The sequence below is a fragment of the Salipiger mucosus DSM 16094 genome (genome assembly GCF_000442255.1).
Classification (GTDB): domain Bacteria; phylum Pseudomonadota; class Alphaproteobacteria; order Rhodobacterales; family Rhodobacteraceae; genus Salipiger; species Salipiger mucosus.
Genome location: NZ_KE557274.1, coordinates 616,002 through 671,276, shown reverse-complemented (window position 1 = coordinate 671,276; position 55,275 = coordinate 616,002). Strand labels below are relative to the sequence as shown.

Here is a 55,275-nt window from a genome sequence, read left to right as displayed (position 1 = left end):
GCGTTTCGCCGGCCTGTGGGTCGGGCTCAAGACCATGAAGGACACGGTCGAGGCGACCTCGGTGGTCGATGGCCGGCCGGACCGCATGCAGCTCGTCCTGCCGCAAATCGACCTGCCCGAGGGCGGGCTCAACATCCGCCTGGGCGACTCGCCCCACGCGCAGGAAGCGCGGATGATCGACCACAAACGCTATGCCGCCGAGGCGTTTTCCCGTGCCAACGGCATGGACAAGCGCATCTGGGGCAAGCCGGGCGCCAAGATCGGCCTCGTGGCCGCGGGCAAGAACTGGCTCGACCTCGAACACGCGCTGCGCCTGCTCAACATCGACGAGAACGAGGCCGAGCGGCTGGGCATCACCACCTACAAGGTGGGCCAGACCTTCCCGCTCGACATGCAGAGCTTCCACGACTGGGCCGAGGGGCTCGACCTGATCGTCGTGGTCGAGGAAAAGCGCAAGCTCATCGAGGTGCAGATCAAGGAAGCGCTCTTCGATGACCGCCGCGGCCGCCGCGTCTACGGCTGGTACAAGGGCGGCGCTGGCGGCATGCACCGCGAGGAGCTGTTCCCGACGCGTGGCGCGCTCGATCCCGTGTGGATCGCCGAGAAGCTGGGGAAGGTCTTCATCGAGGAAGGCCGCGACACCGACGGCATCAAGGCCGGCCTGCAAAGCGTTGACGAGGCTCGAAAAGCCGACAACGCGGAGGACCTGGCCACGCGCCTGCCGTACTACTGCGCAGGCTGCCCGCACAACACCTCGACCAAGGTGCCCGAGGGCAGCCGGGCCTATGCCGGCATCGGCTGTCACTACATGGTGCAGTGGATGGATCGGAACACCTCCGGCTACACACACATGGGCGGCGAGGGTGCCAACTGGATCGGCGAGGCGCCGTTCTCGAACACGCAGCACGTCTTCCAGAACGTGGGCGACGGCACCTACAACCACTCGGGCATCCAGTCGATCCGCGCGGCGCTCGCGCAGGACACGAACATCACCTTCAAGATCCTCTACAACGACGCCGTGGCCATGACCGGCGGTCAGGGGAACGAGGGCGATCTCTCGGCCGACCGCATCGCGCGCGAACTGCTCGCCATGGGCGTGCGCGACCTGGCCGTCGTCTACGACCAGAAGGAAGAGCCTGACTTCAGCGTCTTCCCGCAAGGCATTGAAAAGCATGAGCGTGCCGAGATGGAGGACGTGCAGCGGGCCTTTGCGAAGAAGCAGGGCGTGACGGCGATCCTCTACATCCAGACCTGCGCCGCCGAGAAGCGCCGCCGCCGCAAGCGTGGCAAGTTTCCGGACCCGGACCAGCGCGTGTTCATCAACACCGACGTCTGCGAGGGCTGCGGCGACTGCGGCGTGCAGTCGAACTGCGTGGCCATCGTCCCCGAGGAGACCGAGCTGGGGCGCAAGCGCGCCATCGACCAGTCGGCCTGCAACAAGGACTTTTCCTGCCTCAAGGGCTTCTGCCCCTCCTTCGTGACCGTCGAGGGCGCCAAGGTGAAGAAGGCCGGCACCACCGACCTCGAACTGCCCGACATGCCCGAGCCCAAGCTTCCGGCGATCGACGGGACGCACAACCTCGTCATCACGGGCGTGGGCGGCACCGGCGTGGTGACCATCGGCGCGGTTCTGGCACAGGCGGCGCAGATCGCGGGCCTGGGCGCCGGCATGATGGAGATGGCCGGCCTCGCCCAGAAGGGCGGCGCGGTGCACATCCACCTGCGTATCGCCGAGACGCCCGAGGACATCAGCGCGATCCGGGTCGCCACCGGCGAGGCGGACGCACTGATCGGCGGTGACCTCGTGGTCAGCGCCGGGTCCAAGACGCTGGGGCTTACCCGGTCGGGACGCACCGGTGCCGTGGTCAACAGCCACGAGATCATCACCGGCGACTTCACCCGCGATACGGAATTCTCCTTGCCGGCCGACCGGTTGGAGCTGTCTCTTGAGTCGCGGCTGAAGGATGCGCTGATGCTGATCGACGCCTCCGAGCTGGCAAGCGCGACCATGGGCGACTCGATCTTCTCGAACATGATGCTCTTCGGCGCGGCCTGGCAGCGCGGTCTGATCCCGGTGCCGCACGATGCCATCGCTCAGGCGGTGGAGCTGAACGGCGCCGCGGTCGAGAAGAACCTGCGGGCCTTCGAGATCGGCCGCTGGGCGGCGCTGCATCCCGAGCAGGCGGCCCGCGTGGCCGAGCCGCAGGTCGTCGAGAAGCCGAAGTCGGTCGACGAGAAGATCGACTTCCGCGCCGATCACCTGGTCAAGTACCAGGGCAAGCGGCTGTCGCGGAAATACCGCGAGATGGTCGATGGCATCGAGGACAAGGCCCTACGCGAGGCCGTGGCCAAGGGCTACCACAAGCTGCTGGCCTACAAGGACGAGTACGAGGTCGCGCGCCTGCACCTCGAGACCCGCGAAAAGGCCAAGGAGCAGTTCGAGGGCGACTTCCGCATGACCTTCCACCTCGCGCCGCCGATGCTCTCCAAGGAGGGGGCCGACGGTCGGCCGCAGAAGAAGCGCTTCGGCGAAGGCATGATGATGCGCGGCTTCGGGGTGCTGTCGAAGCTGAAGAAGCTGCGCGGCACGCCGCTCGATCCCTTCGGCCGCACGGCCGAGCGGAAGATGGAGCGCGCGCTGATCACCCAGTACGAGACCGACATGGCCGAGGTGATGCCCAGTCTCACGCCCGAGACCCGCGACGCGGTGATCGCGCTGGCCGAGCTTCCGCTGCAGATCCGCGGCTTCGGCCCGGTCAAGGAAGAGAACCAGCGCAAGGCCGCCAAGCGGCGCGAGGAACTGCTCGCCGCAATCCGCCAGGGTGGCACGCCCATGGCGCAGGCGGCGGAGTAAGCGCCTCGATGCAAGACCCGCGCCGGCAGTCCGCTGCCGGCGTGGTCCCGCCCGACACGGAAAGGTCACGCAAGTGTCATGAAGTCGGGTCAGAAGGTCCGGACCTCACCCGCATCGATTCGTCCGGAGACCACCCCGATGCCTGACAGGCGTCACGCCGCGCGCGACATTTCCTACGCCCATTCCGCACAGACCCGGCCGGGCCGGGCCATGATCCGCTTCATGGAGAACGCGACCGGCCGCATCGGCCTGATCCGCCGGGCAGAGGGCTACGAGCGCGAGATCGCCTCGGGCCGAGATTTCTGGGAGGTCATGGTCGCGCGCTACGGCCTCAGCCTCGACATCCTGCGCGGCGGGCTTTCGAACCTGCCCGCACAGGGGCCGCTCATCGTCATCGCCAACCATCCCTACGGCATCCTCGACGGACTCATGCTGGGGCATATCCTGTCGATCGTGCGCGGGGATTTCCGCATCCTCGCCCACCAGGTCTTCCGCAAGGCGCAGGAACTGGACCGGGTGATCCTGCCGGTGAATTTCGACGGCACCCGCGCCGCGGTCCAGGAGAACCTCGCGACCCGCAGGGTGGCGCTCGACTACCTGGGGCAGGGTGGCTGCCTGGGCGTCTTTCCGGGCGGGACCGTTTCGACCGCCGCGCGGCCCTTTGCGCACCCGATGGACCCGGGCTGGCGCAGCTTCACCGCGCGGATGGTGGCGAAGTCCGGGGCGACGGTGGTGCCGGTCTACTTCGACGGTCACAACTCGCGGCTGTTCCAGCTTGCGAGCCATTTGCACTACACGCTGCGCATGGGGCTCCTGATGCAGGAGTTCCGCAAACGTGTCGACCGGCCCGTGCGCATGGTGATCGGAGAGGCGATTCCCGCCGGCGAGATCGCCGCCCGGGCGGGGGACGCGCGGGCGCTGATGGATTTCCTGCGCAAAGCGACGTATGACCTGTCCCCGAGGCCGCTCGACTCGCTCGACTACGGCTTCGAGTTCGAGGCAGGACACAAGCCGCGGGTCTGAACCGCGGCGCGGAGGCGGGCAGATGGCGGTAGGCATTTTCGATTCCGGGCTTGGCGGGCTGACCGTGCTCGACGCGGTGCAGGAGCGGCTGCCGGAGGTGCCCTTCGTCTATTTCGCCGACAGCCGCAACGCGCCCTATGGCGTGCGCGAGGCCGACGACATCTACCAGCTCACCACCGCCGCCGTGGAGCGGCTCTGGGAGGCGGGTTGCGACCTCGTGATCCTGGCCTGCAACACCGCCAGCGCCGCCGCGCTGCGGCGGATGCAGGAGACCTGGCTGCCGCGCGACAAGAGGGTGCTGGGCGTCTTCGTGCCGCTGATCGAGGCGATGACCGAGCGTCAGTGGGGCGACAATTCCCCGCCGCGCGAGGTGGCGGTCGAGCACGTGGCGCTCTTCGCGACGCCCGCCACGGTGCGCAGCCGCGCCTTCCAGCGCGAGCTGGCCTTCCGCGCGATCGGCGTTGACGTCGAGGCGCAGGCCTGCGGCGGGCTGGTGGACGCCATCGAGGAGGGCGACATGATCCTCGCCGAGGCGCTGGTGCGCAGTCATGTCGACGCGCTGCGGCGCAAGATGCCGCATCCGCAGGCGGCGATCCTGGGCTGCACGCATTACCCGCTTCTGGAAGACGTCTTCCGCGAGGCGCTTGGCCCCGAGGTCGCGGTCTATTCGCAGGCGAAGCTGGTGGCCGCGTCGCTGGCCGACTACCTCGTGCGGCACCCGGACATGTACGGCACCGGCGAGGGCGGGCGTTTCCTGACCACCGGCGACCCGGCTGTCGTCTCGCGCCACGCAACGCGTTTCCTGCGGCGGCCGATCAGCTTCGAGGCGGCCTGAGGCGGGGTTCGGCGGCGTGGGCGCCGCCGGCGAGAGGCTCTGCCTCTCGCGCTCGTCCGGGATATTTGGGCCAGAAGAAGCTGCGGGGGCTGCGGGCGGCCTGACGGCAAATTGATCTCGCTCACTTACATTCCGGGGTGGGGATGTCATATAGTTGCCAGAAGCGGGGCCGCGGCCCCGATCCAGGTGAGAGAGAGGCCCGGATGTCGCTGATGTCGCTGAAGAAGACGCGCCGCGTGCAGGTGATCGCAATGGCCACCGTGGCGCTGGTGATTTCCACCGCGCTGATCGGATACGCCATGCGCGACGGAATCAACTTCTTCCGCTCGCCCAGCCAGGTGATGGAAGAACCGCCCGCGCCGAACGAGACCTTCCGCATCGGGGGGCTGGTCGAGGAAGGGTCGGTCGTGCGGGGGCAGGGGCACGAGGTGCGCTTTTCCGTGACCGATGGCGGCGCCTCGGTGCCGGTCGTCTTCTCCGGCGTGCTGCCGGATCTCTTTTCCGAGAACCAGGGCATGGTGGGCACGGGGCGCTACGTGAACGGCGTCTTCGAGGCGAGCGAGATCCTGGCCAAGCACGACGAGACCTACATGCCGAAGGAGGTCATGGACGCGCTGAAGGAGCAGGGCGTCTACCAGGAGGCGACGCCGGGCAGCTGAGGCGGCGGCGCGGCCGTCAGGCGAGCGGCATCTCGAAAAAGCAGAGCTTGCGGCGGGCGATCTCGGGCACCTCGTAGCAGGCGTTGCGCCGGCGGAAGCCCATGCGGTCGTAGAGCCGCCGGGCGGCGTGCAGGGTCATGGCCGTGTCGAGGCGGATCATCCGGTAGCCGGTGTCGCTTGCCCGGGCGATGAGGGCCTCCATCAGCGCCTGTGCCACGCCGTGGCCGCGGGCATCGGGCGCGACGTAGAGGCGCTTGACCTCCGTCGCATCGCTGGAGAGCGGGTGGATCATGCCGCAGCCGACGGGTACGCCGCCCCGCCGCGCGAGCAGTATCGCGTCATGCCCCTCTGGCAGCCGGTCGAGCAGCGCGCGGTAGCGGTCTTCGGGATAGAAGGTGAGGAGCGTTTCCCGCATGGACGGGTCGTCGTCGAGCAGGAAATCGCGGTAGGCCCAGCAGAGGGCGCGCACCGCCTCGAGGTCGCCGGGCGTTTCCGCCCCGGCGATGTGCAGCCCGGCCGGGGCGGGCGTGCCGCCTGCCGGCCGGTGGGCGCGATCAGCCATTGGCCTCGCGGATCTTCTCGGCGGCGTCCTTGTCGTAGCCGACGCCGTTCTGCTCGAGCAGCTGGTCCAACTCGCCCGAGAGGGTCATCTCGGTGATGATGTCGCAGCCTCCGACGAATTCGCCCTTCACGTAGAGCTGCGGGATCGTCGGCCAGTCGGAGTAGTCCTTGATGCCCTGGCGGATGGCGTCGTCGGACAGCACGTTCACGTCGGTGTAGTCGACGCCCATGTAGTTCAGCACCCCGGCCACGCGGCTCGAGAAGCCGCACTGCGGCATGGTCTTGGTGCCTTTCATGTAGAGCACCACGTCGTTGGCCTTCACCGTCTCGTCGATCCGGGTCTTCGCGTCGGTCGTATCGGTCATATCGGTCTCCTCGTCGCGCGCCTCGAGCGGCGCAGCGGGTTGCGGTGCCGGCCGGCGGGCCGCACCTGGCAGGGCGCTCAGTCGGGCGCCTTGGTGGTGAGGGCGAGCGCGTGCAGCTCGCCGTGGTTGCCGTCCATCTTGCTCTTCAGGGCGGAATAGACCGCGCGCTGCTGCTGCACGCGGTTCTTGCCGCGGAAGCTCTCGTCGATGACCTCGGCCGCATAGTGATTTCCATCGCCGGCAAGGTCGGTGATGGTGATGCTTGCATCGGGAAAGGCGGCTCTGATGAGCTGCTCGATCTCCGTCGCTTCGATGGCCATGTCGGGGTCTCCGGCTTCTGTCGTCTGGTCATGCGAGATGTAGGGCCCGAGCGCGCCGGACGCAAGCGGCGCGCAGGCCGGGTCGCGTCCGGGCCAGGGGGGCGGGGCCTCAGGCGGCGAGCTCGACCCAGACGGGGACGTGGTCCGAGGGCTTGTCGCGGCCGCGGATCTCGCGGTCGATGGCGCAATCGGTCATGAGGTCGGCGCAGGCGGGCGTCATCAGCAGGTGGTCGATGCGGATGCCGTTGTTCTTCTGCCAGGCGCCGGCCTGGTAGTCCCAGAAGCTGTAGTGCCCCGGGCCGCGATGGCGCGCGCGGAAGGCCTCGGTGAAGCCGAGGTTCACGATCCGGCGGAAGGCGGCGCGGGTCTGCGGCAGGAAGAGCGCGTCGTTTTTCCAGGCGTCGGGGCGTGCGGCGTCCTCGGGCTGGGGGATGACGTTGTAGTCGCCGGCCATGAGCGCCGGTGTCTCTTCGGACAGGAGCGCGCGGGCGCGCGCCTCGAGTCGCTCCATCCAGGCGAGCTTGTAGTCGTATTTCGGCCCCGGCGCCGGGTTGCCGTTGGGCAGGTAGAGCCCGCAGAGCCGCACCGCGTGCCGCTCGCCGGTGACGGTGGCCTCGATCCAGCGGGCCTGTTCGTCTTCGTCGTCTCCGGGCAGCCCGCGGCTCACGTCCTCGAGCGGGAGCTTGGACAGGATCGCGACGCCGTTGAAGCTTTTCTGCCCGTGGGTCACCACGTTGTAGCCGCGGTCCTCGAAGAGCTCGGCCGGGAAGTTCTCGTCCACCGACTTGATTTCCTGCAGCAGCGCGACGTCGGGCTGCGCCTCGTCCAGCCAGTTGCCGAGGGCCTCGGCGCGGGCCTTGATGCCGTTGATGTTGAAGGTGGCGATCTTCATGCGGCGGTCTCCGTTGGGGGCGGGACAGCTATCGCCCAGCCGGGGCGCGCTGACAAGGGCGCGAGATCCCCGGTGCCGCGTCATCCTGCAGGGTGCGGGACAGGGTAGTGCGCTGCGCGAAAAGTGACGCGCAACGCGTTGCCATTACATGGAAAAGCTGGTTCCGCAGCCGCAGGAGCTGGTGGCGTTCGGGTTCTCGATGGTGAAACGCGCGCCGATCAGTTCCTCGGTGAAGTCGATCACCGCGCCGGCGAGGAAGGGCTGCGAGACCGAGTCGACCACCACCCGTTCGCCCGAATGCTCGAGCACGAGGTCGTCGTCGGAGGGGTCGTCGAGCTTGATCTCGTACTGGAAGCCCGAGCAGCCGCCGCCCTCGACGGCCACGCGCAGCACCTTGCCCTGCTGCGCGGCGCCGATCTCGGAGAGGCGGGCATAGGCGCGGTCGGTCACTTTCGGCGGTATCTGCATGATGTCCTCGGCGGTTTATCTCCTGCGATGACCGTAATATATGAACGCGCGGGACAGGCGGCAACCGGGCGCAACGATCCGGTGCCGCGCAGGATAGGGACGACGCCGATGGCGATCTACGCATGCGAGCCCTCGGGGGCGCGGCCCCGGCGCGTGGCCGAGGAGGAGAGCGCCTTCCGCTCGTGCTTCCAGCGGGACCGCGACCGGATCATCCATTCCTCGGCCTTCCGCAGGCTCAAGCACAAGACGCAGGTCTTCGTCGAGCACGAGGGCGATTTCTACCGCACGCGGCTCACGCATTCGATCGAGGTGGCGCAGGTGGCGCGCACGATCTCGAACGCGCTGGGGCTGAACACCGACCTGACCGAGGCGGTGGCGCTGGCGCACGACCTGGGTCACACGCCCTTCGGCCACACCGGCGAGGATGCGCTGGCCGCGCTGATGGCGCCCTACGGCGGTTTCGATCACAATGCCCAGACGCTGCGGATCGTCACCCTGCTGGAAAAGCACTATGCCGAGTTCGACGGGCTGAACCTCACGTGGGACACGCTCGAAGGCATCGCCAAGCACAACGGTCCGGTGACGGGCGAGGTGCCGGTCGCGCTGGCCGAATATAACGCCCAACATGATCTGGAACTCGACACCCACGCCAGCGCCGAGGCGCAGGTGGCGGCACTGGCCGACGACGTGGCCTACAACAACCACGACCTGCACGACGGGTTGCGGGCGGGGCTCTTCACGGAAGACGACATCGCCCACCTGCCGCTGGTCTCGACCGCCTATGCAGAGGTCGACCGGCTCTACCCTGGGCTCGAATCCTACCGCCGCCGGCACGAGGCGCTGCGCCGGGTCTTCGGCTACATGGTCTCGGACCTGATCGACGAAAGCCGCCGCCTGCTCGACGACGCGGCGCCCGGCTCGGCGGACGAGATCCGCCGGCTGGGGCGTCCGGTCATCGCCTTCTCGGACGGGATGTGGCGCGACATTCGCGAGATTCGCGACTTCCTCTTCCGGCGGATGTACCGCGCGCCCGCGGTCATGGTGATCCGCGAGCGGGTCACGCAGGCCGTCGAGGAGCTCTTTCCGCTCTACATGGCCGACCCGAGCCTGCTGCCGCAGCGTTGGCGGGGCGAGATCGAGGCCGCGCGCGACGAGGCGCAGCTCGCTCGGCTGGTGGCAGATTACATCGCCGGCATGACCGACCGTTTCGCACTGCAGAGCCACGCGAAACTCACTGGTCGCGATATCCTGCGCGAGGCGGGCTAGCCCCGCGGGCTCCGTAAGGACTGGACAGCGGCGGTCTCCGCGTCATCTGATGAGGCGCGCCGCGGCGCGGAGAACGAAAGAGGGACGACATTCATGGCGACTGCGGCGAGTGCCGGGCTGGACCCGGTTCTTGGGTTTGCGCTGGTGGGCGCGCTTGGCGTGGGCTCGCAGTGGCTTGCGTGGAAACTGCGGCTTCCCGCCATCGTGCTGATGCTGCTGGCGGGCCTCGCGGTCGGGCCGGGGCTGGGCCTGCTGACGCCCTCCGAGCAGTTCGGCTTCCTGATGCAGCCCATGGTGGCCATCGCCGTGGCGATCATCCTCTTCGAGGGCGGCATGTCGCTGAGCCTGAAGTCGCTCAGCGACGCGGCCACGGGCGTGCGGCGGCTGGTGCTGATCGGGGCGCCGCTGGGCTGGGCCGCCAGTGCAGCCGCGCTGCACTGGATCGCCGGGCTGAGCTGGCCGACCTCGGCGGTCTTCGGCGGCATCATGATCGTCACGGGCCCGACGGTGATCGCACCGATGCTGCGGCAGGCGCGGCTGAAGAAACGCCCCGCGGCGCTGCTGCACTGGGAGGCCATCGTCAACGACCCGGTGGGCGCGCTGGCGGCCGTGCTGGCCTTCGAACTGGTCGTGGTTCTGGCCGATGCGACCTCGCTGAGCCACGCGCTGGCGCAGCTCACGCTGGGTGTCGCCACGGCGCTGGTGCTCGGCGCGGCGGCGGGCTGGGGCCTCGTGCGGGCCTTCCGCAACGCGCTGGTGCCGGAATACATGAAGGTGCCGGTGCTCTTCGTGCTGCTGCTGGGGGTCTTCGCGGTCTCGGACCACCTGCTGCACGAATCCGGGCTGCTGGCGGTCACGGTCATGGGCCTGTGGATCGCCAATGCCGGGCTGCCCAGCTACGTCGAGATGCGCCGCTTCAAGGAGCACGCGACGGTGCTGCTGGTCTCGGGCGTCTTCATCCTGCTGGCCGCGAACATGAGCCTCGAGACGCTGATGACGCTGGACTGGACGGCGCTGGCCTTCGTCGTGGTCGTGATCCTCGTCGCGCGCCCGCTGCCGGTGCTGGTCTCGCTGGCCTTCTCCAACATCACCTGGCGCGAGCGGCTGCTGGTGGCCTTCACCGGCCCGCGCGGCGTGGTGCTTGTGGCCGTGGCCGGCCTCTTTGGCGAACGGCTGGCCGCGCTCGGCTTCGAGGACGGGTCCCGCGTGGCGCCGCTGGCCTTCGCGCTGGTCGCGGCGACGGTGGTGCTGCACGGCTTCACGCTCACGCCGCTGGCCCGTGCGCTGGGGCTCAACGCGACCGAGACGCCGGGCGTGCTGATCGTCGGCGGCTCGCGCTGGTCGACCGCGCTGGCCGCGGTGCTGAAGGAACTCGATCTGCCGGTGATGGTGGCCGACCCAAACCACGCCCACCTGCGCATGGCGCGCGAGGAGGGGCTCGACACCTTCTGGGGCGACATCCTGTCCGAAGCGGCCGAGGACCGTGTCGATCTCGTGAGCTACGACAAGATCGTCGCCGCCACGGACAACGACGCCTACAACACGCTGGTCGCGACCGACCTCGCGCCGGAATTCGGCCGCGAGAACGTCTTCCAGCTCAAGCGCGTGCGGCAGGCCTCGGCCCGGCACGCGCTTCCGGCGACGTTGGGCGGACAGGCGATCGGGGCGAACGACACCTACTTCGAGGCCAACGCGCGGCTGGCCGAGGACTGGGAGTTCCGCAGCACCACGCTGTCCAAGGCGTTCACCCTGCAGGACTGGCGCGAATGCCATCCCGCCGCGGTTCCCATTGCCGACCTTGGCCCCAACGGCACGCTGCGCCTGCTGGGCCCCGAGACCGAGCCCAAGGAGACCGAGGGCACGCGCCTTCTGGCCATGGCGCCCAAGCGGCTTGAGCGCAAGGAGGACCGCCGCGACCCCGAGGGCCGCGACACGCTCAAGGCCGAGTGAGCGCGCGAGCGGTCGCCACCCCGCGCGTGACGTTTGACCCCGCAGGTCAGCGTGGTAGAGGGACGCCGATGGCATGGAGACTGTCCGCATGAACCTTTTCACCGACATCCGCGCGCGCGTCCTGGAGGCGATCGAGGCGCTGCAGTCCGAGGGCGTCCTGCCCGAGGGCCTGAACACCGCGCCCGTGACGGTGGAGCCGCCGCGCGATCCGCTGCACGGCGACATGGCGACCAATGCCGCCATGGTGCTCGCCAAGCCCGCGCAGAAGAAACCCCGCGACATCGCCGAGGCGCTGGCCGCGCATCTGGGCACCGACGACCGCATCGCCTCGGCCGAGGTGGCGGGCCCGGGCTTCCTGAACCTGCGCCTCGCGCCCACGGTCTGGCAGGGCCTTCCGGAAACGGTGCTGACGCAGGGCGCCGATTTCGGCCGCTCGACGCTGGGGCAGGGCGAGAAGGTCAACGTCGAGTACGTCTCGGCCAACCCGACCGGGCCGCTGCACGTAGGCCACACCCGCGGCGCGGTCTTCGGCGATGCGTTGGCCTCGCTGCTCGACTACGCGGGCTATGACGTCACGCGCGAATACTACATCAACGACGGCGGGGCACAGGTCGACGTGCTCGCGCGGTCGGTCTACCTGCGCTACCTCGAGGCGCAGGGGCACACGGTCGAGTTCGCCGACGGCACCTACCCGGGCGACTACCTGATCCCGGTGGGCGAGGCGCTCAAGAACCTCGTCGGCGACAAGTACGTCGACCAGCCCGAGTCCGTCTGGCTGGAGTACGTCCGCGAGTTCTCGACCGATGCGATGATGGAGATCATCCGCGAGGACCTGCGCCTGCTGAACGTCGAGATGGACAGCTTCTTCTCGGAAAAGTCGCTCTACGGCACCGGCCTCATCGAATCCGCGATCGAGAGCCTGCGCGACAAGGGCCTGATCTATCGCGGCGTGCTCGAGCCGCCCAAGGGCAAGAAGCCCGAGGACTGGGAGCCGCGCGAACAGACGCTCTTCAAGTCGACCGAGCATGGGGACGACGTCGACCGGCCGATCATGAAATCGGACGGCGCCTGGACCTATTTCGCGCCCGACATCGCCTATCACTACGACAAGGTGCAGCGCGGCTACGATCAGCTCATCGATGTCTTCGGCGCCGATCACGGCGGCTACGTCAAGCGGATGAAGGCGGCGGTTTCGGCGCTGTCTGACGGCAAGACGCCGCTCGACATCAAGCTGATCCAGCTGGTGAAGCTCTTCAAGAACGGCGAGCCGTTCAAGATGTCCAAGCGCGCCGGCACTTTCGTGACCCTGCGCGACGTGGTCGAGGAGGTCGGCCCCGATGTGACGCGCTTCGTCATGCTGACCCGCAAGAACGACGCGCCGCTGGACTTCGACTTCGACAAGGCGGTCGAGCAGTCGCGCGACAACCCGGTGTTCTACGTGCAATACGCCCACGCCCGCGTCTGCTCGGTGATGCGCAAGGCGCAGGCGGCGGGCATCGACGTCTCGGACGCGGCGCTGGCACAGGCCGATCCGGCCCTGCGCGCGCACGAGGCCGAGCAGGGGCTCGCAAAGAAGATCGCCGAGTGGCCACGTCTTGTCGAGATCGCCGCGCGCGGGCACGAGCCGCACAAGGTGGCGATCTGGCTCAACGAGCTGGCCTCCGAGTTGCATGCGCTCTGGAACAAGGGTCATGACGTGCCGGAACTGCGGTTCCTGCAGGAGGATGACGTTGCCGCCAGCCAGAGCAAAATCGCGCTGGCACGGGCCGCCGCGGTTGTCATTTCCGCCGGTCTTGGTATCCTTGGCGTGACCCCGGCGGAAGAAATGCGCTAAGGCACAAAGCCGCGTCGCCCCGGGGTTCGGGCAAGAACCTGGACAGACCCTTCAAGGGCGGACCAACCGTCCCGGGGCGCAGCGAGGCAGTGATGGCGGATTTCACCTATGACGGGCCGGTCGAGGCCCCGACCGGGCGTAGACTGGCGAACATGGCCAACTGGCTTGGCGCGGCGGTATCGCTGGCGCTGATGGTCGGTGTCGGCATCTGGGGCTACAGGCTGGTGATGCGCGACGTCACCGGCATCCCCGTTGTCCAGGCGATGGAGGGGCCCATGCGCGTCGCACCCGAGGACCCCGGTGGACGGCTTGCCGATCACCAGGGACTGGCCGTGAACGACGTGGCCGGCACGGGCACGGCGACGCCGGTGCCCGACCGCCTGCTTCTGGCGCCGCAGACCGCGGGCCTTTCGGACGAGGACGTGCCCCAGGCAAACCTCCCCGAGGCCGAGCCGCGCCCCTCGGACAAGATTTCGCCCGCCGTGGTTGCGCCGGTCGAACAGCCCGAACTCGCATCCTCGGAAGAAGGCGCTGCAACCTCCGAGGATGTCACCGAAGAGACCGAAGACCGGGCTGCGGCGGCCGCCAAGTCGGCCTCGGTCGAGGATGGCGTCGATCCGATCCAGGCACTGGCCGACCAGATCGCTGCGGATGCCAAGCCGCTCAGTGATCTCGAGCCGGGCGAGGATACGCCGGTGAAAACCGAGCTTTCGGGCGCCGAAGACGACGCGACCGAAGACACCGGCCCCGCGCCCGCCGGCGCGCTGGTGCGCTCGCTGCGGCCGGCGGTGCGGCCGCAGGGGCTGCGCACCGCCACGCTCGCCGCCGTGCCCGAGACGCCCGAAGCACCCTCCGGCCCTTCCGAGATCGATCCCGACACGCTCGAGGCGGGCACGCGGCTCGCGCAGCTCGGCGCCTATGACAGCCCCGAGACGGCGCGTGCCGAATGGGCACGCTTCGCCACGCGCTTCGGCGACTACATGGAGGACAAGGACATGGTCATCGAACGTGCCTCCTCGGGCGGACGCGTCTTCTATCGCCTGCGCGCCCACGGCTTCGACGACCTGTCCGACGCCCGCCGCTTCTGCGCCGCCTTCGTGGCCGAGAACGCGGACTGCATCCCGGTGGCCACGCGGTGACGGGGCGGTTCGGCGCGGCGATCCTCGCGCCCGAGGGAGTCCGGCTGACAGGCGCCGAGCGCCGCTTCTTCGCCGACGCCAATCCCTTCGGCTTCATCCTCTTCGCGCGGAACCTGCACGGCCGCGACCAGATCCGCGCGCTCTGCGAGGCGCTGCGCGACGCGGTGGGCTGGAACGCGCCCATCTTCATCGACCAGGAGGGCGGCCGCGTGCAGCGCCTGCGCCCGCCGCTGGCGCGCGACTGGCTGCCGCCGCTTGACGACGTCGAGCGGCACGGCGCCCAGGCCGCCCGGGCCATGTTCCTGCGCTACCGCATCATCGCCCACGAGCTGCGCGGGCTGGGCATCGACGGCAACTGCGCGCCCATGCTCGACGTGGCGCGGCCAGACACGCACCGTTTCCTGCGCAACCGCTGCTACGGCGAGAGCGTCGACAAGGTGGTCGAGATCGGCGTCGCCGTGGCGCAGGGGCTGACTCAGGGCGGCGTCTACCCGGTCATCAAGCACATGCCGGGGCACGGCCTCGCGCAGCTGGACAGCCATCTCGCGCTGCCGCGCATCTCGGCAGGTCCGGAGGAGCTGGAGCGCGTCGATTTCGCCGCCTTCCGTCCCTTCCACGACCAGCCGCTCGGCATGACGGCGCACCTCGTGTTCGAGGCCTATGCCACGCGCGCCGCCACCGTTTCGGACCGCATGATCCGCCTCATCCGCGAGGACCTCGGCTTCGACGGGCTGCTGATGACCGACGACATCTCGATGCAGGCGCTCGAGGGCAACGTGGGCAGCCGGGCGGCTGCCTCGCTCGCGGCGGGCTGCGACGTGGTGCTGCACTGCAATGGCGAGATGCGCGAGATGCTGACGCTCATGCGGCGGGCGGGCGAGATGTCCGAGGCGGCACAGGCCCGCGCAGAAGCGGCGCTCGCCGCGCGTCCCGAGCCCGACGATGTTGACATCGCGGCGCTCGAGGCGGAGCTTGAGGCGCTGTCACCGGGACGCCTCTGAATGAACGACGAGTTCGAGAACGTCGAGACGCTCAGCGTCTCCGAACGCCTTGCCGCCGAGGCGCTGATCGTCGACGTCGACGGATTCGAGGGGCCGCTCGACCTGCTGCTCTCGCTGTCGCGCACGCAGAAGGTGGACCTGCGCAAGATCTCGGTGCTGAACCTCGCTCAGCAATACCTGGCCTTTGTGGAGAAGGCCAAGGCGCTGCGGCTCGAGCTGGCGGCGGACTACCTCGTGATGGCGGCCTGGCTGGCCTACCTCAAGTCGCGGCTGCTTCTACCGCCCGACCCGGAGGAAGAGGGCCCCTCGGGCGAGGAACTGGCCGCGCACCTGGCCTTCCAGCTGGAACGCCTGCAGGCCATGCGCGACGTGGCCGCCCGGCTCATGGCGCGCGACCGGCTGGGGCGCGACTTCTTCGCCCGCGGCGTGCCCGAGACCGTCGAGCGCGTGCGCAAGGTGCGCTACACCGCGACCCTGCTGGACCTGATGCAGGGCTACGCCCGCATCCGCACCCGCGACGAATTCCGCCCCTTCGTCATGGACCGCGACAGCGTGTACACCATGGAAGAGGCCCTTGACCGCATGAAGGGGCTGATCGGCTTCGCCGGCACCTGGACCGACATTTCCAGCTATCTTCCCGATGGCTGGGACAGCGACCCGGTCAAGTGGCGCTCGGCCACGGCGGCAACCTTTGCCGCCTCGCTGGAGCTGGTCAAGGAGGGCCGCGCCGAGCTGCGCCAGTCCGAGACCTTCGCCCCGATCGAGTTGCGCAGACGGAAAGACGACGATGACTGACGAGACCGAGGATCACGGCGACGAGGCCGACACCCCGCGCGAGTCGCTCTTCGAGGCGCCGCCGATGGGCGAACAGGAGCGCATGGTCGAGGCGGTGCTCTTCGCGTCGGCCGAGCCGGTCACGGTGCGCGAGCTGACCGACCGGATGCCGCACGGCTCGGACCCGGCCGAGGCGCTGGCGCACCTGCGCAAGCGCTACGAGGGGCGCGGCGTGCACCTCGTGAGGGTGGGCGACGCCTGGGCGATGCGCACCGCGCCGGACCTCGGGTTTCTCATGCAGAAGGAGACGGTCGAGACCCGCAAGCTCTCGCGCGCGGCGATCGAGACCCTGGCGATCATCGCCTATCACCAGCCCGTCACCCGCGCCGAGATCGAGGAGATCCGGGGCGTGAGCGTCTCGCGCGGCACGGTGGACCAGCTGCTCGAGATGGAGTGGATCCGCTTCGGGCGCCGCAAGATGACGCCGGGGCGGCCGGTGACATTCGTGGTGACCGAGGATTTCCTCGACCACTTCGGCCTCGAGAACGCCCGCGACCTGCCGGGCCTCAAGGAGCTGCGCGCCGCGGGCCTTCTCGAGAACCGACCGCCGCCGGGCGCGGGCACGCCGGGGCCCGAAAGCGACGACGACGACGAGGACGACGCGACCGAGGGTCAGAGCGAGCTGTTCGAGGACTGACCGAAAAAAGCCCCCGGTCGCGCGGACCGGGGGCCTTCGTTCCCTCAAGAGGCTTGGATCAGCGGACCACCTGCACGATGCGACGGGTCTCAGGGTCGATCACGACCGGCGTCTCGTTCACGTTGAGGTAGGCGTAGTCGCTCTCCGGCACCTCGTAGACCTCGATGTCTTGCGGAATGCCCGCGCCGGTGGCGACTTCGCCGCTGAGGTAGACCGGTTCGACCGGGTTCTCGACCACGTAGGTCACGGTCTTTTCCTCGATCTGCGACTCGGCGCCCGCGACGGCACCGACCACGGCGCCTGCGGCAGCGGCGGCCGGGCCACCGACCAGCAGCGAGCCTGCCAGCGCGCCCCAGCCGCCTGCAGCTGCCGCGCCGACGCCGGCGCCTTCGTCATCCTCGTAGGTCACGGTCTCGACTTCCAGGCGTTCCGTGTTCTCGTAGATCACGACCGGCTCATCCTCGACCGGCGTCGTCAGGTAGGCGGAGTAGGCCCAGCCCTCGCTGCCGTTGTAGGAGACCTCGCACCATTCGGCTTGGTCGAGGCAGCCCATGACGTCGACTTCGTCGGAGGAGGCGATGACATCCTGCACCTCGTACTGCGGACCGGGGCCCGTGCGCAGGTTCAGGTCGGTGGTGGCCGAGGCGCTCATCGCTGCGGCGACAGGTGCTGCGACAAGGCTGGCAAGGGCGGTGCCCAGCAGAATGGTCTTGGTGCGTTGCATGTCGGGTCTCCTCACAGATGCAAGTTGGCGAAGGCGTCTGCCTTCGTGGCGTCACAACAGCAGGGGGTGCAGAACCGTTCCGGTCGATGCGAAAAAGGTGTTTATGATCAGCGAGGAACCGCGCGGCCTTGATGTGGTTTTGGCCGTCTTCCGCCGGTCGGGCAAGGCCGGGAACCCGGGCGGCCATGGCGCGTTCGCGGCCCGATGCTGCGCATTCTAGGCATCGGGCTGAAATTCCCGGAGGCCGGGCTATGCTTCGGATCAGCAGCAATAGGAGCGGGCGATGAGTATCTTCAACACGATTTCGCGCATGGTGGTCCGACGGGCCGTGGGCCGCGGCATGAACGCAGGCATCGACAAGACCATGGGTCCGGGACGCCGCGGCGCCGACGCGCCGCTCACGCCCGAGGAGCGCCGTCAGCGCCAGCGTGCGCGCAAGCAGGCGAAGACCGCAAAGAAGGCCGCACGCGTGGCACGGCGCTTCATCAAGTTCTAGGCGCCCGCTTCGGGCGCGCGGAAGTGCTTAGACAGCTTCAGTCCCTGGCCCTGGTAGTTCGAGGCGATTCCCGCGCCGTATAGCTGGGCAGGCACCTCGTCCATGCGTTCGTAGACCAGGCGTCCGACGATCTGCCCGTGCTCCAGCACAAAGGGGGCCTCGTGGCACCGCACCTCAAGCACCCCGTGCGAGCCCGTGCCCCCCGCGCCCGCATGGCCGAAGCCGGGATCGAAGAAACCGGCGTAGTGCACGCGGAACTCGCCCACCATGGCGAGATAGGGCGCCATCTCGGCGGCATAGGCGGGCGGGATGTGGACCGCCTCGCGGCTCACGAGGATATAGAAGGCATCGGGGTCGAGGATCAGCCGCCCGTGCCGGGCCTGCAGCGGGTCCCAGAACTCCAGCGGATCGTAGTGGCCGATCCGGTCGAGGTCGATGACGCCGGTGTGCCGCTTGGCCCGCCAGCCCGCCAGCGCGCCCTCTGCGGGCTGAAGGTCGACCGAGAAACCCAGCCCGTCGTCGATGAGCGCCGGGCCACCGCCGACCAGCGTCTCGCTGTCGTGCAGCGCCCGCAGTGCCGCGTCGTCCAGCACCGACTGCCCGCGCCGAAAGCGGATCTGGTTCAGCCGCATGCCCGAGCGCGCCAGCACCGAGAAGCTGCGCGGACAGATCTCGGCATAAAGCGGGCCGGTGTATCCCGGCGCCACGCGGTCGAACTCGGTGCCGCCATCGGTGATCGTGCGCGTCAGCAGGTCCAGCCGCCCGGTCGAGCTCTTGGCGTTGGCCACGGCCGACAGGTCGGCGGGCAGGGCGAGGCGCTCCATCAGCGGGACGACGTAGACGCAGCCCTTTTCCAGCACGGCGCCGTCGCCGGTCAGGTCGACGCGGTGCATCTCGAACTCGTCGAGACGCTCCGCGACCGGACGTCCTGAGCCCGCGAGGAAGGAGGCGCGCACGCGGATCGCTTCGCTGCCCAGCCGCAAGTCGAGGCTGGCGGGCTGCACCTGGCCCCGCGCCGGCGGGGCGCCGGTGTCGATCGCGCCCTCGGCGATCAGCGTTTCGATCTGCTGGCTGGCAAGCACGCCTGTCATCGCGGTCCGTCCCCTGTTTTCGGGACTGCTTAGCAATCCTGCGCCGCGAAGGGGAGCGCAAATGCACCGCCGCGCCGACCGCGCGTCGGAGAAATTGTCGTGACAAGTCGGATGATTGGTCGGGCTAGCAGGACTCGAACCTGCGACCTTCCGTCCCCCAGACGGACGCGCTACCAGGCTGCGCCATAGCCCGACTTGTGAGGCCCGTTCATACTGTTTTTCGCCGGCGGGGGCAAGCCCTGAATCGCGGAAATCCGCGCCTGTCTGCGGGTCAATCGGCCTCGGTCGCGGCGCGGCCTTCGACAAGCGCCCGCAGCGCGGCGACATGCGGCGCAAGCGCCGCCGCGCGCTCGGGATCGAGCCGCTGGACCCGCGCCAGATGCGCCAGCGGGCCGGGCGCGGGCGTCGGCAGATCGGCCTCCGAGCGCAGTTCCGGCAGCGGCGCGGGAGCAGGGGCCTGGGCAGTCTGGGCGGGCATGTCCGGCGGCTCGGCCGCAGCCTCCGGAGATTCGGATTCGTCCGAGTCGGCCGGCGCGCTGTCCGCGCCCGGCGCGTCGAATCCGGCCTCGACGGGTTCGGCCATATCGACCTCTTCGTCGTTCACCTCGGGCGACTCGGCCGTGTCGGCGGGCAGTTCGCCCGTCTCGGTCGCGCGCTCCTCGAGCGACTGGGCCAGGAACTCGGGCAAGGGGTTCGGAGGTGTTTCGGACATGGCCGCAGGGGGCGAGCTCTCGCCGCGGCCGAAGAGATCCGGCCAGGTTTCGGCATCCGAGTCGGCCCCTTCACCGGCATCGGCTACAGGCTCGGTATATGTCGTGGGTTCGGAACCGACCGCGGCTTCGGCCTCGGCTTCCGCACCAGCCTCGTGGTCGTGCTCGTCGGTCGGTGTTTGCTCAGCTTCCGCGACCGCCGAGGGCGTGTCCTCGACGGGGTAAGGACCGAGCGCAGGTTCGCTCTCGGTCACCGCATCCGAGGCTTCAGGTGCCTGCGACTCTTGCGCGCCAAGGCCGCCGGGCATGTCGTCGGCGTCAGGTCCGGGAATCTCGGCCGCCAGCGTGTCCTCGGCCTCGGGCGCCATCTCGGGGGGCATCGCGGCCCCGGCCGAAATCGGCTCCGGGGCGTCAAAGGCGTCGTCGGACACTGGCTCGGTCGGCATATCGGTGTCGCTCGGCTCCGCCTCTGGCCACTCTCCATCTTCGGCCGGCGCGGCCTCCGGTGCCTCCGCTTGATCCGGGACGGCACTCTCGGCCACAGTCGGCTCGGCGCGCGGCGGGCTGTCGGGGGCGACGAAGGGCAGGACGGTGCCGCTTTCCTCGGGGGCCTCCGTATAGGGCGCGTCCTCGATCATCTCCGCGACCTCTTCCTCGGCGGCGACCTCGGTCGGCGCGGGCACGAGGCCCGAGACATGGCGCACGCCCTTCTCGCGCAGCACCTTCTGCACGCCCTTGATGGTCATGCCGTCGTCGTGGAGCAGCTTCTTGATGCCGGCCAGCAGGCCGATGTCGCCGGGCCGGTAATACCGCCGACCACCGGCGCGCTTCACCGGCTTGACCTGCGTGAACTTGCTTTCCCAGAAGCGCAGGACGTGAGCCGGCGTGTCCAGCAGCTCCGCGACCTCGCTGATGGTGCGGAAGGCGTCGCGGGACTTGCTCATGCCCGCTTACCCCTTGTTGCCGTCGGCGACGCGCTCTTTCATCAAGTGCGAGGGGCGGAACGTCAGCACGCGGCGCGGCTGGATCGGCACCTCTTCGCCGGTCTTGGGATTGCGGCCCACGCGCGCCGCCTTGTCGCGCACCGAGAAGGTGCCGAAGGACGAGATCTTGACCTGTTCCCCCCGCACGAGCGCGTCGGACATGTGCTGGAGAACCGATTCCACCAAGTCTGCGCTTTCGTTGCGCGACAGGCCGACCTCGCGGAAGACGGCCTCGCTCAGATCCATGCGCGTGAGAGTCTTTTCACCCATTCCCGTCCCTCCGGAGTTTCCGCCAGCATAGGCGCGGTCAATTTTCCGTGTCAACGTCAGGTACTTGAAAGCCGGGCCTGACCCGCGATTTCGGCGGCAGGTCGCCGCCGGACGGGGGCAATCACCAGCGCAGCAGCACCGCGCCCCAGGCCAGGCCGCCGCCGATGGCTTCGGTGATGACCACGTCGCCCGGCTTGATGCGGCCCTCGGCCTTGCCGACGGACAGCGCCATCGGGATCGAGGCCGCCGAGGTGTTGCCGTGGTCCTGCACGGTGACGATGACCTGCTCCATCGGCAGGCCCAGCTTCTTGGCCGTGCCGGTGATGATGCGGATGTTCGCCTGGTGCGGCACGATCCAGTCGATCTCGTCGGTTGTGACGCCGGCCTTCTCCATTGCCGTGGTCGCGGTGGCGGCAAGCTTGGCAACCGCGTGGCGGAAGACCTCCTTGCCTTCCATCCGCAGGTGGCCGATGGAATTCGTGCTCACGCCGCCGTCGACGTAGAGCAGGTCGCGGAAGCGGCCGTCGGAGTGGATGTCGACCGACAGCACGCCGCGATCCTCCTTGGTGCCGTCGCCTTCCGAGGCCTCGAGGATCAGCGCGCCCGCGCCGTCGCCGAAAAGCACGCAGGTCGAGCGGTCGTTCCAGTCGAGGATGCGCGAGAAGGTCTCGGCGCCGATCACCATGATCCGCTTCGCCGTGCCCGAGACGATCAGCGCGTTGGCGTTGGCCAGCCCGTAGACGAAGCCCGCGCAGACCGCCTGGATGTCGAAGGCGAATCCGCGCTCCATCCCGAGGCGCGCCTGCACCATGGTGGCGGCGGAGGGAAAGGTCAGGTCCGGCGTCGAGGTCGCCACGACGATGCCGTCGAGATCGGCCGGCGTGAGGCCTGCGTCGCCCAGCGCGGCCATGGCGGCATTGGTGGCGAGGTCCGAGGTGGTTTCACCCTCGGCGGCAAAGTGGCGCCGCTCGATCCCCGAGCGGCTGCGGATCCACTCGTCCGAGGTGTCGAGGGTCTTTTCGAACTCGGCGTTGGGGACGACATGCTCGGGCAGATAATGCCCGATCCCTGTCACCTTTGCCCGTATCGTCATTGGTCGGTTCCGTCTTTCTGCTCGTTCGCCGGGCCGTCCTCGGCGGTGGGGCGCGTGTCGCCCGCCGCGGCAATGCGTGCCGCGAGCCGGTCGCCGAACCCCGATTGGGCCAGATCGTAGGCCAGTTCGACGGCGGCTGCCACACCCGTCGCGTCCGCGGCGCCGTGAGATTTCACGACCGTGCCGTTGAGCCCCAGGAAGACGCCGCCGTTCTTGCGGCGCGGGTCGATCCGGGCCTGCAGGCGCTTGAGCGAGGTCAGCGCCAGAAGCGACGCGATGCGGGACAGCGGAGAATAGGCGAAGGCCTCGCGCAGCAGGTCGCCGATGAGCGAGGCGGTGCCCTCTCCGGTCTTTAGCGCGATGTTGCCGGTGAACCCGTCGGTGACGATCACGTCGCAGCGCGTTCCGGGCAGATCGCTGCCCTCGACGAAGCCGACGAAGTCGAACCCGTTCTGCTCGGCATTGGCCGAGATGAGTTCATGCGCCGCCTTGAGCTCGGTCCGGCCCTTGTGCTCCTCCGTGCCCACGTTCAGCAGGCCGACGCGCGGCTGCTCGAGCGAGAGCCCGTTGCGCGCATAGGAGGCGCCCATCATGGCGTATTTCAGCAGGTCGTCCGCGTCGGCGCGGATATCGGCGCCCACGTCCAGGATGACGTTGTAGCCCTGCGGGTTGCGCGAGGGCCAGAGCACCGCGATGGCCGGCCGATTGACGCCCGGCAGCTTGCGCAGGCGCACCATCGACAGCAGCATCAGCGCGCCGGTGTTGCCGCAGGAGACGGCAACCGTCGCCTCGCCGTCGCGCACCGAATCGAGCGTGGACCACATCGAGGTGTCCTGCCCGTTGCGCATGACGTGGCTGGGCTTGTCTTCCATCGATACGACGCGGGGTGCGTCGCGCACGTCGCAGCGGCCGGACAGCGCGGGGCGCTTGTCGACAAGCGCCTGCAGCTCGTCCCGGGGGCCGTGCAGCAGGAAGCGGACGTCTTCGTGCTTGCGTGCAAAGGTGGCAAGGCCGGCAACGATGGTTGCCGGCCCGCGATCTCCGCCCATGGCGTCGATGGAGAGCACCAAGGGCCCGTCCGCCTTGCGGTGATCCGAGAGAGGACTCATGCGGGGACCGGGCCTTCGGCTGTTCAGGCGGCGTCTTCGTCCAGGTCGATCTCGTCGGCTGCGGCGACGACTTCGCGCTCGGCGTAGTGGCCGCAGGACGGGCAGACGTGGTGCGGGCGCTTCAGCTCGCCGCAGTTGTCGCACTCGTTGGGGTTGGCCGCGGAGAGGGCGTCATGCGCCCGACGGTTGTTGCGGCGCGATTTGGATACTTTGTTCTGTTGGACGGCCATGTCTCAACCTCGATCATTCGCGTGTGGGGCAATTTGTTGCCCGGTTCTGGTGTCGGGCGTGTGCCCGGCCTCATAGTCTCAAGGCACGTGGCATGGCAACCCGGAATTCCGATGAAGGCGCGAAAATAGGGATTTGTCGCTCGGACGCAAGGGGATTCGTGTCCCCTGCGCGTCACTCCTTGCCGTTATCGTCCTCTGCCAGCTTGTCGCGCAATCCCGCGAGCTGGGCAAAGGGGTTCGGCCGCTCGGAGGCGGCGTCCGGAGCGTCGTCCTCCGCGGCAACCTCGGGCTCGGGGGCATCGGGACTGCGCGGGTAGGGCGGCAGCGCCAGCGAGAGCGCCTCGGTCATCACGTCGCGCAGGTCGATCACCTGCGGCAGCGGATCGGCGTCGTCCTCGGGCACCTCGGTTTCCGACCCCTCGTCGAGGGACGGGAAGGCCGCCTCCGGCAGGTAGAGCCGCTCGACCGGCTCGTCGATGCGCGTGCTCACCGGCTCCAGTGTTGCCACGCAGGACTGCGTGACCGTCGCACCCAGCGTCGCCTTGAGCCGCCAGCCGTCGCGGCCCTCGGGCGCGATCTCGCCGGCGAGGCGCGCCTTGCGCAGGCCGCGCAGCTCCAGCCTTTCGGCCAGCGCGGCGCGCGCGGCATCGTCGGGGCGGTAGTCGAACCGCGTGGGCCGGCCCGCTTTCAGGGCCGCCACCCGCAGCCGGTGCGTGGCGGTGTCGTCGTCTCTGTCAGCCACCTGTGCCTTCCTTTGCTTGAACGGCTTGGCATGTATATGTAATCGGGGATAGAAGGCCGCCAAGGTCGACACAAGGGTAGTTGCGGGGGCAGAGGCAGGGCCATGACAAGACGGCTGAGAAACGCGCTCATGGCGGGCGGGCTGGTCCTGTCGGTGGCGGCCTGTTCGGCACAATACCGCACCCACGGCTACACACCCTCGGATGACGATCTGCAGCAGATCGTGCCCGGAATCGACACGCGCGGCACCGTCGAGGACGTCGTCGGAGTGCCGACGACCTCGGGTGTGCTCAACGACAGCGGCTTCTACTACATCGAGAGCGAGATCCGCAGCTTTGCCTGGCAGGCGCCCGAGGTGGTGAACCGCGAGGTCGTCGAGATCGCCTTCGACGGTGACGGCGTCGTGCGGGGCATCAGCCGCTACGGTCTCGAGGACGGCATCGTCGTGCCGCTCACACGGCGCGTCACGCAATCGGGCGACGGCGACATCGGCTTCATCCGCAAGCTCTTCGGCAACATCGGCCGTCTGTCTCTCGGCGACTCCCTCGGACAGTAGGAGGGCCGGCGATGCCCCCCGAGCAGCAGAGGCCGGCAGAGGGGGAGACGCTGTTGTCCCGCGGCAGGTTGCAGGCCAGGCAGGCGACGACCGAGGCCGATGTGGCCGCGGCCCAGGCGTTGCGCGGGCGCGCCTTCTTCGGGCCCGATGGCGGACCCGATGCCGACGCCTTCGACACCCGCTGCCGTCACATGCTGATCGAGGATGCGCGAGCCGGCACGCTGCTGGCCTGCTTCCGCTTCCTCTGGATCGAGAGCGGCACGGGCATGGGCGACAGCTACTCGGGGCAGTATTATGACCTGCGGCGGCTCGAGGGATTCGACGGCCCGCTTCTGGAGCTGGGGCGCTTCTGCATCCGCCCCGGCCAGTCCGACCCCGACATCCTGCGCCTCGCATGGGGCGCGATCACCGCGCTGGTCGATGCGCGGGGCGCGCAGCTGCTCTTCGGTTGCGCCAGTTTCAGCGGCACCGATCCGGCCCCCTATGCCGCGGCCTTCGCCTTTCTCGCCAGCCGTCACGCCGCGCCCGAGCGCTGGCGCGTCGGGCGCAAGGCGCCCGAGGTCGTGGGATTCGCGCCCGGCCCCTCCGACGCGCGGGCGGCGCAGAAACTCATCCCGCCGTTGCTGCGCACCTACTTGTCGATGGGCGGCTGGGTGAGCGATCACGCGGTCGTGGACCGGCAGATGAACACCCTGCACGTCTTCACCGGGGTCGAGACCGCCGCGATTCCGCCCGCGCGGGCCCGCGCGCTGCGCGCCATCGCCGGCTGAGCCGCCGCGCGCACTTGACGCCGGGCGCCTGCGGCCATAGCGCATCGCGCATGGCTCAGGCACCGCTTCTGCAACTCTCCGACGTCTCGCTCACCTTCGGGGGCGAACCCGTCTTCTCCGACCTCTCGCTCAACGTTCAGCCCGGCGACCGCGTCGCGCTGGTGGGCCGCAACGGCTCGGGCAAGTCCACGCTACTGAAGGTCATGGCGGGCCTCGTCGAGCCCGACACCGGAACGCGCGTCGTGCCGGCGGGCACCAGCGTCGGCTACATGGAACAGGAGCCGGACCTCTCGGGCTACGACACGCTGGGCGAATTCGCCGCCGCGAACCTCGGCCCGGCCGAGATGTACAAGGTCGAGGCCGCGGGCGAGGGGCTGGGCTTCGATCCCGACCGCCCCGTCTCGACCGCATCGGGCGGCGAGCGGCGGCGCGCGGCGCTGGCCCGCCTCATGGCCGAGGACCCCGAGGTCATGCTGCTCGACGAGCCGACGAACCACCTCGACATCACCGCCATCGGCTGGCTCGAGGAGCAGCTCAAGCAGACGCGCAAGGCCTTCGTGCTGATCTCGCACGACCGGCGGTTCCTCGAGAACCTCACCCGCGCGACGCTCTGGATCGACCGCGGCGCGGTGCGCCGGCGAGAGCACGGCTTCGCCGGCTTCGAGGACTGGCGCGACAAGGTCTGGCAGGAAGAGGACGAGGCACGTCACAAGCTCGACCGCAAGATCAAGGCCGAGGCCAAGTGGGCCGTCGAGGGCATCAGCGCCCGGCGCACTCGCAACCAGGGCCGTCTGCGCGCGCTCAAGGCGCTGCGCGAGGAGCGCGCGGGCCAGATCCGCCGGCAAGGCACGGCGGCGATGGAGCTTTCCTCGGGCACGCAGTCGGGCAAGAAGGTGATCGAGGCCGAGCATCTCGCCAAGGCCTTCGACGACAAGCGCATCGTGACCGATTTCTCGATCACCGTGCAGCGCGGAGACCGCGTGGCCTTTGTCGGGCCCAACGGCACCGGCAAGACGACGCTCATCAACATGCTGACCGGCCAGACCGATCCGGACTCGGGCCAGGTCAAGCTGGGCACCAACCTCGAGATCGCGGTCTTCGACCAGTCGCGCGCGCGGCTCGACGGCGACATGTCGCTCTGGGAAAGCCTGACCGGCGACAAGGAGATGCGCGTCTCGGGCAAGGCCGACCAGGTGCTGGTGCGCGGCGAGCCGCGGCACGTCGTGGGCTACCTCAAGGACTTTCTCTTCGACGAACGGCAGGCGCGGGCGCCCGTGCGCTCGCTCTCTGGCGGCGAGAAGGCGCGGCTGCTGCTGGCCAAGATCATGGCGCACGAATCCAACCTGCTGGTGCTGGACGAGCCGACCAACGATCTCGACGTCGAGACACTGGACCTGCTGCAGGACCTGCTGGGCGACTACGCGGGCACCGTGCTGCTGGTCAGCCACGACCGCGACTTCCTCGACCGCGTGGCGACGACCACCGTGGCGATGGAGGGCGACGGCCGCGCCGTGGTCTATGCCGGCGGCTGGTCCGACTACCGCGCCCAGCGCGCCGAACGGCTCGGCGAGCCCGAGACCGGCAAGCCCGGGAAGGAGGGCCGCTCCTCGGGCGGCGCTGCCAAGGGCGGCGCGGCCAAGCCGAAGTCCGACCAGGGCAAGATGAGCTTCAAGGAAAAGCACCGCCTTGAGGAGCTGCCGAAGGAGATCGAGCGGCTCGAGGCCGAGATCGCCAAGCTCGAGGAGTTGCTGGCCGACCCCGAGCTCTTCACCCGCGAGCCGGTCAAGTTCCAGAAGGCGACCGAGGCACTGACCGCGCGCCACGAAAAGCTCTCGGACTCCGAGGAGGAATGGCTCGCGCTGGCCGAGAAGGCCGAGACCGCCGAGGGCTGACCGCCGGGGCAGGGCGCCCACTTGTGGTCAAATTCCCGCCCACAAGCCATGCTAGGACGATGGCAGGCAAGAGGGCAGGCGCCATGGGTGAGACAGGGCAGGAGGTGCGGCGCAGGCGGGTGTTCTACATCCCCGGCTACGACCCGATCCACCCCCGCCGCTACCGCGAGCTCTACCGGAAGGAGGGTGCGGCGCAGGTCGCCATCTCGGGCTACGAGATCGCGCTCGCGCCCAAGACCGGCGGCGGCGCCTACGGCTGGCACGTCACAGCCTGCATCGAGGAGGCGCAGGTCGCGGCCGACGTCGAGGTGCTGGTCTGGTCCGACATCGTGCGCGACAGCATGTCCACCACGATCCCCGCGACCTATCTGCAGCTCGTCCGCACGGCCTGGGAATACACCGCCACCGGTGCGCTGCGCCGCCTCATGCGGCTGCGCAAGGGCCCGGTCATTGCCGCGCTCTACCCGGTGGGCATGCTGCTGGCGCAGCTTCTCGCGGCACTTCTGCTGGCCTGGGCCGTGGCGGCGGGTCTTGGCACCCTGCTTCTCGGCGTACTGGACCTCGCGGGCCTCGGCGGCACCGCCGCATCGGGCGCCATCGCGCTGCCGTCAGGGGTGGCCGGCCTCACGGCGGGCTACATGCTCCTGCGCGGGTTCAAGGCGCGCGACGGCAAGCTCTTCGCCTACTACCTCATGCACGATTACGCCTATTCCGCGCAGCACCGCGGTGCCAATCCGCCCGCGCTGGAACGCCGGATGGCCGAGTTCGGCGAGACCATCGCCGCCGCGCTGACCGACCCCGTCGACGAGGTGCTCGTCGTCGGCCACAGTTCGGGCGCGCATCTCGCGGTCTCCATCCTCGCCGATCTCCACCGCGCCGGCCGTGTCCCCGCCAATGGCCCGCGCCTGTCCTTCCTCAGCCTCGGGCAGGTCGTCCCCATGGTCTCCTTCCTGCGCGACGCGCATCGCCTGCGCGCCGACCTCGCCTTTCTCAGCACGCGCGAGGACCTCACCTGGGTCGATGTCACCGCCCCCGGCGACGGCTGCGCCTTCGCCCTCTGCGACCCGGTCGCCGTCTCGGGCGTCGCGCCAAAGGACAAGCGCTGGCCGCTGGTCTTCTCCGCCCAGTTCACGAAGACGCTCAGCCCGGAACGCTGGAAACAGATGCGCTGGCGCTTCTTCCGGCTGCACTTCCAGTATCTCTGCGCCTTCGACCGCCCCGGCGACTACGACTATTTCCGCATCACGGCGGGGCCGATCACCCTCGCCACGCGCTATGCCCACCGGCCGCCGTCGAAGAGCCGCATCGACGTGCCGGTGTCGAAATTCACCTCGACCGCCGCATGATCCCGCCAAAGCCGAAATCGCGCCCCGACCGCGTGTCGCTCTGGCGCCACCTGCGGCTCTTCCGCGCCGACATCCTCTCGGCCCAGCCCGCGCGGCTCTACCGCGCCTGGATGGCCGAGTTCCGCACGCCCTTCTTCCGCAGCTACCTCGTGAACCAGCCCGACCTCGTGCGCACCGTGCTCAAGGAGCGTCCGCTGGACTTCCCCAAGTCGGAGCGCGTGGGCGAGGGGCTGCGCCCGCTCCTGGGCGACTCGGTCTTCCTGACCAACGGCGCGCAGTGGCAGCGCCAGCGCCGCATCATCGACCCCGCCTTCGAGGGTGGCCGCCTGCGCGAGACCTTCCCGGCCATGCGCGACGCGGCCCGGGCGGCGCGGGCCAGGCTGATGGCCCGCGCGGGCGAGACGGTCGAGATCGAGGAAGAGACCAGCCACGCCGCCGCCGACGTGATCTTCCGCACGCTCTTTTCCCTGCCGATCGAGGATGCCCTCGCGCAGGAGGTCTTCCGCGAGTTCCGCGCCTACCAGCGCAGCCAGCCGATCCTGAACCTCGCGGCCTTCCTGCCGCTGCCGCGCTGGATGCCCCGGCTGCACCGCCGCGAGACGCGGGCGACCGCCCGCCGCATCCGCGCGCTCATCACCCGCCTGACCGAGGCGCGCATGGCCGAGATCGCCGCGGGCACCGCGCCCGACGACCTCGCGACCAAGATCATGACCACCCGCGACCCGCAGACCGGCGAGACCTTCACCACATCCGAGATGGTCGACCAGGTGGCGATCTTCTTTCTCGCGGGGCACGAGACCAGCGCCTCCGCGCTGGCCTGGGCGCTCTGGCTGCTGGCCGCGCACCCCGAGTGGCAGGAGCGCCTTGCGCGCGAGGCGCAGGACCTGGGCCCGGCGCCCGACGTCTCAGACCTGTCGACGCTGAAGCTCACCCGCGACGTCTTCCGCGAGACGCTGCGCCTCTACCCGCCGGTGCCCATGATGGTGCGCGAAACCACGCGCCCCGAGCGCTTCCGCGACCGCGTTCTGCGGCGCGGATCGCAGGTCGTGCTCAGCCCCTGGCACCAGCACCGCCACGAACGCCTGTGGGAAAACCCCGACGCCTTCGACCCCGCCCGCTGGCAGACCGAGGCCGGCCGCCGCTGCGGGCGCGAGGCCTACATGCCCTTCTCGGCCGGGCCGCGCGTCTGCACCGGCGCGAGCTTCGCCATGGCCGAGGGCGTTCTGATGCTCGCGCTCATCCTGCGCGATTTGCGCCTCTCCACCGTCTCCGGCGACACGCCGGAGCCGGTGGCCTTCCTGACCGTGCGCGCCCGCGACGGCATTCGCCTGCGCGTCGAGCGCCGTTAGCGGGTGCGTTAGCGATAAACGGACGCGGCGTCTCTACCCAAGCCCGCCGCGATGCGCTAGGCCATGACCGACAGCAATCAACCTGCGGTAAGAGGGATCAACATGGCCCAGGACAAGGCGGTTTTCGAGAAGCAGAAAGAGCAGATGGCCGGGGGCAAGGGCTTCATCGCCGCGCTCGACCAGTCGGGCGGCTCTACGCCGAAGGCGCTGCGCCAGTACGGCGTGGAGGAAGACGAGTACAACGGCGAAGAGGAGATGTTCGGCGAGATCCACAAGATGCGCACGCGCATCATCACCGCACCGGATTTCACCTCCGACAAGGTCCTCGGCGCCATCCTCTTCGAGCGCACCATGCGCGGCGAGATCGAGGGCATCCCCACCGCGCAGTACCTGTGGGAAAAGCGCGGCGTGGTGCCCTTCCTCAAGATCGACAAGGGCCTCGAGGAGCAGGCCAGTGGCGTGCAGATGATGAAGCCCATGCCGGGTCTCGAGGCGCTGCTCGACGAGGCCGCGCAGGACTTCGGCATCTTCGGCACCAAGGAGCGCTCGGTCATCCACGAGGCCGACGCCGAGGGCATCAAGCAGATCGTCGCGCAGCAGTTCGAGGTGGGCCGCAAGGTCATCGCCGCCGGAATGGTCCCGATCCTCGAGCCCGAGGTGAGCATCCACTCCGAGTCCAAGGACGAGGCCGAGAAGATGCTCGAGGAGGCCCTCCGGGTCCAGCTCGACACCCTGGCCGAGGGTGAGGACATCATGATCAAGCTCACGATCCCCTCGACCCCCGGCCTCTACGACGGTCTGGCCGATCATCCGCGCGTCGTGCGCGTGGTCGCGCTCTCGGGCGGCTACTCGACCGACGAGGCCTGCGAGCGGCTCTCGAAGAACCACAAGATGATCGCCTCCTTCAGCCGCGCGCTGGCCGAGGGCCTGTCGAAGAAGCAGTCCGACGAAGAGTTCAACGCTCTGCTGGGCAGCAGCATCGACAAGATCTACCAGGCCTCGCTCTGAGGCCCCGCGCCGCCCCGACCATCCCCGGGGCGGCGCCCGCATCAAGGTCCGGCCAGTGCCGCGTGGCATCTTCTGGCTGCAAATATCCCGGGTGAATTGCGCCCGCAGGGCGCAAGAGGGCAGAGCCCTCGGACATCGCCCGCGCCGCCGCGCTCACTTGGCGATGTAGCGGTCCCGCCGGTGGTTGATGGTGATGATGATGTTCAGGATCACCGCCCCCAGCAGCGACCAGATCACGGTTACCCAGTCGAAGAGCATCAGCGCCAGCGCGAAGACGCAGAGATCGAACGCAAGCTGCGTGTTGCCGGCCTTGATCCCGCGCGTGTCCTGCAGCCAGAGCGCGACGATCCCCATGCCCCCCAGCGTCGCCCCGTGCCGGAAGAGCGAGAGCAGCCCGACGCCGCCCACGACCCCGAAGAGCGGCGCCGCCAGCGAGGGCGGCACGTCGACGGTCAGCACGTAGGGCATGGTCTCGGCCAGCGTCGACATCAGCGTCACCGCGACGAAGTTCTTGACCGTGAAGACCCAGCCCAGCTGCCGGATCGCGAGCCAGTAGAAGGGCAGGTTGAGCACGAAGAACACCAGCCCGAAGCTCCAGCCCGTGGGATAGGAGATCACCAGCGAGAGGCCCGCGATCTGCCCGGTGATGAGTTCGCCCGCGCGCAGGAACTGGATCGCCAGCGCGACGAGCGTGGCGCCGATCAGGATGCCCTGCGCGTCCTCCCAGAGGGTGTGACGGTCGGGCTGAGGGGTTTCGAGCAGAAGCATGCCCCAGCATTGGGACCGCGCCGCGCCCGCGTCAATCGCGCACCCACGGCAGGCACGGCCGGTGCGCGGGCGGTGCCGCGGAATGGGGCAGGCGGGGCTGGGCCGGCTCGCGGCGGCCGGGGCGGCCGCCCCCGGGGGGGCTGATTCCCGCAAGAGCGGCCCTCAGGCCTCCACCGGGCAGCGATATCGCCGGGTCGCGGAGCCGAAAAATCGCCGCATGACAGCACTTTCCACGCTCCCGGCGCGGTCGTCATAAAAGCGTTACACAGCTGTCACAAAACCATAGCGCGCCCGGCATAGGCCTCGCCGCAAGGTCCCCGACGGGAGGGGATCGGATACCACTCTGACAGGAGCGTAACATGCCATCCATGAAACTCGCCGCCTCCGCGCTGGCCATCGCCGCCGCATCGGCAACCACTGTTGCCGCCCAGTCGCGCGACAACGTGCAGGTCGCCGGGTCGTCGACCGTTCTGCCCTATGCCTCGATCGTCGCCGAAGCCTTTGGCGAGAACACCGACTTCCCGACGCCCGTCGTGGAATCGGGCGGCTCGTCGGCCGGCCTCAAGCGCTTCTGCGAAGGCGTGGGCGAGAACACCATCGACGTCGCCAACGCCTCGCGCGCCATCCGCGACTCGGAAATCGAGACCTGCGCCGAGAACGGCGTGTCGGACATCATCGAAGTCCGCATCGGCTATGACGGCATCGTCTTCGCCAGCCAGCAGGACGGCCCGGCCTTCGACGCCTTCGTGCCCTCCGACATCTTCAACGCCATCGGCGCCAAGGTGCTGGTCGACGGCGAGCTCGTCGACAACCCGCACACCAGCTGGGCCGATTTCAATTCCGATCTGCCCGACGCCGAGATCGCGATGTTCATCCCGGGCACCAAGCACGGCACCCGTGAAGTCTTCGAAGAGCAGGTCCTGCTGACCGGCTGCGAGGACACCGGCGCGATGGAAGCCATGATCGAGGGCGGCATGTCGGAAGACGACGCCGAGGACGCCTGCCTCGACGTGCGCACCGACGGCGGCCACTCGGTCGACATCGACGGCGACTACACCGAGACGCTCGCCCGCATCGACGCCAACCCGAACGGCGTCGGCGTCTTCGGCCTGGCCTTCTACGAGAACAACCAGGACGCCCTCAAGGTCGCGACCATGTCCGGTGTCGCCCCCTCGACCGAGACCATCGCCTCGGGCGAGTACCCCGTCTCGCGCCCGCTGTTCTTCTACGTCAAGAAGGCGCACATCGGCGTGATCCCCGGCCTCAAGGAATACGCGCAGTTCTTCGTCGCCGACGAACTCGCCGGCCCCGACGGCCCGCTCTCGAACTACGGCCTCGTTGCCGATCCCGAGCTGGCCGAGACCCAGCAGAAGATCGCCGACGAAGTGACCATGGGCGAAAGCATGTAATCGGGCCACAGGCCTTCGGCGGGGCGGCGGCGCAGGCTGCCGTCCCGCTTTCTCTTTTCACACGGGGTCCGACGGGACCAACGGGGGACACATGCCTTTACTCTGGCTCATCCTGATCGTGCTGGGCATCGCCGTCGCGGGCTTCGTGCTCGGGCGCGGCCGGGCGCTGAAGAGCGCCGGGGGCGACGCGCGCAACCTGCATTCGCTGCCGGGCTATTACGGCAACAACGTCGCCATCAAGGTGATCGTCCCCTCGATGCTCGTGATGCTCGTCTGGCTGGTCGTCCAGCCGCTCGTCATCGACGGCAGCGTCTCGGCCACGATCCCCGAAGGCGCGGTGCCCGAAAACTCGTCGCTGGGGCTCGTGATGTCCGAGGTGCGCCGCACCGCCGAGGGGCTCGAGAACGCGGTCGCCGCCGGCGGCATGAGCCAGGCCCTCGCGACCGACCCGGACGCCGATTTCGCCGAGGTCTCGCAGCAGCTTCAGGATGCCGGCCAGGTCGTGACCTCGCAGCTCACGCAGGCCGTGCTGCGCGCCGCGCAGGACTACCGCGAGATGCACGTCTTCGGACGCACGATCATGTCGGGCGTGGTGCTCGTGCTCGCGCTGGCGGGACTGGCCTGGGGGCTGCGGGAATCGCACAAGGCGTTCCGCGCGCGCAACACCGTCGAGATGAGCATCCGCGCGCTGCTGATCGCCGCCGCCTCCATCGCGATCCTGACCACCATCGGCATCGTGCTCTCGCTGATCTTCAACACGATCGAGTTCTTCAAGCTCTACCCGGCCGCCGACTTCTTCTTCGGCACCACCTGGTCGCCCAGCTTCTCGGGCCGGGGCGGGTCTTCGGAACTCGGCGTTCTGCCGCTGCTCTGGGGCACCTTCTACATCTCCATCGTGGCGCTGATCGTGGCCGTGCCGATCGGGCTCTTCTCGGCGATCTACCTGTCGGAATACGCCAGCCCGCGCGTGCGCTCCGTGGCAAAGCCCATGCTCGAGATCCTCGCCGGCATCCCGACCATCGTCTACGGCCTCTTCGCGCTGCTGACCGTCGGCCCGCTGCTGCTCAGCGTCTTCGGCAAGGACGGGCTGGGCTGGATGCAGGCCGGCACCGCGGTCATGACCGCGGGCCTGGTGATGGGCATCATGCTGATCCCCTTCGTCAGCTCGCTGTCGGACGACATCATCAATGCCGTGCCGCAGTCGATGCGTGACGGCTCCTACGGGCTGGGCGCCACCCAGTCCGAGACCATCAAGCAGGTCATCCTGCCGGCCGCGCTGCCGGGCATCGTGGGTGCCATCCTGCTGGCGGCCAGCCGCGCCATCGGCGAGACCATGATCGTGGTGCTCGGGGCAGGGGCCGCCGCCAAGCTCAGCCTCAACCCCTTCGAGGCAATGACCACCGTGACCGCCAAGATCGTCAGCCAGCTCACCGGCGACGCCGACTTCTCCTCGCCCGAGGCGCTGGTCGCCTTCGCCCTGGGCATGACCCTCTTCGTCCTGACGCTGGGGCTGAACGTTCTCGCCCTCTATATCGTGCGCAAATACCGGGAGCAGTACGAATGACCGACGCGAGCCTGAATGGCGCGGAGGAACCGCGCCGCCGCGGGTCGATCCACGAGATCGACGCCCGGACGCGCAAGCGCAACGCCAGGGAAGCTCGCTTCAAGGGCTACGGCATCGGAGCCATCCTCGTCGGCCTGTTCTTCCTGGTCGTGCTGGCCGTCTCGATCGTCAGCTCCGGTCTGCCCGCCTTCACCAAGACCGTGGTCAAGGTCGAGTTCACGATGTCGCAGGAGCAGTACGACGAGGCCGAGTCGACCCTCTTCAAGACCGCGGCCTACTCCGACATCTTCATCGCGCAGCTGCGCGACACGATGGAGGAAGAGGGCGTCGAGGTGGCCTTCGACGAGGGCTCGATCGAGCGTCTTCTGGGCAAGGTCGGCGGCACCCTGCGCGAGTTCTACACCGCGAACGAGGACCAGCTGGGTCAGCCCGTGACCTTCCAGCTTCCGGCCTCCTCGCGCGTGGATGGCTATTTCAATGGCCGCGTGACGCGCGAGGGCCTGACCGAAAGCCGTTTCCTGGAGCTTACGGACCTCGACCTCGTCGATGCACTGGCCGATGCCGGCGTGATCACTCAGGCCTTCAACTGGACCTTCCTCACCGGCTCGGACTCGGGCGTGGACAACCCCGGCGGCGCGGGCATCGGCGTCTCGGTCGTGGGCTCGTTCTTCATGATGCTGGTGGTGCTGGTCCTGGCGCTACCCATCGGCGTCGCGGCCTCGATCTACCTCGAGGAATTCGCGCCGCAGAACAAGTTCACCGACCTGATCGAGGTGAACATCTCGAACCTCGCGGCGGTGCCCTCGATCGTCTTCGGTATCCTCGGCCTCGCGGTCTTCATCCAGTTCATGCACCTGCCGCAGTCGGCCCCGCTGGTGGGCGGCCTGGTGCTGACGCTGATGACGCTGCCGACGATCATCATCTCGACGCGCGCCTCGCTGAAGTCGGTGCCGCCCTCGATCCGCGACGCGGCGCTCGGGGTCGGGGCCTCGAAGATGCAGTCGGTCTTTCACCACGTGCTGCCGCTGGCCATGCCGGGCATCCTGACCGGCACGATCATCGGCCTCGCGCAGGCGCTTGGCGAGACCGCGCCGCTGCTGCTGATCGGCATGGTGGGCTTCGTCGCCCGCGACTATCCCGACGGCTTCGTCGGCGGCTTCACCGAGGCCAACTCGGCCATGCCCGCGCAGATCTACACCTGGGCGGCCCGGGCCGACGCCAGTTTCTACGAAAAGGCCTGGGGCGGCATCATCGTTCTGCTGGTGTTCCTGCTGCTGATGAACGTGATCGCCATCCTGCTGCGCCGCAAGTTCGAACGGAGATGGTGACGATGGCTGCCACTCTCGCTAAGGGGGGACGAACCCATGTATGACGCACCGCTGAGGAAAACCGACGTGGAGACCAAGAATACCAAGATCGTGGCGCAGGACGTGAACGTCTACTATGGCGACACCCATGCCATCAAGGACGTCTCGGTCGACCTGCTCGACAAGACGGTCACCGCCTTCATCGGTCCCTCGGGCTGCGGCAAGTCGACCTTCCTGCGGTGCCTCAACCGCATGAACGACACCATCGACATCTGCCGCGTCGAGGGGAAGATCAGTCTCGACGGCGAGGACATCTACGACAAGCGCGTGGACCCGGTGCAGCTGCGCGCCAAGGTGGGCATGGTCTTCCAGAAGCCGAACCCCTTCCCGAAGTCGATCTACGACAACGTGGCCTACGGCCCCAAGATCCACGGTCTGGCCAAGAACAAGGCCGACCTCGACGATATCGTCGAGAAGGCCCTGCGCCGCGGCGCGATCTGGGACGAGGTCAAGGACCGGCTTCATGCCCCGGGCACCGGCCTTTCCGGTGGCCAGCAGCAGCGCCTGTGCATCGCCCGCGCCGTGGCCACCGAGCCCGAGGTGCTGCTCATGGACGAGCCCTGCTCGGCGCTCGACCCCATCGCCACCGGCCAGGTCGAGGAACTCATCGACGAGCTGCGCGGGCAGTACTCGGTCATCATCGTCACGCACTCGATGCAGCAGGCCGCCCGCGTCAGCCAGAAGACCGCGTTCTTCCACCTCGGAAACCTCGTGGAATACGGCGATACCAGCCAGATCTTCACCAACCCCGAGGACTCGCGCACCGAGTCCTACATCACCGGACGGATCGGATAAGCGACATGAGCGAGCACGAACTCAAGCAGCACATCGTCTCGAGCTTCGACCGCGACCTGGAAGGCATCCAGGCGCAGATCCTCAAGATGGGCGGCCTGGTCGAGGTCGCGATCCACGACGCCGCCAAGTCGCTGGAGACCCGCGACGAGGAACTGGCCGAGCAGGTCCAGAAGGGCGACATGGCCGTCGACGCGCTGGAGGATGCCATCAACGAGGAGGCCGCCCGCGTCATCGCCATGCGCGCCCCCACGGCCATCGACCTGCGCGTGGTGCTGACCGTCATGCGCATGGCCGGCAACCTCGAGCGGATCGGGGACCTTTCCAAGAACATGGCCAAGCGCACCACCGTGCTCAGCCAGATGTCGCCCATCGGCACCTCGACCGCCTCGCTGCGCCGCATGGCGCGCGAGGTCGAGCACATGCTCAAGGACGCGCTCGACGCCTACATCAAGCGCGACGAGGCGCTGGCGCTGGACGTGATCGAGCGCGACGAGGACGTGGACCAGATCTACAACACGCTCTTCCGCGAGTTCCTCACCTTCATGCTCGAGGATCCGCGCAACATCACCTCCTGCATGCACCTGCACTTCATCGCCAAGAACATCGAGCGCATGGGAGACCACGTGACCTCGATCGCCGAGCAGGTGGTCTTCCTGGCCACCGGCGAGAAACCCGAGGATGCGCGGATCAAGGCCGACCGTACCTCCTCCGATGCCACGCTGACGCAGGATATCGAACCGGAGTGAGATGATGGCAGCCGATCAGCCGACCGTCCTGGTCGTGGAAGACGAGGCCGCGCAGCGCGAGGTGCTGCGCTACAACCTCGAGACGGAGGGCTTTCGCGTCGCCGCCGCCGGCAACGGCGAGGAGGCGCTGGTGATGATGGAGGAAGAGCATCCCGACGTCGTCGTGCTCGACTGGATGCTGCCGAACCTCTCGGGCATCGAGGTCTGCCGCCAGCTCAAGACCCGGTCCGGCACGCGCAGCGTTCCGGTCATCATGCTCTCGGCCCGCTCCGAAGAGGTGGACCGGGTGCGCGGTCTCGAGACCGGGGCCGACGATTACGTGGTCAAACCCTACTCGCTGCGCGAGCTCATGGCGCGGGTGCGCGCCCAGCTGCGCCGCGCGCGTCCGGCCTCGGCGGGGCTCAAGCTGGAATACGAGGACATCGTGCTCGATTCCGAAACCCACCGCGTGACCCGCGACGGCCAGGAGCTGAAGCTGGGCCCGACCGAGTTCCGGCTGCTCTCGACCTTCATGGAAAAGCCCGGCCGCGTCTGGTCGCGCGAGCAGCTGCTCGACCGCGTCTGGGGCCGCGACATCTACGTCGACACGCGCACCGTCGACGTGCACATCGGCCGCCTGCGCAAGGCGCTCGGCGCTCACGGCGGCACCGATCCCCTCCGCACCGTCCGAGGCGCGGGGTATGCCTTGGGGTGATTTGCTGACCGGCCCGAAGGGCCGGCAGACGCTCCGGGGGAGCGTTTGTGCAAATCACGGGCGGAGCCCCGGGCCAAAAATCCGGACCGCGCCTTTGGCGCGGCAATCGCTCCAGTGGAGCGATCGGAGGTTTTCCGGGCGGAGCCCCGGGGGCTCGCGCCCAGCCAAGGCAGTGCAATCGTCATCTGTCGGCCGGGTCGCGGCAAGCCGCGACCCGAATGCGTATTTGGAGAAAGATGAAGGGCGGAGGGGCACTTGATCCCTCGCGGGGGGCCGCTATCTGACCGTCGAATTACTCTGGGAGAGCCGCATGTTCCGTTCCGTCCTCGCGCTTGTCTTGTTCTGCCTGTCCGCCATCGCGGCGTCCGCACACGAGGTGCGCCCGGCGGTTGCGGATCTGACGACCGGGGAGGGGCGGGTCGAGATCGCGCTTTCGTTCACCGCCGAGCCGATCGTGGCGGGCGCCGATCTCGAGGGCGTCGAGGATACCAACGACACCGCCCGATCCGAGGATGTGGACGCGCTGCGCGCCCTGCCGCCCGAGACCATGGCGGAGCGCCTTCGCGACCACCTTCCCGAGATACTGGCGGCCATGAACGTGCAGGCCGACGGCACGCCGGTCTCGCTGGGCGCCGCCGAGATCGAGGTCGCCCCGGTGGGCAACACCGAGCTGCCGCGCGACACCTGGCTGGTGCTCGAGGGCGCTCTGCCCGACGGGGCCTCGACCGTCGAGGTGACTTGGCCCGCCTCCTTCGGCACGCTGATCCTGCGCCAGCAGGGCGTCGAGGAGCCCTACACCGGCTATCTCGAGGGCCAGTCGAGCGGGCCGATCCCGCTCGCGGGTGGCGGCCAGCTGAGCGGCTGGCAGGCCTTCGGCGCCTACATCCCCGTGGGCTTCGAGCACATCGTGCCGCTGGGGCTCGACCACATCCTCTTCGTGCTGGGGCTCTTCTTCTTCTCGCTGCACATCAAGCCGCTGCTCTTCCAGGTCAGCGCCTTCACCGCGGCGCATACCGTGACGCTGGCGCTGGGGGCGCTGCACATCGTCCGTCTGCCGGCTTCGATCGTGGAGCCGATCATCGCGGCCTCGATCGTCTTCATCGCCGTCGAGAACATCGTCTCGCGCGGGATGTCGCCCTGGCGGCCGGCGGTGGTCTTCGTCTTCGGGCTGCTGCACGGGCTGGGCTTTGCCGGCGTGCTCGAGGAATTCGGCCTGCCGCAGGGCGGCTTCGTGCCCGCGCTGCTGGGGTTCAACGTGGGCGTCGAACTGGGGCAGCTCTTCGTGATCGCGGTGGCCTTCCTCGCGGTGGGCTACTGGTTCGGGCGCAAGCCCTGGTACCGCGCGCGCATCGCCGTGCCGGCCTCGGTCGCCATCGCCGCAGTGGGCAGCTACTGGTTCGTCGAGCGGGTCTTCCTCTGAAGACCCGCCGCGCAGTCGGGATCACTTCTTCTTTTTCTTCTTCTTGGACGTCTTCGAGGCCTTCTTGGCAGCTTTCTTTTCTGTCTTCCTGGCCTTCTTCTTTGCCGACGTCTTTTCGGCGGCACGCTCAGCCTTGCGTTCCGCCTTCTTGCGGGCCTTCTTCTTTTTCTTCTTGTCCTTCTTGTCCTTCTTGTCCTTCTTGCCCCGCGCCTTCGCGGGGTCCTTCGGTGCTTTCTCGGCTGGCGGGATGAAGGCCGGGTCGGTCGCCGGGTCCTCATGCGCGAGCGGGCTGTCGGGATCGGCCGGGGGCACGAGATCGGGCGCGTCGCCCGGCGCCACGGGGTCCTCGAGCTTGTCGCTGCCCGTCGCACCGGGGTGCGGCGCGGCCTCTGTCTCGGCGGTGCGCGGCACGGAGGCGGTTTCGGCGGTCACGGCCTCCCGGGCGGCGTTGATCAGCATACGGGCGCGCAGCAGCTGCACGCGGGGCAGGGCGGTCAGCCGCTCCGGCGGGCACGCGGCGAGGTCGGCGGCGTCCCGGATCCCCATTTCCTGCATCTGCCGGGCCATCGCGGGGCCAACGCCCCTTACGGAAAGAAGGTCTGCCACGTCTCTCGTCTCCCTTGTCCCTGTGTTTAACGCCGAGTTGATGCACGTCCCTGCGCACTTGTCCAGCGAGGGGCACGCGAGGGCTTGCGCGGGGCGTGCTTTGGGCCTATACGCGCGCCACTGAACCCCGCAGGCGGGGTCGGGCCGTCCGGGGGAGACATCCCCGGCGTGTCCACCGGTTGCCCCGAGCACGGGGTAAGCCCCCGCCAAGGACACGAAACCGGAAAGGATAGACGACATGGCTCTTCCCGAGTTCTCCATGCGCCAGCTGCTTGAAGCCGGCGTTCACTTCGGCCACCAGACGCAGCGCTGGAACCCCCGCATGGGCGAGTTCATCTATGGCGCGCGCAACGGCATCCACATTGTCGACCTGACGCAGACCGTGCCGATGCTCGACGCGGCGCTCAACGCGATCCGCGAAATCGTGGCCCGCGGCGGCCGCGTCCTCTTCGTCGGCACCAAGCGCCAGGCCTCGGCTCCAGTCGCCGACGCCGCCGAGAAATGCGCCCAGTACTACATGAACCACCGCTGGCTGGGTGGCACGCTGACCAACTGGCAGACCGTCTCGAAGTCGATCAACCGCCTCAAGGCCATCGACGAGCAGATGGAAGCCGGCGCCGAGGGCCTCACCAAGAAAGAGCGCCTGCACATGGAGCGCGAGCAGGAGAAGCTGACGCTCTCGCTCGGCGGCATCCGCGAGATGGGCGGCCTGCCCGACATGCTCTTCGTCATCGACGTGAAGAAGGAATCGCTCGCGATTGCCGAGGCCAAGAAGCTGGGCATCCCGGTCGTGGCCGTGGTCGACACCAACTGCTCGCCCGAGGGCATCGACTACATCATCCCCGGCAACGACGACGCGGCCCGCGCCATCGCGCTCTACTGCGACCTCGTCAGCCGCGCGGCGCTGGACGGCATGACCGGCCAGATGGAAGCTGCCGGCGTTGACCTCGGCGCGCTCGAGGAAGCGCCCGCCGAAGAGGTCGTCGCCGAGGGTGGCGAAGCCCCCGCCGAGCAGAACGCCGAGGGCTGAGGCCCGACCGCGCTGTCGCGAAAGCGTCACGCTGACATGACATGAGCGGCCAGGCCCGGGGCAGGGCCGGCCGCAAGACCATTCGATAGGAGCCGAGAGATGGCGATCACTGCTGCACAGGTGAAAGAACTCCGCGAGATGACCGGCGCGGGCATGATGGACGCCAAGAAGGCGCTGACCGAAACCGACGGCGACATGGACGCCGCCGTGGACTGGCTGCGCACCAAGGGTCTGGCCAAGGCGGCCAAGAAATCGGGCCGCACCGCGGCCGAGGGCCTCGTGGCCGTCAAGGTCGAGGGCGGCACCGGCGTGGCCGTCGAGGTGAACGCCGAGACCGACTTCGTCGCCAAGAACGCCGAATTTCAGGACATGGTCTCGGGCATCGCCGAAGCCGCGATCTCGGTCGATGACGTCGAGGCGCTGAAAACCGCCGAGGTGGCCGGCAAGCCGGTCAACGACCTCATCACCGACAAGATCGCCAAGATCGGCGAGAACATGACCCTGCGCCGGATGGCGAAGATCGAAGGCGGCACCGTGGCCTCCTACATCCACAACGCCGCCGCGCCCGGCATGGGCCAGATCGGTGTGCTGGTCGCCATGACCGGCGGTGACGAGGCCTTCGGCCGCCAGGTCGCGATGCACATCGCCGCCGCGAACCCGCAGGCGCTGAACGTCGACGATCTCGACGCATCGGTCGTCGAGAAGGAGCGCCAGATCCAGATCGACATCGCGCGCCAGTCGGGCAAGCCCGAGCAGGTCATCGAGAAGATGATCGAAGGCCGCATGCGCAAGTTCCTGGCCGAGATCACCCTGCTGGGCCAGCAGTTCGTGGTGAACCCCGACCTGACCGTGGAAAAGGCCGCGGAAGAGGCCGGCGCCACCATCACGGGCTTCGTCCGCCTGCAGGTCGGCGAGGGCATCGAGAAGGAAGAAGAGGATTTCGCGGCCGAGGTCGCAAAGGCCGCGCAGGGCTGAACCATCCTCTCACGGCCGGCATCACGCCGGTCCGAAACGGCCGGAGCCGCCCACTGGGGCGGCTCCTTCCCTTTCCGGCCCCCATTGGCATTGGGGATGAGGCGGGGGTCCGGTTCGGGGGTGCCGGGCCGGCAGCGCGGAAATTGCGCCCCCGGACCCGACTCCGGCTTTCACCGGAAGAGCCCGGCTGTCCACGAAATCGCGAGGCGCCCGACCCTCAGGTTCCCATGGCCAAAGCCACCACTCACGGAACACAGGTAATCTGACAAGAAACGTTGCGTCGTTGAAGTCGGGTATTCCCGACCGGTTCAATTTTTCCTTAAGAATTCGTTTCTACACGCACGGATTTCGATTTTTGAAATCTGCACGAAAGCATCCCGAAATCCAGCGGCCGGAAAGGCGGGTGCGACCTAGCGCGAGGCCCGATTCGCACCGGCTGATTCGAGCGCGGCCGAGGGCGGATCGATGACGAACATCTGATTCTGGAACGCCGCCTTGGCCACCGCCTGGGCGGTCGTCTCGACGTTCAGCGCCTCGCGCGCGAGGCGCAGGTGCTTTTCCACGGTGGCCTGCGACAGCCCCATGATGGCGGCGATGTCCTGCATGGTCTTGCCGTCGCCGACCCATTCCAGCGCCTGCCGCTGGCGGCGCGTCAGGGTCTGGTCGCCGGGCACGTAGGGCAGGGTGAGCAGCTTGAGGTGCACGATGTTGTTCATCAGCACGATGTCCTCGCCGTGCTCCTCCCAGAGCGCGTCGACATCGGTCTGCGGCGTCCCGGCCCGCGCGGTCAGCGCGATGGCGCCCTTGGCCCGGCTCGACACCGAGCGGAAGCTGACCGAGTAGCCGGCGCGCACGTCCTGTGACAGGTTGAAGTCGATGACGCGGCGCTCGCCGTCGCTCAGGTTGCCCTGTTCGACCATCTCGCCCAGCACACGCCAGGAACAGGCGCCGTCGTTCTCAAGTGCCCAACGGACCATCGGCGCCTCGTGGTAGAGACCCTGGCCGATGAAGACGTCGGTGTATTCCGCCGCGTGGTTGGTCAGCAGGACGAAATCGTTGGGATCGCCGAGCGAGGTTTCGGTCCGGTAGCGGGTGAAACCGTAGAGCAGGCGGTCGAACCCGTGCAGCGCCATGCGCTCGACGTGCATCGCCCAGAGGTCCTCGACGTTCGAGGCATTGGTGAGCGCAACAAGGTAGTCGCGATCCTCCGGTGTCATCTCGCTCTCTCCAGATGGGCCTGCATGGCGTCCATCGCCAGCGTGTAGCCGCGCGGGCCGAAGCCGCAGATCACGCCAACGGCGACCTTGGCGATGTAGCTGACATGCCGGAATTCCTCGCGGGCGTGGACGTTCGACAGGTGCAGCTCGATCGCCGGAACCTCGGCAGAGCTGATGGCGTCCATGAGGGCGACCGAGGTGTGCGTGTAGGCCCCGGCGTTCAGGATCAGACCGTCGAGCCGTTCGCGGCAGGAGTGGATGTGATCGACCAGCGTGCCCTCGGAATTGCTCTGGGCGAATTCCACGGTGACGCCGATGCGCTCGGCGTGCTCGCGGCACATGGCCTCGACGTCGGCCAATGTGGTGTGGCCGTAGACCTCCGGCTGGCGCAGGCCGAGCAGGTTGAGGTTGGGACCGTTGAGAATGAGGAATCCGGGCATTGTCGTCTCCGCTGGGCCGCGTGACAGTTAGCGCGCATCCGGGCCCGATGTCCAGTTTCGGGCCGCACGCACACGCCGTCTCCGGCGCCGCAGCATCTGCCAGGCGATCGCCGCGATGACGACGCAGGCCAGCAGGCCCGTGATATTGCCCGAAACGGCCGAGATCGCCGGGATCATCGGCGCGAAGGCGGCGCCCATGCCCATGTAGAGGGTCACCCAGACCGTTTCGCCGGCCAGGCCCCAGCCCAGGAAACGGCGCCAGGGCATGTCTCCGGCGCCGGCCACGAGGTTCAGCGCGGGCCCCAGCGGCGCGACCAACCAGCGGCTGAAGAACACCGCGCTTCCGCCGCGCGTCTCGAGGTAACGGCGCGCCAGGTCCATGTTGCCGTCCTTGCGGCCCTCGGGCAGTCGCCGGCCCAGGGCGCGGCCCAGAAGGAAGCCCAGGTTGTCCGCCGTGACCGCCGTGACCAGGCAGGTCAGCGCGGTCGCCACAGGTGCCAGTTCCTCGCTGACGACCAGCGTGCCCGAGACCATCACCATGAGCGAGGCCGGCATCAGCGGCACGCCTAGTGCACCGAGCCCGATCACCAGGACCAGCGCCGGCAGCCCGAGGTCGGACAGAAGTTCGAGCAGCTCGTCGCTCAAGGTTCCAGGGCCTCGACTTCGCGGCGCACGATCGCGAGCAGGTCTTCGAGCGGGATGCCGCGCGCCTCGGCGATGTCCTCCAGTGGCTGGCGTCTGTAGTCGGTCTCGAAGCCCAATGCCGGGCCCAGCGTCCGGGGCGGCAGGCGGTGCGAGCGTTCGATGTATCCCAGAGTCATCCAGCCCTCGGGCGCTTGATCGCGATGCGCGGGATCGCTCCAGTAGATGACGTGGTGAACCGTGCGCACCGCGTAGAACCCGGCGCCGGCAAGGGCCAGCACGATGACAGCTGTCAGGAAGCGGGTTCTGGGCACGGCGCGCATGTCCCGAGCATGCGCGAGAGATCGAGCGGCGTCAAAGCCTTGGACGGGGCGCTTCGACGCATCCGGTTACCGATTACTTTTACATAATACTGATTATAAGAACAATGGACTTGGGCAGGTGGATTCACAAACGAAGTGCAAAGTCTGTATGAAATTAGAAGCATGCATGGAGGATGTGAATGGGCCGCTGCTACCCCCACCTGACTTTCGAGGAACGCCGGAAGCTCGCGAAGTGGCGCGAAGCAAAGATGCCGGTTCCGGAAATCGCGGATCGGCTGGGTCGTGCGCCCTCCACGATCTATCGCGAACTGCGCAGGAATGTCTTTGAAGACGAGGAGATGCCGGAGCTGAATGGCTATCATGCCCTCGTCGCCCAGAAGATCTACGAAGAGCGGCGCGCGGTGCATCGCAAGCTGATCCGCAATCCTGAGATCAAGGCTGCCGTGGAAGATGCTCTGAAGAATGGGTGGTCACCGGAGCAGATCGCTGGCCGGATGCGGCTGGAACGCCATCCGATCCGAGTTAGCCATGAAACGATTTACCGCTTCGCCTACTCAAAGGAAGGCCGCGCCGAGCAGTTCCACCGCCACCTGCCCGAGCATCGTAGACGTCGCCGACCGCGCGGCCAGAGACGGCATCACCGCGGGCATATCTTCGATGCCCAGAGCCTGCGCAATCGACCTGCAGAGGTGGCGGACCGTGCCGAGTTTGGTCATTGGGAGTGCGACTTGCTAATGTTCCGCAAGGAAAACGGCAAGGTCAATGTGACTTCCTTGGTCGAGCGCGTCAGCCGGTTCACGGTAGTATTGCGCAACGAGGACCGCCAGTCGAAACCGATCATGGAGGCGCTCATCGGCGGGTTGTCCAAACTACCAGCCGATGCCCGGCGTTCGATCACCTTCGACCGCGGCACGGAGTTCTCGGCCTGGCCTCGACTGAAGGACGGCATGGGCACCGACAGCTGGTTCTGCGATCCGCAGGCACCATGGCAGAAAGGCACCGTCGAGAACACCAACAACCGACTTCGGCGACACCTGCCCCGCTCGACCGATCCGATATCGCTGACCCAGCAGCGGCTGAGGACCATCTGCCGGAAACTGAACGCCACGCCGAGGAAATGCCTCGGCTACCGCACCCCCGCCGAGGTCTTCGAGAGCCGTCTACTGGAGATCAGGAACCGGCCGGAATAGCGTCAAGTGTCAGACGTTGCGCTTCGGCGTGAGTCCACACCGCAAAGCTTGTGTGGTTGCCGCCTCCCATGCAAGGAGAACATTGCCTTTCTGAGCATGTGATCGAGTGCGAGCTTGTGTCAGGCCTTTTCGTGCGGCCTTACAAGCGCCGCTGGCCGATATGGAGATCCGCGGGTCAGCCCCAAAACTAAAATCCGGACTTCTTTGTCCTTAACTTTGCGCTGGTTTCGCTGACCCTGATCTGTTCGATCATTGTGCCCATATGGGGCATTGCCTTCCTCACATTCCTTTTTGCCTACCTTTCTCAGTTAGGGCGCTGTTTCATGCCGTCACTGGCGCTCGATATGCTTCGCGCTTGACCAACATCGCCCAGATGGCCCGTGCCATCTTGTTGGCCAACGCAACGGCGACGACCATTCTTGGCTTTCTGGCCAGCATGGAAGCCAACCACCCCGTCGTTACACCATGACCTCGAGAGGCCCAGTTCACCACTGACATCGCGCCGATGATCAGAAGGCGTCGGATATCGCGCTGCCCCATCTTCGATGTGCGCCCCAACCGCTGTTTCCCGCCGGTCGAGTTCTGCCTTGGAACCAACCCCAGCCAGGCGGCGAAGTCCCGTCCCCGCCGGAACGTCTCCATCGGCGGTGCGAAGGTTTCAATCGCGACGGCCGTGATTGGCCCGAGCCCCGGCATCGTTTGTAGCTGCTGCAACGTTTCTTGTTGCCGGGACTTGGCATGGATCTGCTTCAGTGCTTCATCAATCCGTTCGGTCTTCCGCCTGATTTCGTCCAGCAGGTCGCCGCAGATTTCCCGAACGTCATCCGGCAGCGTCCCCGTGTCATTCGAGATCAGCTCCGCCACCCGTCTCAGATGTCGGGGTCCCTTTGGAATGACATGTCCGAACTCGAACAAATAGGACCGGATGGCGTTGATCAGCTCGGTACGCTGTTTAACCAGCTTCTCCCGGAAACGAAACAAAACAGCACTCGCCTGTTGCACCTCCGATTTCGGTTCTACGAAGCGCATCGATGGACGTAGCGCGGCCTCGACAATCGCCTCAGCGTCGGCGGCGTCATTCTTCTGCCTCTTCACAAATGGTTTCACGTATTGTGGCGAAATCAGCTTGACCTGGTGCCCCAGAGCCTCCAGTTCGCGCGCCCAAAAATGGGCGCCACCGCACGCCTCCATGACGACAACAGATGCAGGCTGACCGGCCATGAACCGATGGAATTGCGGGCGTGAGAGCTTCTTTCGGAAGATGACCGACCCGTCCGCGGTCGCGCCGTGGAGCTGAAACACGTTCTTTGCCAGATCAACTCCGATGATAGTACCTTCGTCCATGGTTGCCGTCCTTCTTTTGCGTGGTCTCTACACTGCGCATTCTTGGCATATTGCGATGCCGTCGGGAGATGGCGGCAACCACCCCATCTAAAATGTCACCCGTGAGCAAAGCAGAAGTGTCACTCTCGCCTGCAGTGAGGACAGGTCGAGGGATGGGACATGGGATGGGTCATCATGAGCGAACGCGAGTTGCGGCGTGTCGAGGTTCTGGCGCAGATCGACGATGGTCGGCTGAGCGTTGAGAACGGCGCCCATGTACTGGATCTGACGAGGCGCCAGGTGTTCCGGCTGCTGAAGCGCTATCGAACGGATGGCGCGGCGTCGATCCGGCACAGGGCGCGCGGCAAGACACCGAACAATCGGATACATCCAGCCAAGCGTGATTATGCGCTGGCGTTGGTCAAGGATAACTATTCGGACTTCGGTCCGACCCTGGCGGCGGAGATGTTGGCCGAGCATCACGGAGTGAAGATCTCCCGGGAGACATTGCGCAAATGGATGGTCGAGGACGGCCTCTGGTTGTCGCGCAAGCAGCGCAGGACGTTTCATCAACCGCGCGTTCGCCGGGAATGCGTTGGAGAACTGATCCAGATCGATGGCTCGGACCATCGATGGTTCGAGGATCGTGGCCCGCCCTGCACCCTGCTCGTCTTCATTGACGATGCGACCAGCACCTTGATGGAACTGCGGTTTGTGAAGTCCGAGAGCACCTTCAGTTACTTTGAGGCGCTCGAGAGCTACCTGCTGAAGCACGGCCGCCCCGTGGCATTCTATTCCGACAAGCATACGGTGTTCCGTGTCGCCAAGGACGATGCCAAGGGCGGCGCAAGAATGACCCAGTTTGGCCGCGCGCTGAACGAGCTGAACATCGAGATCCTCTGTGCCAACAGCAGTCAGGCCAAGGGCCGCGTTGAGCGGGCGAACCGGACACTGCAGGATCGCCTGGTGAAGGAATTACGGCTGGCAGGCATCTCGGACATGGAGGCCGCGAACGCCTATCTGGACGCCTTCAGGGACCGCTACAACGCCCGCTTCGCCAAACTCCCGGCGAGACCGGACAACCTGCATCGTGCCTTGAATGTGGAGCCGGACCGGCTCGCAGATATCCTGTGCTGGCGCGAGAAGCGCTATGTCGGCCACCAGCTCACCTTTTCCTACGACCGCAAGCGGATCATGCCATGAAGCACCGCGATCGCGCTCCGGAACAGGATGACCTGCTGCGACCGCGGCTGGTCGACATGATCGACATGCGGCACGAGTTGGTGAAGCTGGCAGGCTTGATCGACGGGGAGTGGTTCGAGCGGGAATGGGCAGGGTTCTTTCCGGCACCCGCTGGCCGGCCGCCACGCATCCCCGACTCGTGGCCGGGCTCATGTATCTCCAACACACCTACGGCCTGTCGGACGAGGCCGTGGTCGCGCGGTGGATCGAGAACCCGTACTTTCGGCATTTCACCGGTGAGACGTTCTTTCAGCACCAACCGCCCATCCATCCCTCCTCGCTCAGCCGCTGGCGGGACCGGATCTGCGAAGAGGGCGCCGAATGGCTGCTGACCAAAACGATCGAGGCTGGTCGCTCGGCCGGGGTCGTCGATGACGACCGCCTGTCGCGCGTCTCCGTCGACACCACGGTGATGGAGAAGAACATCGCGCATCCGACCGATGCACGCCTCTTCGAGAAGGCACGGGCGAAACTGGTCGCGCTTGCGAAGGATCTCGGCATCGATCTGGCTCAGACCTATGCGCGCAAGGCGCCGCGGTTGGCCCAACAGATCGGGCGCTATGCCCATGCGCGCCAGTTCAAGCGCATGCGCAAGGCGCTGAGAACGCTGCGCGGGTACGCCGACCGTGTCATGCGCGATATCTGCCGGTAGCTCGACGCCATCCCGGAAGGTGCGGTGCGCGACGGCGTGGCCGAGATGCTGGCGCGGGTCTCGAAGCTGCTGTACCAGGCGCAGAAATCCAAGGGGAAGATCTACGCCCTGCACGAGCCCGAGGTCGACTGCATCTCAAAGGGCAAGGCACGGGTGCGCTACGAATTCGGCTGCAAGGTCAGCGTCGCCACCACCATCGACGGCGGGTTTGTCGTCGGCATGCGCGCCATGCCGGGCAACTCATATGACGGCCACACGCTGGCCGAGGCGCTGGAACAGGTCGAGACGCTCACCGACCAGCGCCCCAACCTCGCCGTCGTGGACAGGGGCTACCGCGGTCACGAGGTCCGCGGCACGCAAGTGCTGATCTCGGGCATGCGCCGCGGCATGACGCAAGGGCTGTGGGCGCAGCCGCAGAGTACGGCGCAGCGCGATCGAGCCGGAGATCGGCCACATGAAATCCGATGGCCGCCTGGCGCGATGCCCGCTCAAGGGCACCACAGGCGATGCGATCTTCGCCGTACTCTGCGGCTGCGGACACAACATCCGCAAGATCCTGGCCCGGCTCAGGCTTCTTTGGGCCCTGCTTCTCGTCTGGATCGCTGCCGCCGGAAGACCCTATCGCAAGGTCAACGGCAGCGGGCGCCTCTGCGAAATGGCCGCGTAGGCGTTATTCAAACCCGACTAAAGTAGTGTCTGCGATTTCATGCCCTGCAGCTCGATCATCATGACACCTCTGATCGGTTGCCAGTCAAACACCGATCTCATGCGCTGCCATGGTCTCCAGCGCACGGACCAGGGCCGAGTGATCCAGTTCTCCATGCCCCTGCGCTGCACAGGTGTTGAATAGTTCTTGTGCCAGCGCGGTCGATGGCAGCGCCAGCCTGAGACTACGGGCCGATTCCAGCGCGTTGTTGATGTCCTTCTGGTGTAGCGAGATACGGAACCCTGGTTCGAACGTCCGGTCGATCATGCGCTTGCCGTGCATCTCCAGGATCTTCGACGAGGCTAGGCCTCCCATGATCGCCTCTCGTACCTTGGCGGGATCGGCGCCCGCTTTCGAAGCAAAGAGCAAGCCTTCGGATACCGCCTCAATGGTCAGGGCGACGATGATCTGGTTAGCAATCTTCGCCGTCTGGCCCGCTCCGACGTCCCCCACCAGGGTGATGTTCTTGCCCATGGCCTCAAAGAGCGGAAGAACTTTGTCGAAATCCTGTTGTGCCCCGCCGACCATGATGGACAGAGTGGCTGCTTTGGCGCCTGCTTCGCCCCCGGAGACGGGCGCATCCAAATAGGCGCAGTCCAGCGAAGCGATGCGGCTGGCGAAATCTCGCGTTGCCACGGGAGAGATGGAGCTCATGTCGATTACGGTCTTGCCAGAGCTCAACCCCTCGGCAACGCCGTTCTCACCGAACAAGACCCCATCGACGTCCGGTGTATCCGGCAGCATGAGGATGATGACGTCAGAGGCTTCGGCAACCTCCCTAGCAGAGTCCGAGGCATGTCCGCCCATATCGACCAGCGGGCGGGACTTGTCCTTGACGCGATACAACTGGAGGTCGTGCCCCGCCTCGATCAGATGCCCTGCCATAGGCTGTCCCATAACACCGAGACCAATGAAACCGATTTTCATGTCGAATTTTTCCTTGTCTTGAGTAGAGTTTGCGGGCCATGCCACCAAGTGATGGGCTCAGCCTTTGGACCAGCTGTCCTCTTCACTGATCTGGTTCAGCATTTCTTGGCCCGTCCGATAGCGGTGCAGGTTGTCCAAGATCATCTTCAGTGACCTCTCGGACCGATCCGGTAGCTTGGCCGAGAAATGCGGCGTGATCAGCAAGTTGGGTACATCCCAAAGCGGGTGACCCTCAGGAAGAGGCTCCGGCGTCATGACGTCTATACCGGCCCCCGCAATTCGTCCTTCGGTGAGGGCCGCGATCAAAGCGTCCTGATCGACCACCGCCCCGCGCGCGAGGTTCACCAGGATGGCCGAGCGTTTCATGCGCGCGAACTGTTCCGCCCCGATCATGTGATGGGTAGCATCGGACAGGTTGATGACCAGCGCAACGATGTCGGCCTGTTCCAGGATCTCGTCGATCCCCTCGCCCTTGTCGCTGCAATACATCTGGTCCACGCCCTCGGGGGCCGGTTCGTCGCGGCGCCGGTAACCCAGGACCTTCATGTTGAAGGCCTTGGCGCGGGTGGCGAGCTCCTTGCCGGTATTCCCCATGCCGATGATCCCCATCGTGCGGCCGGAGAGCGCAAAGAGATCGTCCATTTCTGGCACCCGGCGCCATTCATGCCGTTTCTGCGCCTCGTAGAAGTCCGGATAACGGGCGCAGAGCATCAGCGAGAACATCATCACATGCTCTGCCAGCGCCGGACCCGACCGGCCAGCCGAACCGGTGACGATCAGCCCCTTTTCAAAGACCTCCGGGCGCGCCGACCTGGTCAGGCCCGCATGGTCGCAATGCACCCATTTCAGCCGTGGGGCGTCGATGAAGCGCTGATCGAGGTCGCTGTGGAGGATCGCGATCTCGGCCTCGGCCAGCGCGGCTTCGACGGCCGCATCGTCGCTGGTATCGACACGCAGCATCCGTCCCGGCGGAAGCACCGCCTCGAGCCGGGCCCACTGGTCGGTATCAAAGGGCAAGTTGCTGGAAAGGAAAGTTGCCGTGTTTGTCATTTGCCCCGTCATCGCCCCTCAGGTTTCTACATTATTTTATTCACTTAGTGTGCTATATTCAAACGAAAACTGCGCTCATGACCTGAGAACATGCGACAAGCCTCTGAAATACATCGAGAACGGCCGCCGATGATGCGTGACGGATCATCGGTTCCGGTGCAGCACCACCGGACCGTCGCGGAAAGCCGGAACTCGGATCGTGAACCGGTTCGGCCGCTCAGTCGGCCGCCTTCAGGCGCTTGCGGCGCAGGCGGTCGAGGAAAGCCGTCTGCGTGTTGACAAGATGCTCCTTGATGGCGCGCCCGGCTTCCTCTGCCTCGCCCTTTTCCACGGCCTCGACGATGCGCCAATGCTCGGCAGAAGACCGGCGCATCTGGGCAAGCGTGGGCGGGTCCGACTTCGACAGGGCCTGCAGCCAACTGTCATGTTTGCGGATGATCGAGACGGCCTCGGTGTTGTGGTGGCTGTCCACGATACAGCCGTGGAAAGCGAGATTGGCCTCGCGAAACCCTATCTCATCGCAGGCCTGGACTGCCTTCTCGCAGTCTTCCTGGTGGCGTCGCAATTGGGCAATCTCGTCGGAAGACGCGGATTCGACGAACCCCTTCGCGACATATTCCCACAGAACGATCTTCAGTTCGAACACGTTCAGGAGCATGTCCTCGCTGATTCCGCGCACGCTGGCGCCGCGGTTGGGCTCGATTGTGACCAGCCCTTCGCCCTCCAGTACCTGAAGCGCCTCGCGCGCGGGATTGGTGCTGGTGCCGTAACGCTTTGCGACCTCGGAGACTTTCAGGCGCGTCCCCGCCATGAGTTGCCCACCAAAGATCTCTTCGCGAAGCAGATGCGCAATCCGACTATAGCCGGGTTCCCGGACTTTCCTGGTTTTCGGCCCGGCACCCGAGCTGAGCTGCGTATTTCCTGTTGCCGGATCCATTGTTTTCCTCTCGCTCGGACGTTTGCCCGGTTGTTTTCGGCGGGCAGGATCATTCCGAGCCCTACAGTCCACCGAGGATTACATGACTTCGACGGTATATACCAATACGACGAACTTACACATTATGCGCCCGCCCGTGGCCTTGAGCAGGCAACACGTGGTTTCGGCGGATCGACGATCTAAGCGCAAGCCCGCTCATGGCCACGCCTCCCATCCTCGGAGATATGCACGACCGACTCCGCATGCCAAAGTCCGCGATCAAGATGTCCCAGGTCAGGAACCGGCCCTGCCATTTAGGCGAAATGGACTTGATCTTGTTGGCATTGTCGAAGGACAGGCTGATCTCAAGCACTATCAGAACGGCACAGGTAAAGAAGAGCGTCAGTATGCCGGAGGCCGTGCCGGTCGCGTTCCGGCAGTCAACCGCACCAAGAACCAAGCCTAGTACAGTGACGGCAAAGGCCCAGCGAAGATGATGGATCATTGGCTCGCCAGTACGGCGGATGGTCTCAGTGCTCATCGTGCTTGATCCGATGGTAGAAATAGGAGGCATCCTTAGCCGCAAGCCATGCCTCGTAGGCAGCGCGATTTTCCTCTTTTGTGCACGGATAGAGGCCAATGATCGTGTCGCCTGTGGCCACCCGTTCGGCCACGAAAGCCTCGAACGCGGTCATCTCGACACATTCATCTGCGACCTCGTCGGCGATCCCGGCCGGAACCACGATCACGCAATCCGCGTCACCCACTATCACGTCACCCGGAAAGACCGGCGCGTCGCCGCAACCGATCGGCTCGTTGATGGCAATGGCCTCGTTATTGGTCAGGTTCGTCGGGCTGGACGGGCGCGAATGGTAGGCGGGGATGTCCAGCGTGGCGATATTCATTGCATCGCGAAACCCACCGTCGGTGACCACCCCAGCCCCGCCGCGTTTCATCAACCGCGTGATCAGGATGTCCCCCGCCGAGGCGGCCTCTGCCTGCTTGCGGCTGTCCATGACCAGAACATGCCCTTCCGGACAGGTTTCGATGGCGACGCGCTGCTTGTGCTCTGGATTACGAAAAGCCTCGATCCCGTTGCGATCCTCGCGGGCGGGCACATAACGCAGGGTGAAAGCGGGACCGACCATGTTCTGCCCCTTCCAACCCACTGGATGCACGCCCTGGATCACCTGGTGGCGCAGACCACGCTTGTAGAGCGCCGTGGCAATGGTCGCGACAGAGATATGCTGGAACTTCTCGCGGGTGCTCTTTTTCATCGTCAGGTCCTTGAGGTGAAGTTCGAAGTTCAAAGCGCCAGCGTCCAGCTGGGCACGGCACCGATTTCAGTCCGGGTGACGCGATCGGGCAGCCCGTCCCCGTCAATACGATAGACCCATGCCTCGCCACTCTTCTCGCCAAGTGCGACAAGGTGGCGTCCCGTGACACATAGGTCAAATGCAGTCGGGCACTCTGGCGCAGGAACGGCACCGATCAACTCCATCCCGCCGTGTGTTCCGGTACGGTAAGCGAAGATCTGCGAGGTGCTGCGCTCGGAAGCATATAGCACAGTCTGATCCGGCCCCAACCGCAGTTCGGCGGCCCAAGCCCTTTTCACGCCAGGCAGCATCTCGACCCTGTCCAGCACAGACAAAGAACCAGTTTCGGCATCCACGTTCAGTGACGTCAGCGTCCCCGCGAATTCCGACAACAGGTAGGCGCGTGTCCCGTCTGCGGTGAAAACGATGTGCCGCGGCCCGGAGGCCTCCGGCAGTTCGAGCCGGGTCAAAGGTTTCAGATCACGGCGCGCGGCATCAAAAGCGTAGCTCTGAACGAAATCGCCCCGTAGGCTGGTCACATAGGCCAGTCCATTCGCCGCCATGACCAGGCAATGTGCCTTGAAAGCCTCCTGCGTCAGGAGCGGGTCGCCCGCCCTGCCCTCCTCGTCAATCACGCTGACAGCGATCACGCTGCCCGTGTTGGATGTCGACAGCACAACCTGGCCGCATGAGGAGACGGTGGTATAACACATGCTAGCGGGCAGGCTGGCGCCCCCAAGGCAGGTCAGGCGGCGTGCATCGCGATCAAGGGCAAAGCTGAACAACCGGAATGCTTCGCCGCGCCAGGCGACGTAGATCCGGCCCTTGTCCGCGCTCGCGGCCATCGGCACGCCGCGGCAGCTGCCCGTGCCCCCGGGCAGAAACTGCTTGTCTATGACGTCAAACGCGCCCGTCACCGGAGCCAACGCGCAGAGCGCCACCGCACCTTCT

At 67.1% G+C, this 55,275-nt stretch carries 54 protein-coding genes, 1 tRNA gene and 2 pseudogenes (2 of these 57 running past the window's edge); 30 read left to right on the top strand and 27 right to left on the bottom strand.

Annotated features, from left to right (window positions below; genetic code table 11):
• The 4 genes from SALMUC_RS09245 to ccmE all read left to right on the top strand — a co-directional run.
• On the top strand, window positions 1-2,854 hold the 3' portion of the coding sequence (locus SALMUC_RS09245) for an indolepyruvate ferredoxin oxidoreductase family protein (RefSeq protein ID WP_020040336.1). 569 nt of this gene lie to the left of the window's left edge; only the last 2,854 of its 3,423 coding nucleotides appear in the window; its start codon lies beyond the left edge, outside the window; its stop codon occupies window positions 2,852-2,854.
• A gap of 138 nt (window positions 2,855-2,992) precedes the next feature.
• Window positions 2,993-3,877 (top strand): lysophospholipid acyltransferase family protein, encoded by an 885-nt coding sequence (locus tag SALMUC_RS09240; RefSeq protein WP_020040335.1) that lies wholly within the window; start codon window positions 2,993-2,995, stop codon window positions 3,875-3,877.
• A gap of 22 nt (window positions 3,878-3,899) precedes the next feature.
• The gene (locus tag SALMUC_RS09235; protein WP_020040334.1) at window positions 3,900-4,712 is read left to right on the top strand and encodes a glutamate racemase; all 813 of its coding nucleotides are present in this window, start codon (window positions 3,900-3,902) and stop codon (window positions 4,710-4,712) included.
• A gap of 203 nt (window positions 4,713-4,915) precedes the next feature.
• Window positions 4,916-5,371 (top strand): cytochrome c maturation protein CcmE, encoded by a 456-nt coding sequence (gene ccmE, locus SALMUC_RS09230; protein WP_020040333.1) that lies wholly within the window; start codon window positions 4,916-4,918, stop codon window positions 5,369-5,371.
• A gap of 16 nt (window positions 5,372-5,387) precedes the next feature.
• On the opposite strand, the gene SALMUC_RS09225 is transcribed toward ccmE, so the two are convergent.
• From SALMUC_RS09225 to SALMUC_RS09205, 5 genes are all read right to left on the bottom strand, one after another.
• Window positions 5,388-5,933, bottom strand: a complete 546-nt coding sequence (locus tag SALMUC_RS09225) for a GNAT family N-acetyltransferase (protein ID WP_020040332.1) — start codon at window positions 5,931-5,933, stop codon at window positions 5,388-5,390.
• A complete protein-coding gene (grxD, locus tag SALMUC_RS09220) occupies window positions 5,926-6,297 on the bottom strand; it encodes a Grx4 family monothiol glutaredoxin (protein WP_020040331.1) in 372 nt (123 codons plus the stop codon). The genes SALMUC_RS09225 and grxD overlap by 8 nt, the downstream gene beginning before the upstream one ends.
• Window positions 6,298-6,374: 77 nt before the next feature.
• Complete coding sequence (locus SALMUC_RS09215; RefSeq protein ID WP_020040330.1) at window positions 6,375-6,617, bottom strand: BolA/IbaG family iron-sulfur metabolism protein; 243 nt, start codon at window positions 6,615-6,617, stop codon at window positions 6,375-6,377.
• Between the two features lie 109 nt (window positions 6,618-6,726).
• Complete coding sequence (gene xth, locus SALMUC_RS09210) at window positions 6,727-7,509, bottom strand: exodeoxyribonuclease III (RefSeq protein WP_020040329.1); 783 nt, start codon at window positions 7,507-7,509, stop codon at window positions 6,727-6,729.
• A 144-nt stretch (window positions 7,510-7,653) separates the two neighbouring features.
• Complete coding sequence (locus SALMUC_RS09205) at window positions 7,654-7,977, bottom strand: HesB/IscA family protein (protein ID WP_020040328.1); 324 nt, start codon at window positions 7,975-7,977, stop codon at window positions 7,654-7,656.
• Between the two features lie 108 nt (window positions 7,978-8,085).
• Here SALMUC_RS09205 and SALMUC_RS09200 point away from each other — a divergent pair, with 108 nt between their 5' ends.
• The 7 genes from SALMUC_RS09200 (at window position 8,086) to scpB (ending at window position 16,638) form a co-directional block, all read left to right on the top strand.
• Window positions 8,086-9,243 (top strand): deoxyguanosinetriphosphate triphosphohydrolase, encoded by a 1,158-nt coding sequence (locus SALMUC_RS09200; RefSeq protein ID WP_020040327.1) that lies wholly within the window; start codon window positions 8,086-8,088, stop codon window positions 9,241-9,243.
• Between the two features lie 93 nt (window positions 9,244-9,336).
• On the top strand, window positions 9,337-11,193 hold the full coding sequence (locus SALMUC_RS09195) for a cation:proton antiporter (protein ID WP_020040326.1): 1,857 nt from the start codon (window positions 9,337-9,339) through the stop codon (window positions 11,191-11,193).
• Window positions 11,194-11,281: 88 nt separating this feature from the next.
• On the top strand, window positions 11,282-13,027 hold the full coding sequence (gene argS, locus SALMUC_RS09190) for an arginine--tRNA ligase (RefSeq protein WP_037371633.1): 1,746 nt from the start codon (window positions 11,282-11,284) through the stop codon (window positions 13,025-13,027).
• Window positions 13,028-13,119: 92 nt separating this feature from the next.
• Entirely contained in the window at window positions 13,120-14,166 is a 1,047-nt protein-coding gene (locus SALMUC_RS31025) for an SPOR domain-containing protein (RefSeq protein ID WP_020040324.1), read from the top strand.
• Complete coding sequence (locus tag SALMUC_RS09180; protein WP_020040323.1) at window positions 14,163-15,167, top strand: glycoside hydrolase family 3 N-terminal domain-containing protein; 1,005 nt, start codon at window positions 14,163-14,165, stop codon at window positions 15,165-15,167. Before SALMUC_RS31025 ends, SALMUC_RS09180 begins: the two co-directional genes overlap by 4 nt.
• The gene (locus tag SALMUC_RS09175; protein ID WP_020040322.1) at window positions 15,168-15,962 is read left to right on the top strand and encodes a segregation and condensation protein A; all 795 of its coding nucleotides are present in this window, start codon (window positions 15,168-15,170) and stop codon (window positions 15,960-15,962) included.
• Entirely contained in the window at window positions 15,955-16,638 is a 684-nt protein-coding gene (scpB, locus tag SALMUC_RS09170) for an SMC-Scp complex subunit ScpB (protein WP_020040321.1), read from the top strand. Before SALMUC_RS09175 ends, scpB begins: the two co-directional genes overlap by 8 nt.
• Window positions 16,639-16,696: 58 nt before the next feature.
• Here the strand turns inward: scpB and SALMUC_RS09165 are convergent, their stop codons facing one another.
• Entirely contained in the window at window positions 16,697-17,362 is a 666-nt protein-coding gene (locus SALMUC_RS09165) for a DUF1236 domain-containing protein (protein ID WP_020040320.1), read from the bottom strand.
• 283 nt (window positions 17,363-17,645) lie between these two features.
• Between SALMUC_RS09165 and SALMUC_RS09160 the strand changes: the two genes are divergently transcribed.
• The gene (locus SALMUC_RS09160; protein ID WP_020040319.1) at window positions 17,646-17,858 is read left to right on the top strand and encodes a hypothetical protein; all 213 of its coding nucleotides are present in this window, start codon (window positions 17,646-17,648) and stop codon (window positions 17,856-17,858) included.
• On the opposite strand, the gene SALMUC_RS09155 is transcribed toward SALMUC_RS09160, so the two are convergent.
• From SALMUC_RS09155 to SALMUC_RS09120, 8 genes are all read right to left on the bottom strand, one after another.
• The gene (locus tag SALMUC_RS09155) at window positions 17,855-18,949 is read right to left on the bottom strand and encodes a 2'-deoxycytidine 5'-triphosphate deaminase (RefSeq protein WP_020040318.1); all 1,095 of its coding nucleotides are present in this window, start codon (window positions 18,947-18,949) and stop codon (window positions 17,855-17,857) included. The two genes, SALMUC_RS09160 and SALMUC_RS09155, sit on opposite strands and share 4 nt — an antisense overlap.
• Before the next feature lie 116 nt (window positions 18,950-19,065).
• Window positions 19,066-19,142: transfer RNA gene (locus tag SALMUC_RS09150), tRNA-Pro, on the bottom strand.
• A 78-nt stretch (window positions 19,143-19,220) separates the two neighbouring features.
• Window positions 19,221-20,603, bottom strand: coding sequence for a MerR family transcriptional regulator (locus SALMUC_RS31020; protein WP_020040317.1), 1,383 nt, complete (start codon window positions 20,601-20,603; stop codon window positions 19,221-19,223).
• A gap of 6 nt (window positions 20,604-20,609) precedes the next feature.
• Window positions 20,610-20,912, bottom strand: a complete 303-nt coding sequence (gene ihfA / locus SALMUC_RS09140) for an integration host factor subunit alpha (RefSeq protein WP_020040316.1) — start codon at window positions 20,910-20,912, stop codon at window positions 20,610-20,612.
• A gap of 121 nt (window positions 20,913-21,033) precedes the next feature.
• Window positions 21,034-22,005 carry a beta-ketoacyl-ACP synthase III gene (locus tag SALMUC_RS09135; protein WP_020040315.1) on the bottom strand — a complete coding sequence of 324 codons (972 nt, stop codon included), beginning with the start codon at window positions 22,003-22,005 and terminating at the stop codon, window positions 21,034-21,036.
• A complete protein-coding gene (gene plsX / locus SALMUC_RS09130) occupies window positions 22,002-23,114 on the bottom strand; it encodes a phosphate acyltransferase PlsX (protein ID WP_020040314.1) in 1,113 nt (370 codons plus the stop codon). Before plsX ends, SALMUC_RS09135 begins: the two co-directional genes overlap by 4 nt.
• A gap of 23 nt (window positions 23,115-23,137) precedes the next feature.
• Entirely contained in the window at window positions 23,138-23,344 is a 207-nt protein-coding gene (gene rpmF, locus SALMUC_RS09125; protein ID WP_020040313.1) for a 50S ribosomal protein L32, read from the bottom strand.
• Between the two features lie 172 nt (window positions 23,345-23,516).
• A complete protein-coding gene (locus SALMUC_RS09120; RefSeq protein ID WP_020040312.1) occupies window positions 23,517-24,086 on the bottom strand; it encodes a YceD family protein in 570 nt (189 codons plus the stop codon).
• Window positions 24,087-24,188: 102 nt separating this feature from the next.
• Between SALMUC_RS09120 and SALMUC_RS09115 the strand changes: the two genes are divergently transcribed.
• The 6 genes from SALMUC_RS09115 to SALMUC_RS09090 all read left to right on the top strand — a co-directional run bounded on the left by SALMUC_RS09115 (window position 24,189) and on the right by SALMUC_RS09090 (window position 31,006).
• On the top strand, window positions 24,189-24,641 hold the full coding sequence (locus SALMUC_RS09115) for an outer membrane protein assembly factor BamE (RefSeq protein ID WP_021120142.1): 453 nt from the start codon (window positions 24,189-24,191) through the stop codon (window positions 24,639-24,641).
• An 11-nt stretch (window positions 24,642-24,652) separates the two neighbouring features.
• Window positions 24,653-25,411 carry a GNAT family N-acetyltransferase gene (locus SALMUC_RS09110; protein WP_037371412.1) on the top strand — a complete coding sequence of 253 codons (759 nt, stop codon included), beginning with the start codon at window positions 24,653-24,655 and terminating at the stop codon, window positions 25,409-25,411.
• A 50-nt stretch (window positions 25,412-25,461) separates the two neighbouring features.
• Window positions 25,462-27,303 (top strand): ABC-F family ATP-binding cassette domain-containing protein, encoded by a 1,842-nt coding sequence (locus tag SALMUC_RS09105; RefSeq protein ID WP_020040309.1) that lies wholly within the window; start codon window positions 25,462-25,464, stop codon window positions 27,301-27,303.
• A gap of 83 nt (window positions 27,304-27,386) precedes the next feature.
• The gene (locus SALMUC_RS09100) at window positions 27,387-28,649 is read left to right on the top strand and encodes a hypothetical protein (RefSeq protein ID WP_021120140.1); all 1,263 of its coding nucleotides are present in this window, start codon (window positions 27,387-27,389) and stop codon (window positions 28,647-28,649) included.
• Window positions 28,646-29,998: a cytochrome P450 gene (locus SALMUC_RS09095; protein ID WP_020040307.1), complete on the top strand. Its 1,353-nt coding sequence runs from the start codon at window positions 28,646-28,648 to the stop codon at window positions 29,996-29,998. Before SALMUC_RS09100 ends, SALMUC_RS09095 begins: the two co-directional genes overlap by 4 nt.
• A gap of 102 nt (window positions 29,999-30,100) precedes the next feature.
• On the top strand, window positions 30,101-31,006 hold the full coding sequence (locus tag SALMUC_RS09090) for a fructose bisphosphate aldolase (RefSeq protein ID WP_020040306.1): 906 nt from the start codon (window positions 30,101-30,103) through the stop codon (window positions 31,004-31,006).
• A gap of 153 nt (window positions 31,007-31,159) precedes the next feature.
• Here the strand turns inward: SALMUC_RS09090 and SALMUC_RS09085 are convergent, their stop codons facing one another.
• Entirely contained in the window at window positions 31,160-31,774 is a 615-nt protein-coding gene (locus tag SALMUC_RS09085) for a YitT family protein (RefSeq protein ID WP_020040305.1), read from the bottom strand.
• A gap of 359 nt (window positions 31,775-32,133) precedes the next feature.
• Between SALMUC_RS09085 and SALMUC_RS09080 the strand changes: the two genes are divergently transcribed.
• The 7 genes from SALMUC_RS09080 to SALMUC_RS09050 all read left to right on the top strand — a co-directional run bounded on the left by SALMUC_RS09080 (window position 32,134) and on the right by SALMUC_RS09050 (window position 39,769).
• Window positions 32,134-33,183 (top strand): substrate-binding domain-containing protein, encoded by a 1,050-nt coding sequence (locus SALMUC_RS09080; protein ID WP_021120138.1) that lies wholly within the window; start codon window positions 32,134-32,136, stop codon window positions 33,181-33,183.
• Window positions 33,184-33,274: 91 nt separating this feature from the next.
• Entirely contained in the window at window positions 33,275-34,747 is a 1,473-nt protein-coding gene (pstC, locus tag SALMUC_RS09075) for a phosphate ABC transporter permease subunit PstC (protein ID WP_020040303.1), read from the top strand.
• Entirely contained in the window at window positions 34,744-36,075 is a 1,332-nt protein-coding gene (pstA, locus tag SALMUC_RS09070; RefSeq protein WP_020040302.1) for a phosphate ABC transporter permease PstA, read from the top strand. Before pstC ends, pstA begins: the two co-directional genes overlap by 4 nt.
• 36 nt (window positions 36,076-36,111) lie before the next feature.
• Entirely contained in the window at window positions 36,112-36,909 is a 798-nt protein-coding gene (pstB, locus tag SALMUC_RS09065; RefSeq protein ID WP_020040301.1) for a phosphate ABC transporter ATP-binding protein PstB, read from the top strand.
• 5 nt (window positions 36,910-36,914) lie between these two features.
• The gene (gene phoU / locus SALMUC_RS09060) at window positions 36,915-37,655 is read left to right on the top strand and encodes a phosphate signaling complex protein PhoU (protein ID WP_020040300.1); all 741 of its coding nucleotides are present in this window, start codon (window positions 36,915-36,917) and stop codon (window positions 37,653-37,655) included.
• Between the two features lie 4 nt (window positions 37,656-37,659).
• Window positions 37,660-38,349 carry a phosphate regulon transcriptional regulator PhoB gene (phoB, locus tag SALMUC_RS09055; RefSeq protein WP_037371631.1) on the top strand — a complete coding sequence of 230 codons (690 nt, stop codon included), beginning with the start codon at window positions 37,660-37,662 and terminating at the stop codon, window positions 38,347-38,349.
• 310 nt (window positions 38,350-38,659) lie between these two features.
• Window positions 38,660-39,769, top strand: coding sequence for a HupE/UreJ family protein (locus tag SALMUC_RS09050; protein WP_020040298.1), 1,110 nt, complete (start codon window positions 38,660-38,662; stop codon window positions 39,767-39,769).
• Between the two features lie 21 nt (window positions 39,770-39,790).
• Here SALMUC_RS09050 and SALMUC_RS29700 read toward each other — a convergent pair whose 3' ends face one another.
• Complete coding sequence (locus tag SALMUC_RS29700) at window positions 39,791-40,567, bottom strand: helix-hairpin-helix domain-containing protein (RefSeq protein WP_198014552.1); 777 nt, start codon at window positions 40,565-40,567, stop codon at window positions 39,791-39,793.
• Between the two features lie 46 nt (window positions 40,568-40,613).
• Between SALMUC_RS29700 and rpsB the strand changes: the two genes are divergently transcribed.
• Window positions 40,614-41,405, top strand: a complete 792-nt coding sequence (rpsB, locus tag SALMUC_RS09040) for a 30S ribosomal protein S2 (protein WP_020040296.1) — start codon at window positions 40,614-40,616, stop codon at window positions 41,403-41,405.
• Window positions 41,406-41,504: 99 nt separating this feature from the next.
• Window positions 41,505-42,380 (top strand): translation elongation factor Ts, encoded by an 876-nt coding sequence (gene tsf / locus SALMUC_RS09035; RefSeq protein ID WP_020040295.1) that lies wholly within the window; start codon window positions 41,505-41,507, stop codon window positions 42,378-42,380.
• A 410-nt stretch (window positions 42,381-42,790) separates the two neighbouring features.
• Here the strand turns inward: tsf and SALMUC_RS09030 are convergent, their stop codons facing one another.
• The 4 genes from SALMUC_RS09030 to SALMUC_RS09015 are packed head-to-tail and all read right to left on the bottom strand — an operon-like array spanning window position 42,791 to window position 44,993.
• Window positions 42,791-43,597 (bottom strand): LuxR family transcriptional regulator, encoded by an 807-nt coding sequence (locus SALMUC_RS09030; protein WP_020040294.1) that lies wholly within the window; start codon window positions 43,595-43,597, stop codon window positions 42,791-42,793.
• The gene (gene aroQ / locus SALMUC_RS09025; protein WP_020040293.1) at window positions 43,594-44,037 is read right to left on the bottom strand and encodes a type II 3-dehydroquinate dehydratase; all 444 of its coding nucleotides are present in this window, start codon (window positions 44,035-44,037) and stop codon (window positions 43,594-43,596) included. Before aroQ ends, SALMUC_RS09030 begins: the two co-directional genes overlap by 4 nt.
• Window positions 44,038-44,064: 27 nt before the next feature.
• On the bottom strand, window positions 44,065-44,682 hold the full coding sequence (locus tag SALMUC_RS09020; protein ID WP_020040292.1) for a DedA family protein: 618 nt from the start codon (window positions 44,680-44,682) through the stop codon (window positions 44,065-44,067).
• Window positions 44,679-44,993 carry a hypothetical protein gene (locus SALMUC_RS09015; RefSeq protein WP_156883449.1) on the bottom strand — a complete coding sequence of 105 codons (315 nt, stop codon included), beginning with the start codon at window positions 44,991-44,993 and terminating at the stop codon, window positions 44,679-44,681. Before SALMUC_RS09015 ends, SALMUC_RS09020 begins: the two co-directional genes overlap by 4 nt.
• A 188-nt stretch (window positions 44,994-45,181) precedes the next feature.
• On the opposite strand from SALMUC_RS09015, the gene SALMUC_RS09010 reads away from it, so the two are divergent.
• The gene (locus SALMUC_RS09010; protein ID WP_020040290.1) at window positions 45,182-46,192 is read left to right on the top strand and encodes an IS30 family transposase; all 1,011 of its coding nucleotides are present in this window, start codon (window positions 45,182-45,184) and stop codon (window positions 46,190-46,192) included.
• A gap of 321 nt (window positions 46,193-46,513) precedes the next feature.
• On the opposite strand, the gene SALMUC_RS09005 is transcribed toward SALMUC_RS09010, so the two are convergent.
• Window positions 46,514-47,536: an IS110 family RNA-guided transposase gene (locus tag SALMUC_RS09005; RefSeq protein ID WP_020040289.1), complete on the bottom strand. Its 1,023-nt coding sequence runs from the start codon at window positions 47,534-47,536 to the stop codon at window positions 46,514-46,516.
• 159 nt (window positions 47,537-47,695) lie between these two features.
• Here SALMUC_RS09005 and SALMUC_RS09000 point away from each other — a divergent pair.
• Together SALMUC_RS09000 and SALMUC_RS08995 are read left to right on the top strand one after the other, a co-directional pair.
• Window positions 47,696-48,712 (top strand): annotated as a pseudogene (locus SALMUC_RS09000) (ISNCY family transposase); the annotation flags it as partial.
• 2 nt (window positions 48,713-48,714) lie between these two features.
• Window positions 48,715-50,076 (top strand): annotated as a pseudogene (locus SALMUC_RS08995) (IS5 family transposase).
• Window positions 50,077-50,160: 84 nt separating this feature from the next.
• Here SALMUC_RS08995 and SALMUC_RS08985 read toward each other — a convergent pair.
• The 6 genes from SALMUC_RS08985 to SALMUC_RS28185 all read right to left on the bottom strand — a co-directional run.
• Complete coding sequence (locus SALMUC_RS08985; RefSeq protein ID WP_281168849.1) at window positions 50,161-51,087, bottom strand: 2-hydroxy-3-oxopropionate reductase; 927 nt, start codon at window positions 51,085-51,087, stop codon at window positions 50,161-50,163.
• A 12-nt stretch (window positions 51,088-51,099) separates the two neighbouring features.
• Window positions 51,100-52,092, bottom strand: coding sequence for a D-2-hydroxyacid dehydrogenase (locus SALMUC_RS08980; RefSeq protein WP_020040285.1), 993 nt, complete (start codon window positions 52,090-52,092; stop codon window positions 51,100-51,102).
• A 217-nt stretch (window positions 52,093-52,309) separates the two neighbouring features.
• Complete coding sequence (locus tag SALMUC_RS08975; protein WP_021120134.1) at window positions 52,310-53,029, bottom strand: GntR family transcriptional regulator; 720 nt, start codon at window positions 53,027-53,029, stop codon at window positions 52,310-52,312.
• A 115-nt stretch (window positions 53,030-53,144) separates the two neighbouring features.
• Window positions 53,145-53,549, bottom strand: a complete 405-nt coding sequence (locus tag SALMUC_RS08970) for a TerC family protein (protein WP_020040283.1) — start codon at window positions 53,547-53,549, stop codon at window positions 53,145-53,147.
• A complete protein-coding gene (locus tag SALMUC_RS08965; RefSeq protein ID WP_037371622.1) occupies window positions 53,539-54,285 on the bottom strand; it encodes a ribonuclease activity regulator RraA in 747 nt (248 codons plus the stop codon). Before SALMUC_RS08965 ends, SALMUC_RS08970 begins: the two co-directional genes overlap by 11 nt.
• A gap of 29 nt (window positions 54,286-54,314) precedes the next feature.
• On the bottom strand, window positions 54,315-55,275 hold the 3' portion of the coding sequence (locus SALMUC_RS28185; RefSeq protein WP_084513957.1) for a lactonase family protein. It continues 65 nt past the right edge of the window; only the last 961 of its 1,026 coding nucleotides appear in the window; its start codon lies beyond the right edge, outside the window — the gene reads right to left on this strand; it ends in the stop codon at window positions 54,315-54,317.

Excerpts from the sequence above, each read along its gene's own strand:
- pstC (WP_020040303.1), top strand. The coding sequence starts at position 33,275 with ATGCCTTTACTCTGGCTCATCCTGATCGTGCTGGGCATCGCCGTCGCG.
- SALMUC_RS31020 (WP_020040317.1), bottom strand. The coding sequence starts at position 20,603 with ATGAGCAAGTCCCGCGACGCCTTCCGCACCATCAGCGAGGTCGCGGAG.
- SALMUC_RS09135 (WP_020040315.1), bottom strand. The coding sequence starts at position 22,005 with ATGACGATACGGGCAAAGGTGACAGGGATCGGGCATTATCTGCCCGAG.
- SALMUC_RS09110 (WP_037371412.1), top strand. The coding sequence starts at position 24,653 with ATGCCCCCCGAGCAGCAGAGGCCGGCAGAGGGGGAGACGCTGTTGTCC.
- SALMUC_RS09115 (WP_021120142.1), top strand. The coding sequence starts at position 24,189 with ATGACAAGACGGCTGAGAAACGCGCTCATGGCGGGCGGGCTGGTCCTG.
- aroQ (WP_020040293.1), bottom strand. The coding sequence starts at position 44,037 with ATGCCCGGATTCCTCATTCTCAACGGTCCCAACCTCAACCTGCTCGGC.
- ccmE (WP_020040333.1), top strand. The coding sequence starts at position 4,916 with ATGTCGCTGATGTCGCTGAAGAAGACGCGCCGCGTGCAGGTGATCGCA.
- SALMUC_RS09160 (WP_020040319.1), top strand. The coding sequence starts at position 17,646 with ATGAGTATCTTCAACACGATTTCGCGCATGGTGGTCCGACGGGCCGTG.
- plsX (WP_020040314.1), bottom strand. The coding sequence starts at position 23,114 with ATGAGTCCTCTCTCGGATCACCGCAAGGCGGACGGGCCCTTGGTGCTC.
- tsf (WP_020040295.1), top strand. The coding sequence starts at position 41,505 with ATGGCGATCACTGCTGCACAGGTGAAAGAACTCCGCGAGATGACCGGC.
- SALMUC_RS08970 (WP_020040283.1), bottom strand. The coding sequence starts at position 53,549 with ATGAGCACTGAGACCATCCGCCGTACTGGCGAGCCAATGATCCATCAT.
- SALMUC_RS09105 (WP_020040309.1), top strand. The coding sequence starts at position 25,462 with ATGGCTCAGGCACCGCTTCTGCAACTCTCCGACGTCTCGCTCACCTTC.
- SALMUC_RS09195 (WP_020040326.1), top strand. The coding sequence starts at position 9,337 with ATGGCGACTGCGGCGAGTGCCGGGCTGGACCCGGTTCTTGGGTTTGCG.
- phoU (WP_020040300.1), top strand. The coding sequence starts at position 36,915 with ATGAGCGAGCACGAACTCAAGCAGCACATCGTCTCGAGCTTCGACCGC.
- SALMUC_RS09175 (WP_020040322.1), top strand. The coding sequence starts at position 15,168 with ATGAACGACGAGTTCGAGAACGTCGAGACGCTCAGCGTCTCCGAACGC.
- SALMUC_RS09155 (WP_020040318.1), bottom strand. The coding sequence starts at position 18,949 with ATGACAGGCGTGCTTGCCAGCCAGCAGATCGAAACGCTGATCGCCGAG.
- SALMUC_RS09050 (WP_020040298.1), top strand. The coding sequence starts at position 38,660 with ATGTTCCGTTCCGTCCTCGCGCTTGTCTTGTTCTGCCTGTCCGCCATC.
- rpsB (WP_020040296.1), top strand. The coding sequence starts at position 40,614 with ATGGCTCTTCCCGAGTTCTCCATGCGCCAGCTGCTTGAAGCCGGCGTT.
- ihfA (WP_020040316.1), bottom strand. The coding sequence starts at position 20,912 with ATGGGTGAAAAGACTCTCACGCGCATGGATCTGAGCGAGGCCGTCTTC.
- rpmF (WP_020040313.1), bottom strand. The coding sequence starts at position 23,344 with ATGGCCGTCCAACAGAACAAAGTATCCAAATCGCGCCGCAACAACCGT.
- SALMUC_RS09225 (WP_020040332.1), bottom strand. The coding sequence starts at position 5,933 with ATGGCTGATCGCGCCCACCGGCCGGCAGGCGGCACGCCCGCCCCGGCC.
- SALMUC_RS09100 (WP_021120140.1), top strand. The coding sequence starts at position 27,387 with ATGGGTGAGACAGGGCAGGAGGTGCGGCGCAGGCGGGTGTTCTACATC.
- SALMUC_RS09200 (WP_020040327.1), top strand. The coding sequence starts at position 8,086 with ATGGCGATCTACGCATGCGAGCCCTCGGGGGCGCGGCCCCGGCGCGTG.
- SALMUC_RS09010 (WP_020040290.1), top strand. The coding sequence starts at position 45,182 with ATGGGCCGCTGCTACCCCCACCTGACTTTCGAGGAACGCCGGAAGCTC.
- SALMUC_RS31025 (WP_020040324.1), top strand. The coding sequence starts at position 13,120 with ATGGCGGATTTCACCTATGACGGGCCGGTCGAGGCCCCGACCGGGCGT.
- SALMUC_RS08975 (WP_021120134.1), bottom strand. The coding sequence starts at position 53,029 with ATGGATCCGGCAACAGGAAATACGCAGCTCAGCTCGGGTGCCGGGCCG.
- SALMUC_RS09030 (WP_020040294.1), bottom strand. The coding sequence starts at position 43,597 with ATGACACCGGAGGATCGCGACTACCTTGTTGCGCTCACCAATGCCTCG.
- SALMUC_RS09205 (WP_020040328.1), bottom strand. The coding sequence starts at position 7,977 with ATGCAGATACCGCCGAAAGTGACCGACCGCGCCTATGCCCGCCTCTCC.
- phoB (WP_037371631.1), top strand. The coding sequence starts at position 37,660 with ATGGCAGCCGATCAGCCGACCGTCCTGGTCGTGGAAGACGAGGCCGCG.
- argS (WP_037371633.1), top strand. The coding sequence starts at position 11,282 with ATGAACCTTTTCACCGACATCCGCGCGCGCGTCCTGGAGGCGATCGAG.
- grxD (WP_020040331.1), bottom strand. The coding sequence starts at position 6,297 with ATGACCGATACGACCGACGCGAAGACCCGGATCGACGAGACGGTGAAG.
- SALMUC_RS09165 (WP_020040320.1), bottom strand. The coding sequence starts at position 17,362 with ATGCAACGCACCAAGACCATTCTGCTGGGCACCGCCCTTGCCAGCCTT.
- SALMUC_RS09235 (WP_020040334.1), top strand. The coding sequence starts at position 3,900 with ATGGCGGTAGGCATTTTCGATTCCGGGCTTGGCGGGCTGACCGTGCTC.
- SALMUC_RS09090 (WP_020040306.1), top strand. The coding sequence starts at position 30,101 with ATGGCCCAGGACAAGGCGGTTTTCGAGAAGCAGAAAGAGCAGATGGCC.
- SALMUC_RS09240 (WP_020040335.1), top strand. The coding sequence starts at position 2,993 with ATGCCTGACAGGCGTCACGCCGCGCGCGACATTTCCTACGCCCATTCC.
- xth (WP_020040329.1), bottom strand. The coding sequence starts at position 7,509 with ATGAAGATCGCCACCTTCAACATCAACGGCATCAAGGCCCGCGCCGAG.
- SALMUC_RS09085 (WP_020040305.1), bottom strand. The coding sequence starts at position 31,774 with ATGCTTCTGCTCGAAACCCCTCAGCCCGACCGTCACACCCTCTGGGAG.
- scpB (WP_020040321.1), top strand. The coding sequence starts at position 15,955 with ATGACTGACGAGACCGAGGATCACGGCGACGAGGCCGACACCCCGCGC.
- SALMUC_RS09005 (WP_020040289.1), bottom strand. The coding sequence starts at position 47,536 with ATGGACGAAGGTACTATCATCGGAGTTGATCTGGCAAAGAACGTGTTT.
- SALMUC_RS09080 (WP_021120138.1), top strand. The coding sequence starts at position 32,134 with ATGCCATCCATGAAACTCGCCGCCTCCGCGCTGGCCATCGCCGCCGCA.
- SALMUC_RS08965 (WP_037371622.1), bottom strand. The coding sequence starts at position 54,285 with ATGAAAAAGAGCACCCGCGAGAAGTTCCAGCATATCTCTGTCGCGACC.
- SALMUC_RS08980 (WP_020040285.1), bottom strand. The coding sequence starts at position 52,092 with ATGACAAACACGGCAACTTTCCTTTCCAGCAACTTGCCCTTTGATACC.
- SALMUC_RS09215 (WP_020040330.1), bottom strand. The coding sequence starts at position 6,617 with ATGGCCATCGAAGCGACGGAGATCGAGCAGCTCATCAGAGCCGCCTTT.
- SALMUC_RS09095 (WP_020040307.1), top strand. The coding sequence starts at position 28,646 with ATGATCCCGCCAAAGCCGAAATCGCGCCCCGACCGCGTGTCGCTCTGG.
- pstA (WP_020040302.1), top strand. The coding sequence starts at position 34,744 with ATGACCGACGCGAGCCTGAATGGCGCGGAGGAACCGCGCCGCCGCGGG.
- pstB (WP_020040301.1), top strand. The coding sequence starts at position 36,112 with ATGTATGACGCACCGCTGAGGAAAACCGACGTGGAGACCAAGAATACC.